Here is a 57,671-nt window from a genome sequence, read left to right on the forward strand (position 1 = left end):
AAATGTTATGTAATAGTCTTTTTTATCGGTGAAGTTTATAACCCGCAACTGGTTCAGGGCGTCTTTCATTTCACTCAGCACCAGGTGGCCTTTAAATACCAGCATATCGGAAATGAATACGTTTTTTCGATGGGCGATCACTTCTTTCCAATTGTTTTTTCCGGTTTTTTCTTCAGGCGTTTCCATAAGGCGATAGTTGGGCGCCTTCCAGTCGGTAAGCACATAGAACTTGTTGTTGTAATGTTCTATGGAGTATTGAAAATTTTCTTCCCGCGGTTCAAATATTTTGAACTCGCCGGTTGGGTGGGCTGCTTCGAGCAAACGGTATTCGGTCGACACCTGGTTCATGCTGGAATAAATGCTAACATATTTTTTCGACTTGGTGCGGTAAACGCCAGTATAAAAACGATTGTCTTTTTCTTCATAAACCATTACGTCTTTGGCAGCATCGGTGCCCAGCTCATGACGCCAGATCTGGTAGCCCAGCAACGTAACCACATCTTTTTTAACGTAGAAGATGGTTTTATTATCTGCCGCCCATGCTATATTACCGCCTTCCACATTGGTAATGATCTCGGGGTATATAACGCCGGTTATCAGGTTTTTGAATTGAAGTGTGTAAATTCTTCTGCCCACGGAATCAACCGTAAATGCCAGCAGTTCGTTATTGTCGCTTACTACACGGCGGCCGACTGAATAGTACTGAAATCCTGTGGCCATTAAATTCTGATCGAGCATGATCTGTTCCGGCGCTTCAAGGCTTTCTTTTTTCCGGCAAAATACGGGGTATTGTTTGCCTTCTTCAAAACGGGAGTAATACCAGTAGCCATTGTCTTTATAGGGAAGGGATTCGTCTTTTTCTTTAATGCGGCTTTTCATTTCAAGGAACAGTTTTTCCCTGAGCTCTTTTGTGCCGCTCATCAGGGTATCGAGATAGGTATTTTCTGCTTTCAGGTAATACAGTACTTCCGGATTTTCGCGCTGGTTCAGCCAGTAATAATCATCGATGCGTTTATCATCGTGGGCAATAAATTCTTTGGGTTGCTTTTTTACAGTGGGCGGTGGAACGCCTTCCGGCCATTGAAATCCCTTCATAACAGGTGATGGTTGATTAAAGGCTACTAAGGTAGCAGCTATTAGTATAAGAATTATACTTCTCATGTGACAAAGTTTGACGGCAATGAAATTACAGCATTTGGCTGCAATATTGTTACCGTTAAAATAAACAGGTGGGCCGCCCTTGGAAGGCAACCCACCTGTTAAAAAGAAGGCCGTCTGCCCGCTGGCAAACGACCCATCCCTGAAGTTTACCAGCTCTTTCTTACCCTGAACCTGCCTTCAACTGTTGTCGTGTTTTTTAAATTGTTGCCAAAACCAGCAGGTGACATTACAAAGGTGCCTTTTATAAACCCGTCATCATCACCCATGCTGGTGATTGTAACCCCGCCGCCGCTGGGTACAAATTCTTCAGCGCCGTTTATATAGGCGCATGTATAGTTGTTGCCGCCTGTTATATGATAATGCACGTGGGTGCCCCAGATAACTGCAGGGTCTTTGAAAGCATGGGTGCCAACGCCGCCAACAAACCTTATCAATACGTACCAGCCGCGGGCGTCGCCGTCCGAATCGGCCATGGCAATATTATCGGGACCCATTTTAACCGCGGGGGAGGCCGGTTGTTTTACCCAGTTACCACCAGCCACTCTTACTTCTATTTCGCCGTCGTCGCCGGTTATTTCAATGTTTTTTACAAGCATAAATTTTCCACGTTGTTTAAGATCGAGGTTAACACTGATGGCTACCGGATTGGGTGCATTCGGTACCGTGCCCGGCGCTTTGTAAACAGCTTTGGCGCCATTCGCTTGCAGGTTGCCTGCACCGGCCAGTTTCCATTCTTTTATATTGGTAGTGGCTATCGAAATTTTCTTACCCATCGGAACCTGCGAACCGGGTGTAAGCGGGGCCAGAATATCTTCGGTGCAAAACACTTCCAGGTCGGCTGTGCCGTTAACCGGTAACATGGATGCGGAGCTTACCAGGTAAAAACTTTCAAAGAGGCTCCAGTCGCTAAAGTGAGTGGTTGTTACTCTTGCCTTTTTATTCTCAGGGTCGATAACGGTGCTGCCCTGCGCCTGCCAGATGCCTTTATCGTCCTGGTAGGCAATGCCCAGCGCTTCGGGTAGGGTGTTTATGATCTCCTCTTCATTATACGAAAACTCGATGGTTACCGGTTTGCTGAAGGTAACATTGTGCGGCATAAGGCGGTATGCCTTACCGATAGCAAGCGGGTTTTGATTGCTGATCGACTGAACGGTGAACTGTTGTGCTGCTGATACGGCGCCTGCGGGGATCGACAGTTTTATACGTCCATCGGCACTGGAAATGGCGCCCCCTTCCGCGCCAATTGTTTTTACGCTGGCTGCGGTGGCATCGGGTAAACCTACAGGCGTTGCCACGCCTTCGCCATTGTATACTGGATCAGGTTGGGCGTTGTTATCTTTTTTACATGCGAACAAAAGGAACATCAATGCACAGCCCGTGATGGCTGCGGTAATTCGTTGTAACATGGTGGTGATGATTTTTACACTGTTATTTTCAGTGCAGCAAAACTAGCAGCGGGCAGGCGGGTGAGGTAGCGGATGATGTATGAATTGAGGATTATACTATACCTGTTGAAATAATCACGGTTGCGCTTCCGCTTTACGCATATGATAAGCCATTTTTGCGGTGAAACCCAGTTTGCGAATGAGGCGGTAATTCACTACAGCGCCAACGGGAGCACCTATCAGCGGTATGAGTTGTGCGAGTTTCGCCAGATCGATATAATCTCTGTACTCCTGTTGAAAACTGCGCCATTCGAACTGGTTGATATCGGCGGGAAGGCTTTTCGATTTTTCATCCCAGTTCTTCATTTCCATAAATACATTTCGCCTGTGTTGGGCAGATGAAAAGGCAAGCTGGAAAATATGCAGAATATACACCCGCTCGCGATAGTCGTTCACCGGGAAACCATAAAGGGATGCGATCTCGAACAGCAGTTTGATCTTTATCGCAATCAGCAACGGGAAATCTGCAAGTCCCAGTAATATACCGCCCGCCCCGGTAATAGCGCCTTCGGCTGCTGCCGTGGTGCGGTATTTCTTTATTGTTTCTTCAACTTTGCGGTCGGTTTCTATGAGCGCAAGGCGTGTTTTATTATTGCGGGTAGTGAGTTTGGCGCCAAACAGCACGCCCCTGATCATTTGTTTTATGGTGGTGGTAATTACCTGGTGCACTTTTTCCGGTATGATGCTGTTGATCTTGTCCTGTGCGCTTTTCGACAGCCTGTTGAGAATGCCGGGCCGCCGCATCATTTTCCGCTGCCAGGTTTGCAGCTCACGCATCATTATGTGCTCGTAGGTTGTTGTCATATTCTAATTTACGACATGGTTCAGGTATCTATGTAAAAGATATGCCAACCGGTAAACCAGCCAGGCAGGAATACTGTTGCAACTTCTTTCTGTTTAAGAAATTATGATCATATAAAAAACGTGAAAAACACCCGGATTTTATCGGCTATTTCATTGTAATTCTACAATCAGATTGTGGATTCTCAAAGAGGATCTTTTTCAATAAGTTATATACCACGGCGACACAGGTGGGTGTGCTATGCATATCCGTTTGTGTCGCATTGCGTTATATTTAAATGTGTATAGTACAGCAATGGTGCCCGCACCAGTTGCTTCACAGCAGGTATAGCCAGCATCCATCTACTTTAACCTTCAATTGTATAGCTATGTCAAATGCGTATTCACTCCACCTCGGGCTGAACAATGTAGATCCTGATCATTACGACGGCTGGAACGGCCAGTTGTATTGTTGTGAGAACGACGCGCTGTTCTATCATGAAATGGCAGAACGGGCCGGTATTAAGAACCGCAAATTGTTATTGTCAGGCGGCAGCCAGGGTGCGGAAATGCCTGTTTCGGCCAACCTCGATAAATATCTTGAACAATTCAGCAAAACATTGAAAAGCGGCGATTTTCTTTTTATCACCTATTCGGGCCATGGCGGACAAATAAAGGACATAAACTTCGATGAAGAAGACAGTGTAGATGAAACCTGGTGCCTGTACGACCGGCAGTACCTCGATGATGAATTGTGGGAACATTTCAGCCGGTTCAAAAAAGGCGTTCGCATTCTTATGATCTCCGACAGCTGTCATAGCGGAAGCGTGGCGCGGGCGATCGATTCGCCAAAAGATGCAGAAGTGGCCGGTTTGCTGGAAGATATCTTTAAGAAAATGAATCTGGTTACGCGCAATGCGCCAAAGGATATTACATTCAACTCATACAGCAAACATAAAGAACAATATTACGGCCCCACGCACAAACCCATCGTTGTAAAGGAAGATATCCCGGCCACGGTATTGCTGCTGGGCGCCTGCCGCGATGAAGAGCTGGCCAGCGAATGGGACGGCTATGGACTGTTCACCAGTACCATCAGGAAAGTGCTGAGCATGAATAAAAGTATTGGCAGTTATGACGACTGGCACGAAAAGATTACACAGCAAATACCGGCCATTCAGCATCCTACGCTGTTCACTTATGGTTCGGGCGCTGATCTTTTCCGGAAGGAAAAGATCTTCCAGGTGGGTAATGGACAAAGTCCTTTCAGCTTTTTTGATCCCGAACAAAATACGGTTCCTGAAAAAGTGAAGGAGAACCTGCTTGTTGATTTTGGGAAAACCGCACCGCAATTGAGATCAACGGAGTATAAACCAGCGCAACATCTCAAACGCGATATGCCTGATACTCCTTCCATTCATTTAAAAGAAACAGCTCCCGATACCACCAGTTCATGGGATGAAGCCTACAAAGCGTATTTTTCACTGCGGGCCGAACACCCTGAAGTTTTTGTTGAGCCCGATGTAAAAAGCAAATACCTGAAAGAATCACCGCTCTCCAAATCGGCCGATGGAAACAATTATATGTCTAACTGGCCCAAACCGCCCAATACGCTGGGCATAGATGAATTCATCTGGCACCTCGGCGATAACCATTCCCAGCTAAGAAAGGCGGCGCAAAGAGTAAAGGAGAAAATGAAATTAACCGATGTGCTGGATACGGTTCCAGACGACATGGTGAAAATTGCGCACATCGATACGGGGTATATCCCTTCGCACCCGGCCACACCGAAATACCTGGTAAAAGATGCCGGCATCAGTTTCGTAGGCGGCGAACCCGATAACAAGGGCACCGATATAATGCAAAACCGCATAAAGTTCCTCGAGCAGGATGGACATGGTTCTGCCACGTTGGCCATACTGGCGGGTAACTTCATAAAGAAAGAGGATGCCTATGCAGGTTATGAAGGTTTCTTTGGCGGCATACCATTCGCCAGAGTGATCCCTGTTCGCATTTGCGATACGGTTTACAATTCATTCAATGCAAACGATGTGGCCCGGGGTATTGAATATGCCATTGAAATGGGATGCGAAGTGATCTCCATGTCGATGGCCGGTTATCCAACGCGGCGGGTGGCCCGGGCGGTAAATAAAGCGTATGAGGCCGGCGTGGTGATTGTTACAGCCGCCGGTAATAATTGGGTAAAAGGCATCAGTAAACTAACGCCCAAAGCAGTAATGTATCCTGCGCGGTTCGACCGCGTAATTGCTGCCTGCGGTGTTTGCTTTAATGAAAAGCCTTATGATTTTGCAGCGAACGAAGAAGAAATGAAGTTGCGTTCCGAAGGCGGCGATACCATGCAGGGTAACTGGGGGCCCGAAAAGGCAATGAGAACGGCATTGGCTGCGTATACGCCCAACCTGGCATGGGCCAACAATAATCCCAACAGCAAATACCGCTTTTCAAGAACCGGTGGCGGCACTTCATCAGCTACCCCGCAAATTGCGGCGGCCGCCGCATTATGGATCGCATATAACCGGCAGGAGCTGGCAGATAAACAATACAAAGGCACATGGAAACAGGCAGAAGCGGTGCGGCAGGCCCTGTTCCAGAGCGGTGGAATCGATTATCCCGGGTATAAAAAATATTACGGCAATGGCTCTTTAAAAGCAAGCGCAGCACTGGATGTTTCGGCCGATATTTTCAATATGGAATTGAAACAGGCAGAAGAAGCGTCGGTAAGTTTTTTGGGAATCGGTAAATTCGTATCACAATGGTTCCGGGCATTGCCTGCAAAATCGGCGCTTCCCGAAACAGTACCGCCCACCGATAAACAAATACAGGAAATGATGTCGGTTGAAATAATGCAGGTCATGTATAAAGACCCGGCGTTGTTCGAGTACCTCGATACGATTGACCTGGATGGCGCCGACGCAGATTTTTTTAACCGTGCGGCCGCGCGCGATAAGTTCAAATCGCTTATCAAAACCTCGGCCTATGCATCGGCCACCTTAAAAGCTTTGTTGTAATAAACCGATCACCATGAGCAAGCCAACTTTCTATACCGCTTTTTCAAACAGCATTACCGATGTGATCCCGAATTTGAGTGAAGAAGCAATGAAGATCAGCGACCTGCTGCAGGAACTGGCGTTTAATGATAAACTTTATTATATAAAAGATGAAGTGTTCAGCTTCGACCGGCTGCTGTTGAATTTTGGCAAGTATGGCCGGCGTATCGACATCTTTTATTTTTCGGGCCATGGCGTGGATGGCTGTTTACAGCTTTTCAGGAACTTTACCATTCAGCCCGCGGAAATGTCTGACATCGTGAATACCTCGCTGAAGAACGCCAAACTCATCTTTTTCAATGCCTGTGAAACCTTCAAGCTCGCACAGCACATCATAGATGAACGGCAGATATCAAAAGATAACCTCGTCATTATTTCCTGCAAGAACAAGATCAATAGTTTTATTGCCGAACGGTTCGCCACTTTGTTATTTACGCAGATCGGGCAGCCCGGTACTTACCGCGAAGCATACGACCAGGCAAAAAGCCTTATGAAAGCCATTCATAAAGATCTCCGGTTCAAAGAATTCGACTGCCGTAAAGATGTAACGGATGCCGCTGATGATTTTGATATCGGTTATATTGAGATCAAGGCCGAAAAACGTATTGAAGAGGAGGAAGATTGTACCCCTGTCATAACGGCTTCGGTAACCGGGAAGAAAGCAAAAACTTCCATTATCGGTAAAGACAAACTTACCCGCGATGCGCTTACTTCTAATTACGTACACGAAGTAGTGGAATCCATTGCCGCAAACCCCCAGACAATTCAAACCGGATCGCTGGAAATATTAAAGAATGCACTCGTAAGCGCCGAGCAGGTAGCAAAGGGCGAAAAGAAAAATAAACAGATGGCCGAGCTTTTTAAAAAGGCTGCGGAACTGCTGCCCGGTTTCAGCTCGCCCAGCGCATTCGACTCGCTGATCAATGCGGAAAAGAATATCGACAACCCTTCCGTTAAAAGCCTTATCAAGTCGAAGCTCTCCGGCAACACCATAGGCGGTCTTATCGAAAAGCTTACCAGTATAAAACTGTGATCACCATTCAGCCACCCATTCATTTTTCATCACTTCAACACGACAATTGTTTATGCCACGCATATTTGCTTTGCTTACAGGAATTAAAGATTATCATCCCCAATCGGGCGTTTCAGGCCTCAGCGGTTGTGTAAACGACGTGAATAATATGGAAGCCATGCTTGTTAAAAAGTTCGGCGCCGCCAATGTAGCTGTTAAAAAGTTATTGAACGAACAGGCCACAAGAGAAGCGTTCAGGGACAGTTTTGTGAGTCATCTCATCAATAATCCTGCAATACAACCCGACGATACCGTATTGTTCTATTACAGCGGACACGGATCTTTTAGTAAATCGAATGCGGCGTTTTCAACCTGGGACAGTGAAGGCCGCGATGAAACGCTGGTGTTGTACGATAGCCGTTGCGCCGGCGGGTTCGATCTGGCAGATAAGGAACTGCGGCTGCTGTTGAGCCGTATTCGTGCCACCAGTATCATTGTGATCGTCGATGCCTGTCATTCCGGTTCCATTACCCGTAATATAAATGACCTCGATGTAATACTGCTGGGCAAAGCGAAACACGCCCCTGCGCGCAGTAATGATGCCGGCCGTAACCTCGCTGATTATTTTACCGTCAACAATGAAGGGTACGAACAACTGCTCGATGAGAATAACAAAGCCAGGCTGCCCGAATTGCGCTGCATAACGCTTTCTGCCTGCGACCGTACCGAAGTGGCGTATGAAAGTAGTTATAGCCCGGAAGGGATGTTCACCAGCATGATGCTGGAAGCTTTGAATGCAGGTGTTGTCAATCTCAGTTATTCGCAGCTGTATGAACAGTTATATACGTTGCTGAAGCGCAGGGCGCGGCAGCAAACCCCGCAACTGCAGGTGTCGGGCAACTTTAATGTGAACACCGTTGTGTTTGAAAATACTGTAGCGGCGGGCAATGGTATTTACCAGGTGGTAAAGGAGAATGGTAAGGTTACCATCAATTGCGGTGCGTTGCATGGAATGAAGAACGATCGCCAGTCTGTAAAAAGCATGGCGGTGAGTATTACCGACAAAGATGACCCGGCCGCAGCGCCCCGGCTGGCAAAGATCACGGCTGTAGGGCTCGATAATGCCGAACTGGAAAATATTACCTTAACGCCCAAAATTTACCAGGGCACGCTGCTGAACCTGCCGCCGGCCGTATGTATATATGTAAATGCCGATGCCGCCACGCAACAGGCCTGGCAGCAACTGGCCGAAAAGGAAAAAGAGGAAACGCTTGCCTTTGTTTATTCGAAAGACCAGTATCACGATTATGAACTGAAGGTACATGCGAACCGCGTTTCGTTAACGGAACCTGCTACCGGTAAGGTCATTAAACAAACCGACAATGCATCGCCGCAGGCACTGGTTTATATCCTGGCCTGCTGCAATAAAATAAACGACTGGCATTTGCTGCAGGCATTGCACAATTATGCCATGCCCGAAGATTCGCTGTCGCAGGTATTCAATACCGAAATGAATATAGAACTGTTCAATAGAGAAAAACAGGAGTGGGAACTGCAAAAGGGAAACGAACTGGTGGTGTACCTCGATGAGCAAAACAATGATATCCCCATCAATATGCACCTTACCACCGGCCCGGGCACAGGATGGTATTGCGGTGTATATTATTTGAACAGCAGGTTCGGTATAGAAGTGTGTACCAACCCGGTGAATGAATCGAAGCTTACCAGCAACGAACCGATGAATCCTTTGGAGGGCGCGTCAATAACGATGGATGATGGCGTTGACGAAATGACCGATTACCTGAAGCTGGTGATTGGCAGGGAGCCGTTTAAAGATTTTCTGATAAATGAATTTGACGGTTTCGAAAAAAGCAATAACGAATATGGGCTGGGAAAAAAGAAGTCGTTGCGAAGAGCGGTGAAAATTGATCAGTCGTGGTTCGTAAAAACCATTGCCATCAGGATCGTGCGCCGGTCAGGGGCAATCGATAGCGATACCTCGTTCAACCTCGGGAAATTAACGATGCACCAAAACAATGCATTGAACGGCAGGGCCAGTGTGTCGTCCATTACTGCCCATGCCAAAAGCGTACACCCGGCTGAGCAGTTACGGCAATTTGTAGCCGAGAACGGATATGAACTGGTAAACCTGGAAACTACGCGGTCGGCGAACGGCGCATCGGTTGTTTGGGTTGATAAATTACAGGGCGATGTATCAAAGCAGGAACCGTTGATGATCACCTTGGCTGAAATACCGGCCGATGACCAGGGCATAGCGGCCATTACGATGGAAGACGGCGTTATACAATTGATCGGTTTTGGCTCGCCCGATAAGGAAGCCGGGAACTATAGTTTTGAAATCCCTGTGCTGCCCGAAGATCAGCAACGAAAAAAGAACCTGGTGCGCGCCGCCTGGTTCTGTTTTGTAAAAGTGGTACTGAAAAAAGACCTGAGCATGCTGCGCAAAGTGATCTATGAAAATGGCAGGGTAGATTACAAAAATATTTCAGGTACTGTCGTTAACCCCGGAATGAAGGTGGCTGTATGCATTCATGGTATTATTGGAAATACAAAAGGCATGGCGGCATCTATGGAATTCCTGCAGGCGGAAAGGCAATACGACCTCATTCTGGCCTTTGATTACGAAAACCTGAATGCAAAGATCGAAGATATAGCGCTTACATTTAAAACAATGCTGGCAAATGCCGGCGTAAGCAGTACCACGCCCGTTGATATCATCAGCCATAGTATGGGCGGTTTAATAAGCCGGTATATGATAGAGCACATAAAAGGCACCGAAGGCTGGGTTAACCGGCTGTTTATGTTTGGAACCCCCAATGCAGGTTCGGTACTTGGCTCAATTCCAAAGATCCGCGACTGGACGGTGACCGTATTGACGCTGGCCTGCAATTTCGGTGGGGCAGCCCTCGGCGCAGTGGGGCCGGTATTATCGGCCGCCGGTAAAGCGCTGGGCGCTACCAAAGTAGCAACCAACAGCCTGGCCCAGATGGCCATCGATAGCAGTTTCTATGATGAGCTCAACAATAAACCAGATGTAAATACCGTCACCACCAAATATCATATCATTGCCGGTAATGTGTTGGAATTTAAACCGGCGGAGGATAGCGGCCGGTTTGAAAAGGTAATGGAGAAAATAAAACGGCAGGTAGGGGAGATGCTGTACAGTGCAGATACCAAAAATGATATCGCCGTAGGGGTCGACAGCATACTTACGCTGCCGCAGGGCATCAGTGTAACCAAACAAACCTTTCCCGGCCATCATATGAATTATTTTGACCTGGCGGCGCCAATGAATTATTTCAAAACGCTGGTTTGAGCGGAAGGCAGGCACAATTTTTTCAGCTTTTAGGCGGCAGGCCCTAAGCCTGCATTGCAGTATGTTCATTCCTGATGTATCGGCGCCATTGTGGTTCATGGTAACATTTATCGTGCTCTTCACCATAATTGTAGGCAGGTACTTCCTGGTATCCGGATTGTTTTACCTTATATTTTATATCTGGTTCCCCGCTAAATGGCAGCAAAGAAAGATCAGTAAAAAGGAATATGCGCCGCGGCAGTTAAAAAGGGAAATCTCATGGAGCATGATCACCGCCCTGATCTTTGCCCTTACCGGAACCCTGATGGTACTGTTATGGCAAAAGGGATATACAAAAATATACACTGATATTCATGAATACGGCTGGTGGTGGTTGCCGGTAAGCCTGTTCATTTCGATGCTGCTCGATGAAACTTATTATTACTGGATGCACCGGTTATTGCATAAGCCCGCCTTCTTTAAATTAATTCACAAGGTGCATCACCAAAGCAATATAACCTCGCCCTGGACGGCGTTCTCGTTCCATCCGCTCGAAGGATGGATACTTTCGATTTCCTTACCGCTTATTTTAATGGTTGTTCCCATGCACCCGGCGATGATATTATTACAGCTCACCATTATGACATTCAGCAGCGTCGTGAATCATCTTGATATAGAAATATACCCTGCAAAATTTCACAGGCATTTGCTGGGAAAATGGCTGATCGGCGCTACGCATCATAGCCTGCATCATAAGCAGTTCAAATACAATTTCGGGTTGTATTTTACTTTCTGGGATAAATGGAAAAATACCGAAAGCCCTTTGCTCGATGAAGCTTTTGAAAACGCTACGGAAACGAAAACCGGTTAAAAGAATTTTTCAAGGCTCAATCCATAGCTCATCAACAGGTTCTCCGTTGAAGTAATATTCTGCCTGTTGTAATTAAACGAAGTGGTGAAATTTAGCCATTTGTACAACCTGATAGAGAAATTGGTATTTAATTTCAGAATATAATCCCGGCCATCTGATATCGCGGGCTGGTAAAAGTTGATACCATTGAAACGGAAGATCTCCTTTATTACGAACCGGAATTTCAGCCGCAGTGAATTACGCACCGTTTGATAGCTGGTACGCCCGGTGCGGTCGGGGATGCCGAGGTCGGTTGTTTCGAACAGGAAACCATCGCTTAATTCCAGGTTCGCGCTGGGGCTGTCAACAAATGTAAATCCTACACCAGCGCCTGCCTGAAACCGGTTGTCAACCTTTAGTGAAAAGCTTTTCTCGTAACCGGCCAGTCCCCAGTAATAAAATTTTTGCACCGCTTTCAATATGTCGAGGTTCAGGGTGGCAAGGAAATCGTCATTCGTTTTTAAGTTAGGATTGCGGCCAAAAACATGGCTTGCCATACTGTTGATAGAGAATTTCTTTTTATCTACCTGGAACCGCATGGCATTATTCAGAAGGTAGGTTGTGCCGGTATTGGTACGGTTCAAATTACCGGTTCCTGCAAAATTTATATAGTAATCGACGGAATCGCTAAACTGGGTATAGCCGGTAAGTTGCATTGTGCACAGGCCTATTGCTATTATACAAATGCGCCTCATTGTCTTCATGATGGTCAAATATAACATGTTCCTTGTTTTTTATTATCCGGAGCGCGCTGTTTACCAACGCTTTTCCCCATAACGGGGAACAATTATGCCTGAAATCAGGCAGCAGTTTTGCAAAAAATATGCTATGATGATAGTTAGAGAACAGGATAATAAAGATGCAATAGCATTTTATCGAACTGCCCTTCAAATGCTGGAAGAATGTGGCGCCCGGTACCTGCTGGGCGGCGCTTTTGCCATTTTTCACCACACGGGTATTTACAGGGATACCAAAGATCTCGATGTTTTTTGTCCGGCCAGTGAATACCCGAAGATCCTTAAATTTTTTGCCTCGAAGGGGTATCGTACCGAGCTCACGGATATTCGCTGGCTGGCAAAGGTATTTCATGGGGATTATTTTCTCGATATCATATTCGATACCGTGAACAACATTTGCCGGGTAGACGAAGAATGGTTTCAGTATGCGCACCAGGACGAATTTCTGGGTTTTAAGATCAACATCTTATCGCCCGAAGACCTGGTATGGTGTAAAATTTATGTTCAGAACCGCGAACGGTACGATGGAGCCGATATTAATCATTTGCTGCTGAAGCAGGGTAAAAGTATAGACTGGAACAGGCTGGCAGCCAAAATGGACCGGCACTGGCATTTGCTGTTAAGCCAGTTGCTTTCTTTTCAATTCGTTTATCCTTCAGAGTTCCATGACATTATTCCCAAATGGCTTTTTGAAGAGCTGCTAAAAAGGGCAGCAGAACAATATGAACTGCCCGCCCCGCTCGAAAAAGTATGCCGCGGACCGGTGATCGATCAAACGCAATACGAGATCGATGTAAAAGAGTGGGGGTATAAAACGTACACGCTTAAAACAGTTTAATTATGTCCGGTGAAAACAAAAAACGCATCGCCGCTATTGCCGATTTACATATTGGTGAATCGGACAAAGGCAAATGGGTCGATTTTTTTACTGAAGTTTCTAAAAATGCCGATGTGCTGGCCATCTGTGGCGATCTTACAGATACGGGCGATGAGTCGGAGGCGCATATCCTTGTGGGAGAATTAAAAGCATGTTCTATACCGGTGGTGGGTGTGTTGGGAAACCATGATCATGAAAAGAGCCGGCATAAGCTGATCAGGCAGATCATGCAGAGCCATCCCAATGTACATATCCTCGATGGTGAGGCAACGGTGGTGGCCGGCGTAGGCTTTGCGGGCGTAAAAGGATTTGGCGGCGGTTTCGATAATTATATGCTGTCGATGTTTGGCGAAGGCGCCATGAAGTCGTTTGTGCAGGAGGCTGTTGAAGAAGCTTTACATCTCGATCGTGCACTCGCGCGGCTCGACCAGGAGCATAAGGATATAAAGAAAGTAGCCCTGCTGCATTATTCACCCATAAAAGAAACCGTGGAGGGCGAACCCGAACAGATCTTTCCATTTTTAGGTTCCTCCCGCCTGGCAGAACCTTTATCAAGACGTAACGTGGAAGTGGTATTTCACGGGCATGCGCATATCGGCGTGTTGGAAGGAAGCATTGCCGGTAAGGTAAAAGTGTTCAATGTAGCACGTCATGTACTGCATAAATCGGGTTATGGGAAACCTTATTTTCTGTATGAGATCTGAGGACTGTTACCTGTAATCTTCCTTACATAACTGGTTATTACAAAAAGCCGCCGCTTTATGCCCCGTGGCAATGGCTTCTGCTACCAGGTGATAACCCGGGTGCGCCACATCGCCGGCTGCAAATACGCCCTGAACCGATGTTTGCATGGCGCCATCGGTAAGCACCGACCCGCTTTTACTTATTTCACACCCCAGTTTTACCGCCAGCTCATTGTTGAATTTCACCTGTACCGGCTTGGTATAAACGACCGGCGCAGCGACCACCTGCCCGTCGGCCAGCAACGCTTCTGTCATTTCTTCACGCCTGGTCAACTTTATCACCGGCGTTTCGATCAACCGCCAGCCTCTTTGCTGCAGATAAGTTTTCTTCTCTGCATCTTCAACCGTACTGCCGTTTAATAGGAAGGTGAGCTGCGGGTTCCAATGACTAATGGTTATGGCTACATCCCACGCAATGGCGCCTTTTACCAGCACAAGCGCAGGCTGGTCCCGTGCTTCCCAACCATGGCAATAGGTGCAATGCAAAACCGTTCTTCCCCACAAAGCGGCAAGTCCCTCAATGGCAAACAACTTATCTGTAACACCGGTAGCCAGAATGATCTTTCGTACTGTAAGTATTTCATTGCCGGCGGTTAACTGAAAACCTGTTGCAGCGGCGTTCACTGATGATACCGGCTGTGGCAGGTATCTAACGTTCTCAAACATGTTAAGATGAGCCAGTGCAATGCTGCGCAGTGCATTTGGCGAAGCGCCATCACCGGTAGAAAAATTATGCAGGCTTTGGGCTGCGCTATTTCGGGGCGTACCGGCATCGAACACGATGGTACGGCGTTTACTTCTGCCAAGTGTATGCGCTGCCGCCAGGCCGGCATGACTGCCGCCTATAACAGCCACTTCATAATCAAATGCATTCATGTAATCACATTTTTTAAATTGATAAACGGTAAAATAAAAATACAACATTGTTGCATTTGATATAAATTCCCCTATCTTTGTTTTGATGTATCGCATAAGCCTTGCATATACCAGACAACTAATAGCCTTACTGCTGATTGTGGTAATGACACTGGTGCATGTAGCAAAGGTGGTGCATACACACGCTTCATATAATTCAGATCATTCCTGTAAACAGGAAAACATCCTCACCAACGGGGGCGCTGTACATGGTGCCTGTTCTATTTGTGAATTCCAGCTTGCCAAAGACGCTTCTTTCACCGGCGAAGTAATATTGGTGTTGGCGCCTGTTTACACAGCGCCTACCTATTGCAGGCTGATCACTGCCATCAATTCCGATCGTTTACGCGTTTCAGACAGCAGAGGCCCGCCGCAGGCTTAATAAGCTGCTCCTTACTGTATCATCAGTTACCGGTTACCTGTTACCAGTGGCAGTGACCTCATAACTGCCGGCAGGCCAACTCCGGATTTTCAAATAGTTACCTTCAAATCGTTTACGTTAAGCGTGTAGCGTTTTGCGTTAAGCATTCCGCGTTAAGCATTGAGCGTTCTGCTTTCTGCGTTCTGCGTTCTGCTTTCGCGTTAAGCATTATGCATTCCGCGTTAAGCATTGAGCGCTCCGCGTTATGCGTTAAGCGTTCAGCGTTTCACATACTGAATTGCCCTGAGGCACGCGGTACCCGTGCGGCCGGGCATAGAGGCTCCCGCCGAACACCTCTTTCAAAAAAAGTAGGCATTAACTATTAAATCGCTTGATTATGGAAATCATCAACAAGGATGCATTGATCGCATCTCTCCTGGAAGAAAGAGAAAACGCATGGATCGGTACAACTACCCATTGCTGCGGTGGCGGCCATTGCTGCGTTTCTCCCGATTAATTTGTTGCTTGAACAGCGGAGGCTTGTCCTCCGCTGTTACCTGCTTAAAACCAATGACCATGCAAAGCACCTCACTTGCAGCTTTGCTGCAATACAAAAATGAAAATGTGATCTCCCGGTTCACCGATCTGTTTGATGTAGGCGAGGAGGAAGCGGAAGAGATCTTTATGGAAACAAAAAAGTTCCTCTTTATCAGCCGGCAGCCGGGTGTATTCATTCCCGATGAACTGTTGATCGTTGATGAAATGTGGCACAATTTCATTCTGTTCACCTCCACATACCATGAGTTTTGTATGCACTATTTTGGCGGTTTCCTGCATCACCTGCCTGCATCGAAAGCAGAGAAAATGCGCCACCGGCAGCAGTTGGATGCCGATTCCTTTATGGCCAGGAATGCATTCAAAGAAAAACTGGCCGCCTTCATCAGTATCACCTACGATCAACTGGGCCACGAAACGGTGATCAGGTGGTTTCAGGAATATCCGCAGCGCTATAGCAAACAGGTCATTAAAAATCTTCGCAAGCATTGATATGAGCATCTTTCCAAAACGCGCCATTAGAGGCAATACGGTTACTGTTCACTGGAACATCACACTTCCTGCCGGAATGGAATCGGCGGTATGTCCCTTTGTGCGTATCGGTATAAATAGTCCCGGCGGGAAGCAGCATATGCTTTTTGAAGAACATGTATTGTTGCTTCCTTCAACGGCGGCTGTGGCGCCCGCTTCCGTAGAAACCTCCGGTACGTTTCAATACCTCAACAAACATACGCCGTTGCTGGTGCTGGCTTCTTATTTAACGGCGCCCCAGCAGCGCGAAAAACTGGTGGAGGTCCTCACCAATTTACAGAACGGCCGGCACTATTATTTTTCCTGGCCGGTTCCACCCGACGCTGCACCCGGTAAATACATCCTGCTGTCTGAAATGTATATCGATGGTTCGGTTAAACATTCAGGTACAGCCACTGAAGATTTCTTTTATATAGAACAGTTGAACATAAGTACCGGCGAGGGCGGGGAGGTGGTCATTCATAATCCGGGCCCCGAACCGGTACCGGCAAAGCTTATCACCTATATCGCAGGCTATCACCAGCGCCCCTACACGCTGCAAGTATTTTTTATTGCACCGGGTGAACAGCTCCCTGTAAACACGGCCGGTAAAAGCGTATTTCTCGTGTACAATGAAGAGCGCATCACCATTCCCCTGCATACTTACCGGCAACCACGCACGCTGCGCAATCAGCAACACCTTTTTTTACATAAAGAAAAAGATGGTGAACAGCTGAGTTATGTACTGCCGCGCGAAGGTGAAACCGCGTGGCGCCTTTCGGGGCCGCAACGCGAGATATGGCAGGCAGCCGATGGCATGAGCAGCGCTGCCATAGTGCGCGAAAAACACAGCGCCGGTTATGACGAAATGTTAGCGCAGGGATTAATTACAGAAATACCATGAATAAACTAACCGGCATATTATTTCTTTCCAACCTGCTCGTTGTATATAACCTGAAGGCTCAGTTGCAGCCTGAATCGCCTACAGCCATTCCTGTTGGGCACGATACGCTACAACCAGCGAAGGCGCTGAAAGCCGTTGAAGTGCGGTCTGTTTCGGCCGGCAGCCTGCAACAGTCAACCCGCGCCATAACGGTCATCGATGCAAAAAAATATTATAACCGGCCGGTCACCACGCTGGCCCTCATCAATCAATCGCCGGGTGTGCGCATCAGGCAGGAGGGCGGTTTGGGCAGCAGGGCCGATTTGTCGATCAATGGCCTCAGCGGGCGGCAGGTAAAATACTTCATCAACGGCATTCCCGCCGATTTCCTCGGCGCCGGCAATCGTCTCAACATCTTTCCGGTCAATGCCATTGACCACATAGAAGTGTATAAAGGCGTTGTGCCCATAGAACTGGGCAGCGATGCCTTGGGCGGCGCCATCAACATAGTTACCCGCCAGCAACTCAGCAACTATACCGATGCCTCCTACAGCATCGGTTCATTCAATACCCATAAAGCAACCGTCAATACGTATCGGAATACCGGCAGCCGGTTTTTTTTGCAGGCCGGTGGTTTTATTAACTATAGCGATAATAATTATTCCATTACGGCCGATGTGCCCGACAGGTTGGGCAACCCGGTTTCACAAAAGGTAAAACGTTTCCATGACCGGTATCGCGATTATCAGCTCAATGCAGAGGCCGGTATACAGCAATCCAGATGGGCCGATTGGTTCAGCGTCAATGCTTCTTATTATGGCATGGATAAAGATGTACAGCATAACCTGGTAATGACGGAACCTTATGGCGCCGTTACCCGCAATGAAAGAACCTGGAATGCCGGTATCCGTTATATGAAACAGCAGTTGCTGCCCCGGCTGACGCTTTCTTTCTATGGCAATGCCGGTATAGTGAAAGAGCATTTCCTCGATACTTCGTATAATGCCTACACCTGGGATGGAAAAGTATACGAAAGAAGAATTGCCTATGGTGAAATTGCCAGTTCACGTACCGATCTGCTGTTTACCACGCACAACCTGGTAGGCCGGCTGCAGCTCGATTATGCTGCCGACAGCACCAACAAATTCAGCTTTTCGTTCACCGGCACGTATTTTACCCGCAAGGGAAAAGACACCATTGCGGAGAATTATTTTGGAAAGGACTTTTATGGTCATACAGTACAGATGCAGAAAAATACGGCCGGGCTTGCCTGGCAGCGCCGGTGCTCACCGCGTTTTATCAGCACCACCTCGGTCAAATACTACTGGTACCATGCCAATGGATTCACGATCGACAATTTGGTGTTCAATGAAGCCAGCCGAAGCAAACAACAATTTGGGGTAAGCGAAGCCCTGAAATTCGAGCTGAACCGGCACTGGCTATTAAAAGCATCCTACGAATACGCCACCCGCCTGCCCGATGAAATGGAAGTGTTTGGTGACTTCAGCCTGGTAAAGGCCAATCCTTCTATACAACCCGAGATCAGTCATAACCTGAACCTGATGGCGCGTTACACCCGTTCTGCATTAAGTGCAGGTATAAACGGGTTCATCCGCCTTACCGATAATATTATCTTTCTGCAGGCATCGCCCCGCAGCTCACAATACCGTAACCTGCTCAAAGCCCTTACCGCCGGTATAGAGGCCGAAGCCAGTTACCAGTTTACACCTTCTTTGTCGTTATGGGCCAATGGTACTTTTCAGCACATCGTCAACAGATCGAAAAAAGAAAATACCGGCAATATCGATGACCGTTACTTTAACCGGCGATTGCCCAACAAACCATTCCTGTTCGCCAACAGCGAACTGCAATGGACGCGCCGGAATCTCTTCCGCAGGCAGCACACCCTGCAATGCTGGTATGGCGTCAGTTATGTGAACTGGTTTTATCTCTACTGGTCGAATGACGGCCGGCGCGATACCAAGGCGATAATTCCCACTCAGGTTGTGCAGCAGGCCGGCCTTAGCTATGCATTACGGAACAACCGGGTAGCCCTGAGTGTGGAAGCGCACAACCTTGCCAATGCAAAGGTGTATGATAATTACAATGTGCAGTTGCCCGGCCGCGCGTACACTTTAAAAGCACGAATCTTCATTGACCAATAAAAGCAACCCGAAAAATGAAACGCAAACACACACTGTTAAGAACATTATTTTATGCATCGATGATCGCCCTGGCAGGTATCACGGGCTGTGATAAAGACAACGAAAATGATGGAGACCCGAAGAACAAAGACGCCAATCAATACGCTATTGCGCTGGTGGCTGGTACTGGTAGCGCGCAAACGACCTATATACAGGGACTGGCCGGTTTCGATATCGCCTCGCTGGATAATGGCAATGCCACCGAACTGGCCGGTAACGGCCGCATGCTTACCTATAACGGCGCGGCCTACGTTAGTGTATACAATTCACCGGCTACCATGACAAAGTATACGTTCGATAACACCGGCAAAGCGATCAAGGCAGGTGAGTTGATAGTGCCGGGCGCCAAAACCTATTCAACCGTTGAATTCGTAAGTCCAACTGAAGCGTATGCTTCTGTGGCCGGCGGACTTGCCAAAGTGATAAAGTTCAATCCCTCCACCATGGAGCGTACGGGCGAGATCGATCTGTCATCCATTCTACGTGCAGAAGCGCCGGTAATGTATTACCTCGGCATGAAAGCCCGCGATGGAAAATTGTTCATGGGCGTGTTTTATGAAGGTGCGGGCTTTGTAGAGAAATACAATGATACCGCCTACGTAGCTGTCATCGATCTGGCTACTGCCAAAGTAGAGAAACTGATCAAAGATCATCGTACCGGAAGTGTGTTCGATGCCTATAATTCATTTGCTATCGATAAAAATGGCGATCTCTTTGTAGCCGCACTGGGCTATACCAACCGGCCCAGCGGTGTGCTGAGGATCAAAAAAGGAGAAACTGATTTTGATCCGTCCTGGTTCTTCGATCTGGATGCCGCCACCGGTTATAAATGCCGTGGGGTATCGGTTTTCGATAATGGACTGGCATTTACGCTCGCACTGGTAAATCCAGGTGATGGTTATGAGATCAACGGGCCTTCCCATCATTTTTATCGCATCGACATAACGCAAAGAACAAGCGCCGGAAAACTGGCCGGTTTGCCTGATGTGTATGGTTCCGGTGGCGCCGTAATGCGCCGGTACGAAAATGATCAACTGCTTTTTGTGGTATCGGGCAAATCGGAGAACAGCATTTACAGTTACCAGCCTGCCAATGGAAATGTAAATAAGAAAATAACACTTACCGGAGGCCGCTGCAGCGGTTTCGATAAACTGCCTTAACCAATTATGATCAGTAATTTGTTCAGGATAGCCATGCAGGAAATAACCGTTGTATACCGCAGCAGGGTGATACTGCTGATGGCAGGCATTATTTTGCTGCTGGTGCTAACGGCTGCCTGGGGTGGTTATCGCAATTACCAAACAGCAAAACATATCAGGGATGAAGCAAAAGCAAGTAAGCGGGCGCAATGGCTTCAGCAGGATCCCAAACATCCGCATGTAGCGGCGCATTTCGGCACGTTTGCCTACAAGCCAAAAACCTGGTTCAGTATGTTCGACGATGGCCTCGATAATTATGCGGGTGCGTATGCTTACCTGGAACCGCACCGGCAAAATGATTTTGTTTTCAAACCGGCCGAAGGGCATGGCGCCGGTATTCGGTTTGGACAACTTTCTGTAGCGTTGGTGTTACAGCTATTGGTTCCATTGTTGGTCATCTTCATGGGATTTTCCACCGTAACAAGAGAGCGCGAACAGGGAACGCTGAAACTTTTGTTCAGCTATGGTATTACGTTACCGGCGATAGCAGCAGGTAAAGTTATAGGGCAATACGCTGCACTTATGTTGTTGCTGTTGCCTGTGCTCACACTCACCGGCGCTTTCTTTGTCGCTATGACGCCCGGCGCCGGCAGCGATCAGGCTTTGCGTGCCTGGCTGTTACTGGCGGTGTATGCGGGTTATTTTTTGCTCTTCACCCTGCTTACGGTATTTGTTTCCGCCATGGCAGGAACCGGCGGTAATTCCTTGTTGATATTGCTTACGGTATGGATAGTGGCCTGTATCATTATGCCCAAAGCGGCTGCCAATATCGCCAGCGACCGGTATCCATTGCCCGCTCAGTATTCTTTTCGGGAAGGCATTCAGCGCGACATTACACAGGGCATCGATGGCCATAATACGAGCAATGAGCGCGCACAACAAATGGAGAAAAAACTATTGCAACAATACAAAGTAAAAACTGTACGCGAACTGCCCTTCAATTTCGAGGGTTACATTATGCAGGCGGGCGAAACCTACAGCAGCATGGTATACGATAAACACTTTCATCAACTGCAACATACCCTGTTGCAGCAGGATCGCTTTTGCCGGCTGGCGGCAATCATCAATCCTTACGCGGCCGTACAGGGGCTTTCGATGGGCCTTGCGGCTACAGACCTGAATACACATATCGACTTCCAGCAAAAAACAGAAACCTATCGCCGGCAATTTGTGCAAAAGATGAATGAAGATATGATGCATCACTCAAAATTGGGCGACTGGGATTATAAAGCATCGCAGGCGTTATATGCTTCCGTGCCCGACTTTCAATACCAGCTGCTGCCGTTGAAGCGCGTACTGGTATTTTACCGGATGGAATTGTTTTCCCTGGCGGCGCTGCTCCTATTGGGCAGCGGTATCTTTTATTTCATTCTTAAACGAGTACCCCTCATTACCCGCCTATGAAAACATTGTTGCTCATAAGTGCGCGCGAATGGAAACTGCTTAACAGGAATATACTGCAGTTGTGCATTATTGTTTTGTTTGCGGCGGCGGCGCTGTATGCCATTCATTATGGTAATGCGGTAATTGACCGGCAGCAGGAAACGGTGCAATACATAAGGCAGCAAAATGCGCAGGATCAGCAGCGACTGATAAACGGGTTGGGAGCCGACACCACCACCCCCGCCGGCCTGGCGGCCTGGGAAAAAGCCGCTTATCCTTCCAAAGTGCGTTTCTTCCTGAATTATTATGCCGTCAACGAGCCGGCGCCTTTTGCGCGTTTGTCTATAGGGCAGCGCGATGTAAATGCATACTACCTGCAACTCAATGCGCAAAACCTGTACCTGCAGCTTTTCCGGTCAGAGATCGCCAATCCGCGAAAACTGCTGGCAGGCAACTTCGACCTGTCGTTTGTGATCATTTACCTGTTGCCGTTACTCATAATAGCATTTACCTATAACCTGTTATCCGACGAGCAGGAGCGGGGCACGCTTCCGTTGCTGCGTATGCAGCCGGTACCTGTGCAACAGATCATTCTTTGTAAGCTGTTGTTCTGGCTGGGCATTACCATAGCGTTGTTGTTCATTATCTCCTGTATCGCTTTTGTATGGAGCGGTATGCCTGTTACGGCTGCTGGTTCAATGATATGGTGGTTGCTGGTAAGCGGGTCATATGCCGGTTGCTGGTTTGCCCTGTTATTGCTCATCAATGCCTTTCACCGCAGCAGTGCAGTCAATGCGTTGTGGAGCCTTGGCGCATGGTTATTGTTTCTTGTAGTGGTGCCGGCATTGCTGAACCTGGCCTTTAGTGATGAACGCCAGGCAGACCCTACAAAGCTTACCGACTACATTCGCCGGCAGCAGGGTTTGGGTGAATCGAAACAGGAAAAAGTGGAAGTGCTGGAACGCTTTTACAAACGCTATCCGCAATACAGGAATAACGACACGGCCGCGGCTATACGTTTCCTTGAGTTTCAGGCTTACTCGGCTTACGTAACGCTCACCGATGCAGCAGCCAAACCCGGGGTTGATGCTTATTATCGAAAGGTATGGCGCCGTCAACGGCAAATGGCCGCTTTTAACCTTATAAACCCGGCGGTAAATACACAACACCTGATGAACACGCTGGGCCATACCGGTATAGAAGATGCGTTCGCATTTCGCGCATCGATATCCGCATTTCATGAACGGTTATGTCATTTTTGTTTTGAGCCGTTGTTTGCGGGCAGAATGATGACAAAGGCAGATTTCAACAACCTGCCGGTGTTCAGGCAGTTACAACCATCGACAGCTATAGGTACTTTATTACGAGGGTTGGGATGGCTTTGGTTACTCACCATCATCGCAGCTGTTGCCGGGTGGCGCAGGCTACGCAACAGCTTTTCAACCCCAACCGTAAACGGCTAACACATTATACAAGCGCTTTATTTATATGTACCAGTTAAAGCAGATCAGTATGCTCCTTACTCTTTTCACGCTGTTCATTGCAGCTATACCGGTTGTTGTGATTGCGCAGCAGCCTGCCGATAGCAGCAACAAAATAAAACAGCGTGCCGCGGCAGATACCCTTCTGTTTTCCCGCACCGATTCTATGCGGCAGGTGACCGTTACCGCCTCGAGAAATATGCTGCAGGTAGAGAACGGCCGCATCACCATGAACGTTGCCAACAGCACCCTTGCTGCCGGTTCTTCGGTTTTTGACCTGTTGAAAAAAATGCCTGGTATCGGCATCGGTCAGGACGATAATATCAGTTTGCGCGGTACAGAAGGCGTGAACGTGCTCATCGATGGTAAAATGAATTATCTCTCCGGCAAACAGCTGGCAGACCTTTTGAAAGGATTAAGCAGCGATAACGTGGCGAAGATAGAACTGGTCACCACGCCTGCAGCCGAGTTCGATGCGGCCGGTAACGCCGGCTTTATCAATATCGTCACCCGCCGCCGCACCATTCGCGGCTATGGTATCGACCTGCGTTCGACCGTTACGCGTGGCAGTACCTGGATGTTCAATGAGAACATCGGTGCCAGCATCAATACAGGAAAATTGAGCCTGTACGGTTCCTTCGATTACAACATGCCGAACCGGAAAGTTAAAAGCACCAGCGGCAATACCGTGCAGGAGCATGATACCACTTACCGGCTTGAAAGAATAAATACCAGTAACTACCATATAAAATTCTACACCTGGCGGCTAGGCGGCGAGTGGCGTATACATGACCGTCACCAGCTAAGCGCACATTATCACGGGTATTTCGATGATTTTACCGCACCCAAAGAAGCTGTTGTAAACCGTTATGCAGGCGGGCATCAGTTACACTCCGCGGTTACTACTTTCAACAACATCATAGAGCCTTATCATTACGATGCCGGTAACCTGGCCTGGCTGTGGCAAATTGATACCGCCGGAAAAAAACTTACTACCGAAACCCATTATATCAGCTATCGTAACCTGTCAGATGCCCTTATGACCAGTATTACCACCGAAGGCAGCACAGGCGACGTAACAGCCGAAAATGCCCTGCGCTCGCATCAGCCGGGCTACATTACCATCCGTTCAGCAAAGTCTGACCTGGAGTGGCCTTACAAAAACATAATGTGGAAGGCCGGGCTCAAATACGCGTATATCTCAAACGACAACAACTATCGTTTCGATTCGCTTATTGGCAATGTATACAGGGAGGCGGCATCTATGTCGAACCACTTCCTGTACCACGAGCGTATTTCCGCGGCTTATGTCTCCGCTTCGCGGAAATTCAAACGAACCAGCCTCCTCGCCGGTTTGCGGATAGAGCATACCGATGCCAAAGGTTATACGGTAAGAGACGGGTTTACCAACCGCTGGACGTACACCAGTTTTTTTCCCAGCCTTTCTATTGATCATGCGATGAACCGGAGTAAGTTCAATATTTCGATCAGCCGGCGCATCAACCGCCCCACGTATGCCGACCTCAATCCCGTACGCTGGTACACCGATCAGTATTTTTATTACTCGGGCAATCCGGCGCTTGTGCCCGAAATGGCCTGGCTGTTTTCAACTGCCTTTACATTTCATCATAAATATATTCTTACCGCTACATGGGGAATAAGGGAGAATTACATGACCAAAAAGCTGACCATCGACGCTGCTGCCAATGCCGTCAAAAGCCAGACCGCCAATTTCAGCAGTATGCAGCGGTTCGATGTGCTTTTATCGGCGCCCTTTAGTGCAGGACCATGGAGTATGCAGTTGTCGGCCGGCGTAAATCATTCGCGTTATCCCATTCCGCAAACAGGCAACGATGTCATTGCCTCGCGTTGGGCAGCGAATGCGCAGGTGCAACAACAGCTTAAGCTGCCCGGTGGTTTCCGGTTCGAACTGGCGTCGTTCGTTTATTCCCGTGAACTGTGGGGGGTATACCTCAAAGATGAATTGTTCTTTATGGATGCCGGGATGCGCAAATCCTTTTTAAAAGAGAACCTGGTTTTACAATTTACGTTTATGGATCTGCTGCGTACATACAGGCTGCGAGGCGCATCGCTGTCGAATACTGCCAATTATTGGTATAACGACCGGCCCGAAGCGCACCGCATCAGTTTGTCGGTCAGGTATCACATCGGTGGCAGGTTGTTACCTAAGAAAGCAAGCAGCATAGAGGAACAGGAACGGTTATAACTGCCGCAGGGTTGCCTCAGCCGCAAAGTTTTTTTTTATCACACAACGGGATTAAAATCAATCCTGAACTGACGAATTTTAATCAATAAAAAGAAAGAAAACGGCGCACAAGTTGTTATATAAACAATATGTGCATTCTAATTATTGATCAGGATTCCCATGCGGTAAAACATCTTGAAAAATTATTAAGTGAGATAGTGCCCGAGATGAAAATAGGCGGACGTTGTTCGGATATCAAAACTGCCACACAATGGTTACAGAAAAATCCGCCGCCCGATCTTATCTTCTCTGTAATAGAATTGCCCGACGGGCTCAGCTTTGAGGTATTTAACAATCCCGGGAAAAAAATACCGGTAATTTTTACATCTCCATATGAGAAATATGCGGTCGATGCCTTCAGGGCCAACGGTATTTATTATCTGTTAAAGCCTGTAAAAAAAGAAGAACTGACAAAAGCGCTTATCAGGTATAAAACATTTTTTTCATCTGCGAAGCAGGAAGCAACGATCAAAGCGACCACATCGAACAGTAAAGTGCAGTTTCAGGAAAGGTTCCTGGTAACAGTAGGCCGGCAAATGAAACTGGTGCTCGCTGAGGAAGTGGCCTATTTTTTCACCGAACAAAAGATTGTGTACCTCGTCACTTTTCAACGGGTAAAATATAACACAGGTTTTACATTGGAGCGCCTCGAGCAACAACTGAACCCCGCGTTGTTCTTTCGCATCAACCGGCAGTTCATCATTAATATATCCGCAATAGAAAAATTGCTGCCGGCCAGCAAATCGAGAATGCAGGTGGTATTGAAACCTGAAACCATACACGACACTATTACCAGCTTTGGCCGCACCGAATCATTCTTCAACTGGATGTTGGGTGAGGGAAACCATTCAGAAGGATAATTTGCCTGGCCGGTATTCAATTTTTACCACTGGGTATTTTGCTCCGGTATCATGATAAATGCTGCATAGAATTTGTTTTACATGATACCTATATTTTATCCAATGAAAAATACTGTGAAATCCACACTTATTGTCATCATCATTTTAACAGCGCTGTTTGTCGTTGCCTGCAAACATGAAATTCCGGTAACAGGCAAAGATCAAAATAACAACGATACCTGCGGTATTACTGATATTACTTATTCAGGCGCTGTAGCGCCCCTTATGTCTACCTATTGCACAAGATGCCATGGCGCCACTTCGCCGCGTGGGGGAGTTAATTTAACCTCGTATGACGGTGTAAAAGCGATTGCCCTTAACGGAAAGCTGCTCGGCTGTATTAAAAAAGAAACCGGCTTCAAACCAATGCCCCCGGGCACTACTAAAATTCCGGATTGCCAGATCCTTCAGATTGAAAAATGGGTAGGGGCCGGCTCGCTCAACAACTAAATTAATATGAATACCAAAAGAAAAAATTTCCTGCCCAACAGGAAGGGATGGCTCATTTTGCCTGTCCTCACTGTTATGGCTACCGTGATCACGGGCTGTTATTACGATAAAGCCGAACTGCTGTATCCCGATGGCGGTGTTGACTGTTCTGCGGTACAGGCCACATATACGAAAGTGCAAACGATCATGGCGGCCAAATGCAATGGTTGTCATAGTGCACGCAATGCAGCCGGTGGTACGGTGCTTGAAACCTATGACCAGGTTAAATCAAAAGCCGGCCGTATAAGACAGCGGTCGATCGTCGAAAAAACAATGCCGCCCGCCGGGCCGCTGTCGTCAGAAGAAATTGCCATCCTGGAATGCTGGATCAGCTCCGGCGCACCTAATAACTAAACATTATCCGTTATGCATTTATGGAAAAAAATAATATTGGCAGTGCTTGTACTGGCACTGGCAGCTGCAGGTTATGGATGGTACCAGTATCAAAAAGCGCCGCCCGACATACGACAGGAAAAAGGCGATATTGAAATAGCCGCGGTCGAGCTGTTGAAAGCATTTCAGCAGGATGAAACGGCCGCCAACATAAAATACGTTGAAAAAGTATTGATCGTATCGGGTACGGTTACCGGTGTACAAACCACTAGCAGCGGACAGGCAACGGTATACCTGCAAACCGACGACATGTTGGCTGCGGTCACCTGCAGCTTTTACAAGGATGATGAAGGCATTAAAAATATTAAGACCGGTTCCGCCGCACGAATAAAAGGCGTGTGCACCGGTATGTTAACAGACGTTGTATTAAACAAGTGCAGCCTGGTTGAATAAGGCTGCTGAATATTTAAAGCTATTTTATGAAACAGATGCTGATAGTGATCGCATTATTCGTTCTCTCTCTTCCGGTACTTTCACAAAAAAGATATTTTACAAAAAGCGGACAAATAAATTTTGCGGCCGGTACGGCGGTGGAAGATATCGATGGTATTAATAAAGCCGCTACCAGTGTGTTTGATGCCACTAGCGGACAAATAGAGTTTGCCGTGCTGGTAAAAGGATTTGAATTCAAAAGAGCGCTGATGCAGGAACACTTCAATGAAAATTATATGGAAAGCGACAGGTTCCCCAAGTCTGTTTTTAAAGGGAAGATCGTAAATGTGGATAAAGTGAATTTTCAGAAAGACGGCAGTTACCCGGTTACCGTAAAAGGCGTGCTGGAGATGCATGGCGTGAAAAAAGAAGTAGAAACGACCGGCTCATTAAAGGTGACCGGTGAAACCGTTCATTCAGACGCTGCCTTCACCGTGTTGCTGGCCGATTATAAAATAGCCATTCCCTCACTGGTAAAAGATAAAATTTCCCCAACGGTTACCATCAAAGTGAACTGCAATTATAATGTGCTTAAGTAAAAATAATATCTGAAACATGCAAAAATTGGTGTTAGGCCTGATACTGGTAACTGCTTTGCAAACCGGGTATGCGCAGGATGACCTGCTTTCGCTGGTAGGAAAAGATACACTGAAAAGGGCGCGCGTTACCAATGCGTTCAAATCTTCCCGGGTTATCAATGGGCATTCGATTGAATTCCTTGGTAAAGGGGTGCTTGATTTTCGCATCCTGCATCGCTTCGGTGAGGTCAGCGATGGTATAAGCAACCTGTTTGGTCTCGACCAGGCCAGTATGCGTATTGGACTGGATTATGGCCTGCTGAATAATTTAACCGTAGGAGTTGGCCGCAGCAACCTCGGAAAGGAGCTGGATGGGTTCATAAAATTCTGCCCGGTTTGGCAAAGCTCGGGACCGGGCGCTTTCCCGTTCTCTGTTGTTCTGGTAGGCGGAGTAACGCTCAATACCCAGTCGTGGAGCGATACTGCACGTAAGCATTATTTCAGCAGCCGCATGGCATTTTACAATGAGCTCATCATTGGCCGTAAGTTCAGTGAACGCTTCAGTTTACAACTGTCGCCGGTATTTGTACACCGAAACCTGGTTGAACTGGAAAAAGAAGAAAACGACGTATATGCGCTGGGTATCGGCGCCCGGTTCAAGCTAACAAAGCGAATAGCTTTTGTGGCCGATTATCATTACATAGTGGAAGGGCTCGATAAAGATATCTACAAAGATCCGCTGTCTGTAGGGTTCGATATTGAAACGGGCGGACATGTATTTCAGTTACATTTTTCGAATGCCACCGGTATGAACGAAAAGGCATTTATTACCAATACCACGGGCGACTGGGGTAAAGGGGAAGTGCGTTTTGGATTTAATTTATCACGGGTTTTCACCGTGAGAAGGCCGCGGCATTAAACCGTACCCTGGAAAATATTCGTTGGAGCCGCTTATAAAACGACCCCGCCGGAAGGCGGGGTTTACTATTTGGATAGTGCCTGTGTAAGAGCGTAAATGATGTACAATAATATAGCTTCCTTTTTTTGAAATAATTTTGGCGGTATTTTTGCGCGAGATATTTGCAAGCATTTCCTTCCCCCCGGAAAATATTTGGTTATCCTTCCTGAAAGCTAATAACGCTGATTTTCGTCACTAAAAAATAAAGGAGGCGTTTATGGCAAAAAGAGGATTCTTACAAACAGGTTATGTCCTTGTTCTTCTTTCCCTTGTTTCATGCCGTAAAGACATGGGCAAGCACTGCGATTGCGATCAGGAGGACATGGTGGCATCCGTTTCGGTACTGGCTTCCGGATTGAACAATCCCCGGGGATTGACATTTGGTCCTGATGGAAGCCTGTATGTCGCAGAAGGCGGTATTGGCGGTACAAATTCAACGGCCGGTCAATGTACCCAGGTACTTCCGCCTATAGGACCGTATACGGGCAGCAACACCGGCGCCCGTATATTGAGAGTGAGTATGACAGGACATGTTACTGTGGCGGCCGACAATTTACCATCGAGCCAAACGGCGGCTGAAACAGGCAGCCTGATCAGCGGTGTGGGCGATGTGGCATTCGTTGGAAATACCCTTTACGCGGTACTTGCAGGCGCGGGTTGCTCACATGGTGTCAGCAATGTGCCGAATGGAATGATCAGGGTGAACAGTGACAAAACCTGGGAAATGATTGCCGACCTGGGTGCATGGCAAATGAGTCACCCTGTTGCCGATCCCGAAGAAGGTGATTTTGAACCCGAAGGCACCTGGTATGGGATGGTAGCAGTAGGCAGCAACATGTATGCAGTTGAACCCAATCATGGCGAGATCGTGCGGGTAAGTCATAAGGGAGATATTGAAAGGCTGATAGATATTTCAGCCAGCCAGGGGCATAATGTGCCAACTGCTATTGCCTGGCACAGGGGAAATTTTTATGTAGGCAATCTGGGTCTTTTTCCTATTCCGGGAAACTCAAAAATTTATAAGGTCACACCCACCGGTGAGATCAGTGTTGTTGACACGGGCTTTAGTGCAATACTTGGTGTTGATTTCGACAAGGCAGGTGGAATGTATGTGCTTGAAAATACTACAGGCAATCCATTTCCCACACCCGGTACCGGCGATATCATAAGGATCGATCCTTCAGGTGCAAGACGAACACTGGTTACGGGTTTAAACCTGCCAACCGCATTGGCTTATGGGCCCGACGGTAATTTATACGTTTCCAATTGGGGCTTCGGTGAACCGGCGATAGGGGGTGGACAAATACTTAAAATTAAGATCAGTTGTAAGAAAAATGGGAAGAATAAATAATTTTTACCTGAACAGTCGATAATAAAAATGGCGTTCGCATTGAACGCCATTTTTTAAGCAAAACAAACTTGTGTTGCTGCGCGCTTCTTAATTTTTTGCAAAGGAAAATATATTGATCGTTCCGTTATTGTAACTGCAAACCCATGCTTCCAGTTTGTTGTCATCTTCAAAAATATCCACGCCCACCGGGTGCCCTTCGCATGAAAGGGAAGCTATGCGGGTAAAGCTGTTGTCATCGAGCCTGAATACTTCAACCTTGTCGCTGCTATAGCAGGTTACAAATAAGAATTTATGATTTTTAGAAAGTACGATCGTACGGGGTTGCGCATGCGTAGCGGCGGTAAATAGTGTTTTACGGGTTGTGGGATCTATACAGGCGATGCGGGCCAGTCTGTTGTACGATACCAGTAAACGGCCATTGTCGGTCAATACAATATGACGCGGGTTCGATGCAACGGGTATGCTTGCTTCCTTTGCCCAGGTATCATTATTCAAAACGGTAATAGATGCGCCGCCCATAATGGCTACATACGATTTTCTCCGTTGGTCATCCACTACGATCCCTCTTGGAATGGCAGATACAGGAACGGTTTTTACTTTTTTTGCATAAGGGAAAGCCGCCGTATCGGTTGTCAATACGCTCACGGTATGAGAATGCCAGTTACTTACAAGCAGGTGTTTACTGTCTTCAGTGCGGGCAATTATTTTGGGCGTATGACCTGTAGCGATTACGGGTACCTGTATTGAATCTCTACCGGTAGAACCGGCATATTCTATATAGATCTTTTTTTGTTTTACGTGGGTATGCGAAGTGTCTTTTTTATAACTGGTAACGGGCTCGGTAGGAATAGGAACAATACATGATGCATTATGCAGCGATACCCAAAGTACCTTGTCGTCATGGCTCAGGCAGGCTTCCACCGGTTTTTCTTCATAGCTTGGCATGGGTTTGTTGGTTTCATAATCCCAGCCGGTGGCTTCCGTTGGTTTGAATTTGAATTCCCGCTGTAACTGCCGGCTCGCCTGGTCAAATTCGTAAATGCTCATGCCTTCGAGGTTCATGGCATATAGTTTTTGCCCGCTTTTGTTAAACAGCACTGATTTTGTGCCTTCAGCCGCTTTTATATGTTCCGTTTTCCGGAAAACCAGCCTGGTATATGGCTTCAATGAAGGGAGTGCCTGAATGGTGTCGCCGTTTGCAGGTTCACACGTATCAGGGTTGTTTATATTTATGCTGCTGCGTGTAAGGAAACGATTGGCCTGGAAAGTATCAGGAGGCCTGTTGAACGCAATACAGGATGTACATAGGAACAGGTACGCGCTGATAAAAGACGCTTTCATTTGACGGATTTTATCATTCAGACTAAATACGACCGTTCGTTGACATAGGCTGAATGCAGTTTAGGGTATAAAAAAAGGACAAGGCAGACATATCTTCCGCTTTATCCTCTCTCTGGTCACTCAAAGATACTCTTTTTGCCCAATTATAAAAGTGATTGGCACATTTATATCAACTATCTTTTATGTTGTCAGTTTGCAGCTTGCAACCTGATCACAAATGCCTTTAATTCAGCCATTTTGCCGTCACGAAACCGCCACACATCGCAATATTCGTATTGAGTCTCACGGCCATCTTCATCCTTCATTGTTATATTTCCGAGCGCCGTCACAAAATCGCCTTCGGCAATTAAATTTGCTACCATAAACTTTGGCGGCTCTTTATAGGCCGTGGCCATGTACCGGCGAACGGCATCCTTTCCCTTTAGGGTTTTGTCGCCTATGAATGTCCATTCCGTATCGTCGGTGCAGCATGCAAGAAAGCCTTCATTGTCGCCTTTTGTAATAGCGGCATTCGCCATTTCCAGTATTTTTTTATTATTCTCAGCCATGAAATATCTTTTTGTATATAGTACAATTCCTCTTGTTGTTTGGTTCGCATGCATTCAGGAAAAGATAAGGTCATGTTTTGCTAATGCTTTAATTTTATTAGCTCCCATAATATATTAATATGAAAAAGTCATTCCTCACACTGATTGCGCTTGCTTTCTTTTTACCTGCAATAAGCCGGCAGCCGTTGAAAGTAGGCGTAGCTGGTCTCAGCCACGACCATGCATTGGGATTGATGCACCAGTACAAAAACGGTAAGGTGATCCTGCTGGGCATTGCCGAAGCCGATACTGCCCTGAGCGGCCGTTATAAAAGACGGTTTCAACTGCCCGATTCTATCTTCTACACGTCTCTTGTTGCGATGTTGCAAAAGATCAGGCCTGATGCAGTGCTGGCTTACAACCCCGTTTATCAGCATATTGATGTAGTAGAGGCATGTGCGCCCAAAGGCATTTCCGTAATGGTAGAGAAACCGCTGGCCACTACGGTAGCGCAGGCCAATAGAATGGCTGAACTGGCGCGTAAACACCATATTCACTTATTGACCAATTATGAAACCACCTGGTACCCAAGCAACCAGCAACTGTATACCATGGTACAGTCGAAAACCATTGGCGATGTAAGAAGAATGGTAGTGCACGATGGGCATGAAGGGCCCAAAGAGATCGGTTGCAGCAATGACTTTCTGCAATGGTTAACAGACCCGGTGAAGAATGGCGGTGGCGCCATTACCGATTTTGGATGTTATGGCGCCAACCTGATGACCTGGTTGATGAACGGGCAGGCGCCTGTTGCTGTTACCGCGATTACTCACCAGATAAAACCCAACATATATCCGAAAGTGGATGACGATGCTACTATCGTCCTGGACTATTCCAATGCCACCGGTGTCATTGAAGCATCGTGGAACTGGCCATTTAGTATCAAAGACTGGGAAGTGTTTGGTAATACAGGTTATCTGCATGCGTTAAACCCCAATACGCTTCATCAAAGATTGAAGAGCAGTTATGAACCTGTTACCCTGCAACAACCTTTATACACAGATAACCTGCAATACCTGTCGGATGTATTACATGGAAAGATAAAACCTGGTAATGATCTTTCTTCACTCGAAAACAACATAATCGTAGTGAGAATACTGGAAGCGGCAAAAAGATCGGCTAAGGAAGGCAGGCGGGTACCGCTATAGGAATAAAAAAGCGCCACATTTCTGTGCCGCTTTTTATGGTAGTGTAAGGGCGCCCACCGGTGGTGAGCGCCTTATTAGTTTAACCCATGTACGGGCGGTTATATTAACGGACGAATACCAATGACTACGTTGTCATTCGAGTATGCACCCATATTACATGCAGCTGAGGTGCCGTTACCATTTAAGTTCAGGATATCAATTGCTGCATTTCTGGCTGGTGAAGTTTGTTGCAGTTTGCCCAGGTCGGCATTACCCCATACAGATGATACCAGCCGCGGATCAGACTCCAGCGAAAGATCATCAAACGCCGTAGCAGCCTGCCATTGGGCCAATGACTGCGTTCCGGTTCCACGCGAATCAACGTAGCCCCATCTCGAGTGCCCGAAACTTAAATTATGAGACCGGCTTAGTACCGCCGTGTCAGTTTGACCATCGAATGGAAAATGAAATAATGGAGCGGTTCCTGTTTTTATGTTATTATGTATTCTCCAGCCTGATCCGATATTGCCTGCGCCGCCCATAGAAGTGTGAATTCCTTCTATTTCCCTGTTAGCTGTTGCAGAGATCAATGTATTATTTATAACATCTACATCGCGGATCGGAGAGCCTGCCTGGGACCAGCAAACGACATGATAATGTCCGCCAACCTGAATATTCTGGTATACCTGGTTTCTTCCCAATTCACCCGATGTATCCATAAAGTTAACGGCCCCTATAACATTCGTAGCCCTGCTGCCCCTGATCAGGTTCCGCCTGAATATTATTCCTCCTAATATGGGCCTGCTGTTTCCTGCGCCTTTACTTGTGAGGGCTGTTTCAACGTTGTCGAAAAAACAGTTCTCTATTGTAATACGCCCTGTGGATGTTGTAATGTTTGCACCCTGCGGACTAAACAGCTGAATGCCCTGTTCGCTACGAAATGCATTTTCCCGGCTATAATTTTCAATCCAGCAATCACTAACCAGGTTATTCTGACAGCCAACGCCTTCAAAACGTATGGCAGCATGGTTGTTATCGGTATATGCCTCAGGCCAGGTTACCGGGCCCCGGTCAATTCTAAAGTAAGAGATCCTGTTGAATTTACCGCCGCATACGACCGGCCCGGTATCAGGGGTTGTTGGTGCAAGCGATTCACTGATATAAAATCCATACCAATGGTGACCGGTGGCCAGTCCCAATACAGGGCATCCGTAACCCTGTCGCGTTCCATTGTGTCTTAGTATGCTTCTGCCGGTGGTAGTCAAGGCAGCATAATTCTCTGCAAAAAATATGATAGGATTGCTTTCGGTTCCATTAGCCAGAATTTGAAAGGAAGGGTCGAACCGTTGATTTTTATTGACACCCATATACTCACCGGGACCGCAGCAAACCCGCCAGCCGGGTTGGGCTAATTGTAATGCCTGTGTAAGCGTATAAGGATGCTGCTGAGTGCCGTTTCCTGAGCCGGTAGCTGTGGCGCTAACCCAATGCGTTGCTGATAACCGGGCCGCGCCGGCATTTGTTCCCCTATCGCCAACTTCATCATCGTCACCTTTATCATCATCCCCGGCAGGATCATTTGTTTTTTTGGTACATGCGTTCAGCAGTGCGGTCATTCCTGAAAAGCCGATCATAACGGTCGCGCTTTTCTTAATAAACTCTTTACGTTTCATAGCGGATATTATTTATTGATATGATATGAATGTGTACGGGATCAGGAATTCATATAATGTCATTTGCGAAAGTCTGTTAATGGCAATTTCCAGGCCAATAACGTAGATGTGCATTGTATCTCAGTCCGCTCTATACAATATAAAACAGATAATCACCCATAAAAGAAAAAGCTGGCATATAAGGCTTTTGATATTAATGGTATCGGGCCCAGGCCTTACTCAAGGCCATGGTGTATGTAGATAAACTAAATGTGAAACCGGTGACGATGGATTGTACTGTTCGTCTTATATCAACTGATCTTATTATTTAAGCTATTCCAGGCTCCGCCATTGTAACATTCGATGCCTGCAGAGGAAAGAATTCCTTTTGCGATGCCGCTTCTGTTGCCACTGCGGCAGCATGTAATAATGGGTTTGCCTTTTTTCTTCAAATCGAATTTGGTTAAGATGGAAACCCTCAGGAAACCTTTCCCTTTGACCAGAGTAAAGAAAGATGGAGCATGTACATTTTAAAACGATATGTATTACCCTGGCTTTACTGGACTAAAATACTAACCGGTAAGGCTTAAATTTTTGTTGGTGGCAGGCAATTGAAGTATTCAGGAAAAACCGATGGCCCGGTTACGATCGATGATGACCTGAAACAGGCAACAATAAGTTTTCGATCTTTCACAAAAGAGTAGCCTGCCATTGATGTTGGATGCGCAATTGGATGGGTAACCGGCTATAAGGCATTGTTGTTAAGGCGAACCTGCCTTTGTTGACAAAGGGTTGAATGAGGAACTAACGTCACAAACTTAATCACAGGGAATGCTTGTAGAAACTAATCCCCGTAAAAAATTTACATCATTACAACCGAAAATAAACGCCCATTTGATCATATAATAGCAAAACTGGCGGCTATAGCCCGGAGAAACTATTATTGATGCAAAATTCAACAGGAAAGCAGCCCACTGGTATAAAAATTTCTGCTCCTTCCGTAGAACACTACATGTCTGAAGCACACCTGTGCCACCTAATCACTATTATGTAAGTTACAGAGGCCTCACTTCTTAAAAGCCTGGGTTATGAATAGAATTGTGATGCTGATGCTGGTAATGATCGGTATGTCGATATCGCTTTTCGCTCAACATGAGCGTCATGAAATGCCAGCCGGAAAAAAGCCGCCTGAAAATGACACTTCAGGAAATATGCACCGGCATCACCGGGGGCATAATAGGAACATCGATACGGGCATGCATCCCGGTAAAATACCCATGAGCCATTCTTTTTCTCTTAATTTACCAATGAACCGCAATGGTTCCGGTACCGGTTGGCTACCCGATGCATCACCCATGTACGGGTATATGATCCATTCCGGAAAATGGATGCATATGGTTCATGGAAGTATCTTTTTGCGGTATGATAACCAGAACTTCAATAACGACGATAAGCGGGGCGATTCCCGGTTTGATGCGCCTACATGGTTCATGGTTATGGGCCAGCGGAAAGTGGGGGAGAAAGGACTTTTTCATTATAGTTCCATGTTCTCATTTGATCCGGTCATTGAAGGAGGAAAAGGATATCCGCTACTTTTTCAAACGGGTGAAAGTTACGAGGGAAAACCCCTGGTCGACCGGCAGCACCCGCACGATCTTTTTTCTGAATTATCTGTGAGTTATGCTCATGCATTTACAAGGGATATCGATGCGTTTGTATATGTTGGTTACCCCGGAGAGCCAGCCCTGGGGCCGGTTACCTTTATGCACCGGCCATCTGCGTTGGATAATCCCAATTCACCGATCTCGCACCACTGGGTAGACGCCACTCATATTACATTCGGTGTAGTTACGGCAGGTGTACGGGTGGGCAAATTTAAACTGGAAGGATCTTCATTTACCGGGCGGGAGCCGGATGAGGAACGTTATGGGTTCGACAAACCGCGCTTCGATTCCTGGAGCGGCCGGTTTTCTTTTAATCCTACGATGAACTGGGCGCTACAGGTTTCGCATGGGTATTTAAAAAGTCCCGAAGAACTGCACCCTGGCGAGAATATAAATAAAACAACCGCATCGGCCATCTACAGCGTCGATATGGGTAATGAGAACCGGTTAAACGCAACTGTACTTTGGGGAATGAACAAACAGAAGGAGCATGACGGAGAAAACGCTTTTATGGCCGAAGGGGCCTGGCGACTGAGTAAAGCAGCTATTTATACCCGGTACGAGTTCACCGAGAAATCTGCCGAAGAACTGGTATTGGGGCCGGAAATTGAAGAACACCAGGTGTTTGGCGTCCATGCTTTCACTTTAGGCGCAAATTACGACCTGTTCGAAATATATAAAACCCGGCTTGCCATCGGTGGGCAATGGAGCTGGTATGGCGCACCTCAGGCTTTAAATACAATTTACGGAAATAACCCAATGGCGGTACAGGTATATTTGAGAATATATCCGGCGCTGATGAAGATGAACATGAATATGAAATAGCATTTTTTGCGGGAATGGAGTTTAAGATGCAGTAACCCATATTTGAAAACAGGAAGGCTACCCGTGTAATGGTGGTTTTGTTATTCCAGACAACACATTGCTTTCGAGGTCGCCTGCCTGCCTGATAACGGTAAGGCTTCCGTCTGTTTCAAGGATGACCGCATCAGCCTGTTCCAGCGACCACAAACCCTGCTCGCGGAGAACAGCATAAATTTCATCTTCGGTGATCCTTTCTTTCCGCATGATATTTGAAAGCATCTTTCCTTTGTAAACAACCAGGGCGGGCGTTGATTTCACAAGATGATTCACTGATTTATGGTGAACTGCCAGGTAAGAGATAAGGAACTGAAGTAAAATGAGCAGAAAAAACACAAACGCCCCATCTATAAGCGCCACATCCTTGTTAAGTGTAACTGTAGCCAAAGTGGAACCTAATGCAATTGTTACAATTAGGTCAAAAGCATTCATTTTAGATAACGTTCTTTTTCCCGCGATTCTTAGAAAAACGATAAGAATAACATATGCCATCGGCGTGATCACCGCAGTGCGCACAATGCTATCCCAGCTATCAAAAAATATTTTATTCATTTTTTGGCGGTTTATTTATTTATAGTGCGTTATTATCAGCAGGGGTAACTTTCATCAATGTATACTACATAAAATAAAGCAATATTATACCCGGGATATAAGTGATGATAATAACCAGCGATTCAATTTCAATGCCCAATAATTGTTTTTTACTTTTAGCCAGGATGCCCAACAGGTAAATGCCTGTAAGAATAATGCCAGGCATAGCTGCGGTCATGCTAAAGCGGTCCTGTACCTCGAGCGCAGGGCCGGGGGCGAAAAAAAGCTCAGCTATAAAGATCAGGGATACATCAAAAAACGGTGACATCAGTTATGGTAGTAGCCAATTCGGGTAATGAAGTGATTCCGCCAAGATAGAAAGATCAGGCATGCATTCCTGTTTTAGATATTTACGTTGTTTATCACAAATAACTATCCGCCTATCAACCCGGTTCTTTGAAGTATATAGGCAATGGCAAACACGGCAAAGAATAAACCCGCAATAATTGTACTTGCCAGGCTGAATGTGGAAGGTTGCAGGTTTTTGGGCAACGTTTTTTTATTAAGATAAAGGATCGATCCTGTAACTACCGGAATGTGTGCGGCCTCTATAACCCCCGCCAGTTTTAGTAAACCTACCGGGTTGCCTGCGGTAAGATAAATAACAATGGGACAGAAGGTCAGCAGCCCTGTTACATAAATTTTATTCAACAGCCTGGTGTTTTTGAGCCAACTGTTCTGCCTTTTGTTATTGGAGGCCAGAATGGCCGTTCCATCGGTGAACATTCTACCAAAACCATCCTGGTCAGAAAGCATGGTGCTGGTAAAAGTAATGAACACAGCCCCGATCATAAACCAAAACCCGATAGTTCCCCAGATACCGCCGAGTAATTGTCCCAGTACTTCAGCCACCCTGTTTTCTTCAGGAACCAAGCCGCGCGGCTGCAGCAATTCGGTACCCAACACCAGGAAGGCAAATGCTATGACCAATGCGCCTGCTACCGCTAAAGAATTGGCAAAGGTCATGTGCCTGATCCAGCCTTTTAATTTATTTTGGTCGTCTTTAGATAATTCAGCCGGGTTAACTGGCTGTACCCTTTTTAGTGAAGCCGCTCCGTAACCCCTTGCAGCCGTCCAGTAAGAGAACCACATCAGCCCGGCGGCGCCAGCCAGCATAAAACCCAACCAGGGAAGTACCTCACCGGTTTGTAAACCGGCGGGGATCGCCGGCACCAGGCCATTGATCATTTTGCCGGTATCGGGACCGGTGGCAAGCGCGGCACTCAAAACAGACAGGGATATCAGGATGGCCAGCACGGTGGTCACCTTTTCCACCGTTTTAAAACCGCCCAACACGATGATCATAGCCGTGGCTATGGTAAGCACAACCACCGGTATCCACAATGGAATATCTATCAATACAATGATCGCTGTGGCTGCGGCCCCGGCCAGGCCTGCCACCGTAGCAACCGCTACTACCAGTTGGGGCACAATGATAAGCCACAACATCCATCTTTTGTTTTGAAGAGATGCAAGCCCGCGAAAAAATGCAGCCCCCGTACAAACCGTATATCTGCCGATCTCCCGGTTAATAAACCATTTCATGGCCACGGCAAGAAGAAGGGCCCAGATCAAAGTATATCCATATTGGGAAGCAATACGCGGTGTAAACAGCAATTCGCCCGAGCCTGCAGCTGATAACATCCAGATGAAAGCAGGACCGAGCCACTTCCACTTCTCTTTTCCCGTTGGCGCCGCTGAAATCATGATCTATACTTTTAGAAAGCACTTAAGCTTAGCATGGACGAATATGATGAGAGAGTAAACCCAAAATATTCATGCCATTTGAGCTACAGGAAATGACATTTGAAGAACAGTAGAGATCAGCACCCATAAATGGTTTGAAGTGGAGTTTTTACCACGCCAACCTGGTATAACCCCGTTGGGAGGATTAAAACAGTATTAAATTGGTATTATAATATGATGTGCGGTCAAACATTTCGATTCTTCCCTTTTGCATCTTAACAAGTGTAGAATATCTTTCCTCCTGCCGAACATTCAATGTGATCATAACGCTGGCATAATTATCCCAGCGAATTGCAGTACAGTGCACGTTTTACGAAGTACGGGTGAAGCGACAGGATACTTCTGATGCTATTCTTCATACGACGGTCGAACAGGTGAAAACCGGTCCTGAATTAAGTTAAAAGGTAACAACCATTATGAAAGATAAATTTAAATTTGATATTTTCGGAGCTCCTGAGATCAGATACACTCAAATAAAAGATATAAGTAACAATGCGCCGGAGATAATTATGTGGGCCGCACCGGTGATGTTTGTGCTGGTTTTTTTAGAGTGGTATATTTCGTACAGGCAAAACAGGCAACTTTATAAGAAAGCGGAAACCATCGGTTCAATTTTAGTGGGCATTGGCAATGTAGCCATCGCCTTCGCGCTTAAATTTGTTTTGCTTTACCTTATCGTTTTGATCTATAATTTTGTGCCCTGGCGAATGCATTTTAGCTGGTGGATGTTCCTGCCCTGTTATATCATCTTCGATTTTTGTAGTTATTGGGCCCACCGGGTTTCACACAAGCAAAGATTCTGGTGGGCCACTCACGTAGTACACCATAGCAGCGAAAATTACAATCTCACCGTTTCTTTCCGGCTAAGCTGGGTGCAGCATATAAAGATAGTATTCTTTATTCCGGTTGCCCTTATGGGATTTCATCCCGTTATTTTTTTTATTGTAAATCAAATTGCGGTACTCTTTCAGTTTTGGGTACATACAGAATACATCCATCGCCTACATCCCGTAATTGAATACATATTTGCAACCCCGTCAAATCATCGCGTACATCATGGTTCGCAGGAAAAGTATATCAATAAAAACTATGCACCCACTTTCATAATCTGGGATCGCCTATTCGGCACCTATCAAAAAGAGGAAGAAGAGGTCAAATATGGAGTAACACACAATATAGAAAACAAGGCAAATCCTTTACATATCAATTTTCATGAATTTGCCGAGATCTGGAAAGACATCAGGGGCGCCAAATCATGGAAGATGAAACTGTTTTTTTTGTTTGGAGATCCAATAGCCGTTGCGAAATATAAGTACGGCAAGAGGGAAGAACAGCTTAATTCATAGCATGAACTTATTATGGTAAAACGTGAATTTGACGATAGCGGGTGGCAGCCGGCTCGTATGGTGGTTAGAGCTTACTACGGCGGAAGGAATTAGTCGATGAATAGAAGGGTGGTTAAAAGAATGAGCGCATTTGCTGCTTTTTTATACATACGCAACCGGTAGTAAAGGCATGACCGGATGATGTTTAAAATTTCCATTTGAGCCGTACATACATGTTATGGCTGGTTGCCTCGAATTTCTTTTGTAATTCGAGAAAGAACGATTGATAAATGACGTCTGCATCGAGGCTGCCGAACAGGTGATAGTTTAGTGAAGGGTAAATGATAAACAGGTTAACCCGGGGCGAATATACCAGTCTTAAACTGCTGCTGAATTCCGGGGTGAATTGTTTTGAAGTGATGGCGACAATATTCCAGCGGGCCGGCATCAGATTAACTGGTGTAACGCGGAAATTAATTTTAGCGGCATTATTTACCGGTTCGGAAAGGCCGCTGGTATTATGAAGAAGGGAACTGCTGAAATACCATCCTTTTACTGACCGGTAACTTAATTCAAGAGAATAATTAAACCTGTTGGCCGAGTCTTTTTCACCGATAAAAGCCTGTCCTTCGCCTTTGTATTCTATATTTCCCAGTTTTCCTGCCCAGCCAAAACCTGCGGTAAGTTTATTGCGGTAAACGCCGGCGATCATCTGCAGGTGATACCCCCGTTTATCGATCGAATACCTTGCTGCTGCAACAGACTTCCTGATATCTCCATAAGGATTGACAGCCACATCTATACCCGACGAATCGTTGATGTTATATGCAACTTTAACAGCATCGGTATAAGGTTTTTCTTCGTAGTCGAAATCGAGGAAATTATAACTATTGAAAATGTCATTGGGATTCCAGGCAGTGGTAAGGCCCCAGTTCACCCGTTGCCGGCCAAGGTGCATGTTCCATTTCCGTTGCCGGAATTCAATTCCCAACCGTTCGATGTTACTTTGAAATACCAGGTTGTTGCTGCTTGCCCATATGGCCGACAGGTTCAGCCATTCATTGTCGTTTTTAAGTGAACCGTTGAAGCCGGGCGTGTTACTCACCAGGTCGCCCCAATATAACCGGTTCCTTACTTCAACCGACCCGGTGATCGATCTGTGCGGGTTCCATTTAATATTTACCCGGTTATGCAGTAAATTAGTTAAAACGTAGTTGCCGGCATAGCTGAACGATCCCATATCCTTAATATAACCGCTCACGTCAAACTTTGACCGGCTTGTGGCGCTGTCCTGCGGGTATGCAAAAATCGATACTGAAAGTAAAGGTATTATGACATAGGTGTATTTCACAAGCCTGGTTTTTGAAAAGGTTATTCTCAAAGCTAGCGCTGTTTGTTGCGGTATGGTATGACCGTCATCAAAGGAAGCCGTGACAATCCTCACTTCAATGGTATCCTTAATTCCGCCTTTATAGTTATTGCCGATATGATCGCCGATCAGCTATCTGCAGATGTCGATATTTGACTAACATCAATAGCACCGATGCCTGCGATCATAACTTTTTGCGGTTAACATGGCTAACTTACCTGCTGTGGCTTTGCCGGCCCCTGTTTCAGCGATCGCTGGCATACAGATACTTATTTTGAGAACTATAAAAATATTTTTATGGAATCGTTGATCATGAAATTCAGTGATATCAGTATCGGTGACGTGGCGAAGGTTGGCGGAAAAAATGCGTCGCTCGGCGAAATGTACAACCGGTTATCAGGCGAGAAAATAGCCATCCCTTCAGGGTTTGCGGTCACGGCCGATGCATTTTGGTTGTTTATTGATCGTAACAGGCTGCGCGAAAAGTTGAATGAATTATTGTTCAATCTCGATACGAATGAGTTTTCGAACTTAACCTATATAGGAAAACAGGCCCGGTCGCTGATCCTGAACGGAACGATGCCCCATGAACTGGCCGTGGCCATTGAGCAGGAGTATAACGAATTGTGTGGCGGCCGCCCGGTTGAAGTGGCAGTACGAAGCAGCGCAACGGCGGAAGATCTTCCGCAGGCCAGTTTTGCAGGGCAGCATGAATCGTTCCTGAATGTTTCGGGTAAAGAAAATTTGTTGACAGCCGTTCAGAAATGTTATGCTTCTTTATTTACCGACCGTGCGATCAAATACCGGGAAGATAATAAGTTCGAACATGCCAAAGTAGCGTTGTCGGTTGGCGTGCAAAAGATGGTTCGCAGTGATAAAGCCTGCGCCGGGGTTTGTTTTACGCTCGAGCCCGAATCGGGTTTCCGGAACGTAATACATATTGGCGGGGTATGGGGACTGGGAGAAAACATAGTGCAGGGTGCGGTAACGCCCGATGAGTTCATTGTTTTCAAACCATCGCTTAAAAAGGGTAAGAAAGCGATCATTCAGAAAAGGCTCGGCGAAAAAGCGAAAACAATGGTGTATTCGGAAAACGACCGGCAATTCCAGTCTACGATCAATATTGAAACGCCTGCTGAAAAAAGAGAACAATATGTTTTAAGTGACGATGAAATAACAACCATTGCCAGGTGGGCGTTGGTAATTGAAGCGCATTACGATAAACCTATGGATATAGAATGGGCAAAAGACGGCCTCACGAATGAGCTCTTTATTGTTCAGGCCCGCCCCGAAACCGTTCATGCGCAAAAAAATCCTTATCTCGTAAAAGAATACAGGTTGCAGAAAAAAGGGCCATTGCTTGCGGAAGGGGAGGCGATAGGGTCAAAAATAACCAGCGGCATTGCCCGGGTATTGCAATCGGCCGGCGATGCGGAAGAACTGCAGCCGGGAGAAATTGTAGTAACGGAGATCACCAGCCCCGATTGGGACCCGGTGCTGAAAAAAGCTGCCGCGATCGTTACCGATAAAGGAGGCCGCACCAGTCATGCGTCTATCGTTGCCCGTGAACTGGGCGTACCGGCAGTGGTGGGAACTTCAAACGCGACAAAAAATATCCTCGATGGCCAGATGATCACGGTATCGTGCTGCGAAGGCAAAACGGGGTTCGTATACAGGGGGCAGTTAACCTGGCAGGAAGTAGCGCATGATTTCAGCAACTTAAAAATGCCGGCTGCAACCCACCCGATGCTGATAGCCGGTGATCCTGAAAGCGCATTCCGGTTGTCGTTCTATCCCAACGAGGGAGTGGGTTTAATGCGCATGGAGTTTATAATAACCCATTTTGTGCAGGTACACCCTATGGCGCTGGTTAAGTTTAACGAGCTCACAGATGCGGCCACAAAAGAAAAGATCGAAAAACTGACGCACCATTACCCCGATAAAGAAGCCTACTTCGTTGATAAACTGTCACAGGGCATTGCTACCATCGGCGCCGCTTTTTACCCGAAAGACGTAATTGTGCGTATGAGCGATTTCAAGACCAATGAATATGCCAACCTTGTTGGGGGCGCCCAATTTGAGCCGGAAGAAGAAAACCCGATGCTGGGCTTCAGGGGTGCGTCCCGGTACTATAACGACAGGTACGTGCAGGGTTTCAGGCTGGAGTGCGAAGCCATAAAAACAGTGCGAAATGTTATGGGCCTCTCCAACGTAAAAGTAATGATCCCGTTTTGCAGAACCGTAGAGGAAGGCAAAAAAGTGATAGAGGTGATGAAGGCGAACGGCCTCGACCGGGATGCCGACCCCGGTTTGGAAATATATGTAATGGCAGAAATACCAAGCAATGTGCTGCTGGCCGACCAGTTTGCCGGCATCTTCGACGGCTTTTCGATCGGGTCGAACGACCTCACGCAGCTTACCCTCGGCGTTGACCGTGACTCGGCGCTGGTTAGCGGCCTGTTCAGTGAACAAAATGAAGCGGCCCGGTTGATGATCTCCATGGTAATACAAAAAGCAAAAGCGGCCGGAAAAAAAATAGGGTTGTGCGGGCAGGCCCCGAGCGATATACCGGAATTTGCGCGCTTCCTGGTGAAAGAGGGCATAAACAGCATTTCTTTCAATCCCGATGCCTTGCTTCAGGGCATAAACAATATACTTGAGGCCGAAGAAAAACAGGATGTGAAAGCGGCAAAATAACAATCAGGATACCATACGATGTAAAGCGATATTGACCTTCGAAAAGATGTGATCGGCTACCGGCGCTTCCTTAGCAGCGGCTTCCCGGGTTTGTACAGATGGGTTTTATATACCTCAAACCAGCCAACGGTTAACAGCGCGATGTTTACACATAAGAACAGCCTGGCTGCATGAACAGGAACCAATCCGAAAACATTACGTACCGGAGGTACAAGATGAATGACAGCCAGGAATGACAGCGAAATGAGCAATACCCAGGGCGTGAGGTTATTTTTGTAATGTATGGTCTTAAAAATGTTTTCCGTAAACGAACGGTTGGTGAACGTAAGGAATATATTACTAACGATAAGGGTGGTAAAAACCAGGGTCCTCGTTTCATTGATCGAGTCGCCGATGTACATGGAAAAATAATATAACCAAAGTGTGCCAACGGCTATTATAAGTCCCTGGAAGATGCTTATCAGTAATTCATCCTGCGCAAAAAGGCCTGTATTTCGCTTACCCGGCGGTAGTTGCATCACCTTATCTTCCACGGGTTCGCGTTCAAAAAAAACCGAGCAGGTTGGCCCCATGATCAATTCAAGAAAGATAACATGTACCGGCGTAAAAATATTAGGGTACTTCCAGCCAAGCAGAACAGGGAGAGATGCGGTGAGGATAATGGGTATGTGTATCGATATGATATAACGGATAGCTTTTTTCAGGTTGCTGAATGTCTTCCGGCCATGTTTTATCGCCTCTGTCACTTTCGAAAGATCGTCATCGGTTATTATAAGGTCGGCTGCCTGGCGTGCTATTTCGGCGCCTTTCTTTCCAAGGGCAATGCCAATGTCTGAAGATCTTAAGGCTGGAGCGTCATTGACCCCGTCGCCCGTCATGGCCACTATATGGCCATTTGCTTTCAATGCGTTTACAACTACCCGTTTTGCTTCAGGGAACATTCTTACAAAGAGCGTCGTTTCTTCCACTGTTTTCTTCAGGTCATCTTCCCGCATTTGCATAACCTGTTCGCCCGTTACATATGTCAAATTCCCGGTTATGCCAACCTGTTGGCAAATGGTTACGGCTGTTTCTGCAAAATCACCCGTCACCAGTTTAATAGCTATATGCGCACCGGTAATTTGTTTAAGCACCCGGCTAATATATTGTTTTGGGGGATCATACAAACAAAGCAGCCCTTCAAACTTCCAGTTAAATTCGTCCTGCGTGCCCGGGAAATCCTTTTCAATACGGGTGGCGCTGGCAATGCCAATTACCCGGAACCCGTTTTGCGCCTGCGTTTTTGCGATGGCATTCACCCTGGCCGTTTCCTGTTCATTCAGCCCGCAAACCTTCAATATACGTTCGGGCGCGCCCTTGGCCGCAGCTATGTAAAAACCGCTTCCCTCATAAATATGCGTCATCATCGGCGGTGTGCCCTGCAGTGGGTACTCATACACCTGTGCCGGTTGTTCAACATGCCCGTTACGGTTATGTGATCGAAATGCCTCTTTTATCGCTGTTTCCATAGGGTCGAACGGCTCGTTCTCACTCGCAAGCGAAGCAAATTTCAATACGTTTGATCCATTCGATCGTTCACCGGAATCGATCAGTATATCTTTATCATAATCGTAAATGGTTTTTACGGTCATTTTGTTTTCGGTGATGGTGCCGGTTTTATCGAGGCATATTACATCCACTGTGCCGAGGTTTTCAATGGTCTGTGGCTGCCTTGTTATAATTCCCAGTTTGCTCATCTGCCATGCGCCGAGGGCCATGAACGAGGAAAAAGCTACCGGTATCTCTTCCGGGATAGCGGCCATGGCCAGCGTTAACGCAAATAACAAACTTTGTACAGGCATTCCGCTTTCCAGGTAATTGATAAGCCAGATCAGCAAAAATGCAATGATGCCAAAAATAGCGAGTGAGCGAACAAAACGGTTTACCTGGTTTTGAAGTAAGGTTTTGGAGGTAACATTCGTATCTATTGTTTTCCCGAGTTTGCCGAGTATTGTACTATTGCCGGTAGCTGTTACAATGGCATAACACTTTCCGGTATTTATAGTTGTTCCCTGGTAAATAATGTTATTATCCGTATGCTCATGTTTCTCTACCGGCAGCGATTCGCCGGTAATGATGGATTCGTTTACCGAAAGATCATTTTCCTGTAAAATGGTAGCGTCGGCAGGAACATTGTTTCCTTCTTCAAGGATCATTACATCGCCCGGCACCAGGTCTTCGGAAGAGATGTTTTTTGTTACGCTGTCCCTGATCACTGTCACTTCGGGCTCGGTATATTTTTTCAATGCCTGCAATGCCTTTGTACTTCGAATGTCCTGGTATAAAGAAATAGCCGTAACGAAACAAATAGCCACCAGCATCATAATTCCTTCCGTTGGCTGCCCCAGCATAAAGTAAATAGAGCAGGCGATCATCAACAGGATAAACATCGGTTCGGCGATGATGTCTTTCAATACATGGAGTAAACGCCTTTGTTTTTCAAGTTCAAAACGGTTCTTTCCGTATCGCTGCCTGAGTACGGGAATCTCGCTTTCCGGTAATCCTGTTATATTCCCTATGGTAATTACTTTGCCTGCCATACAATTACTGTAAAAGCAAGATATTCAATTTGCTTTAAGGCAATTTATGATAATTGTCATGGAAGTGTATAATCCTTATCAATCAGCAGGCCAATAATTCCTGTTCCCCGCTGAAAATGAATTGGTAACCAGTTTCATAAACCTGCGTGACCAATATCACCTGTTTTAAGAGTAACAGGCTATAACTTACTCCAAATTTTTTCAAATGAAAGATGGAATACCAGCGCAAAGCCAGTTACATGCATTGTTTCCCAACCTCGAAGAGGGTTTGTATGATGAAATGCTGGAACATGGGAATGTAAAGGAAATTCCGGCGGGAACTACATTGCTGCGTAACGGCCAAACCATTCGCTCGATGATAGTGGTACTGGAAGGTGTTGTAAAATTATACCAGGAAGACGATGAAGGCAATGAATTCTTTATATACAACATATCTCCCGGCCAGGCTTGCGCGGTGTCGTTGGTGTGTACGTATACGCAGGAGCAAAGCCAGGTAACGGCTAAAGCTTTAACCGATGTTACGGCGCTTACCATTCCGCTGCAATACATGGACAAATGGCTGGCTCAATATAAAAGCTGGCATTATTTTGTGATCAGAACCTATCGGGCCCGGTATGAAGAACTGTTGAATACGGTCAATGAGATCGCCTTTAAAAATATGGATGAGCGGCTTGAGTTCTACCTGAAAAAGCAGGTAAGGCAGTTGGGCAAACAGGTGAAATTAACTCACCAGGAAATTGCAACCGACCTGAATTCATCACGGGAAGTAATAAGCCGGCTGATGAAAAAAATGGAAAGGAACGGCTGGATCATTATTCATCGTAACTCGTTCGAGTGGATCAGGGATTGACCTTTCCATTTACATTTTTTCATCAACTCAGTTAATGCGGCAGCTTTTCCCTGAAATATCCATACGTCCAGGTGCCGGCAATAGCGCTGAGCACAACCACGGCAACTACCAACGCACCTGTGCCGATCTGTGCAAACAACGGGCCGGGACATGCGCCGGTAAGCGCCCAGCCTAACCCAAACAACAACCCGCCATAAACCTGCCCTTTGTTGAATTTTTTAGGATGGAATTCGATCTTTTCGCCGTGGATCGTTTTCAGGTTGAATTTTTTGATAAGCCATACTGAGATAATACCCACCACCACCGCGGTTCCGATCACACCATACATGTGAAAGCTTTGCAGGCGAAACATTTCCTGAATGCGGAACCATGAGATGATCTCGGCTTTTACAAACACGATCCCAAACACGATTCCCACCGCCATGTATTTGAAATTATACCACCAGGGATGCACTTTGTGCGATTCGTTCACACACATTGTATCCAATGATCGCGCTTCAAGGTCTGCATCGGCGGTATAGCCATTGCCGCTCAATGGTTTTACCGTTGTATTTTCTTTTATTACTTGCATAGTATTTTATTAAGTTGTTATAAACTATAAACTAAGAATGACCGGTAGTATAAAGTTGGCCATAATAAAACCGCCTACCATAAACATAACCGTGGCTATCAGCGAAGGCAGCTGCAGATCGCTTAACCCCATAATGGCATGCCCCGAAGTGCAGCCGCCGGCATACCGGGCTCCGAAACCTACGATGAACCCGCCACCAATAAGCATGATCAGTCCGCGAACAGTGAACAGGCTCTCCACAGAAAAAAGCTCTTTAGGCAGCAGGTTCTCATGATCGGTAACGCCGTATCCTGCCAGTTCGGAAGCCAGCCGCGGATCGATCTCCACCGGGTTCGGATTGGCAAGTAACTGGGCGGCAATGATCGCTCCGGCCAGGATGCCGCCAACAAAAAAGAAATTCCATATTTCTTTTTTCCATTCGTATTTAAAAAATTTGATGCCGGCCGGAAAACATGCTGCACATGCGTGACGAAGGTTGGCCGAAATGCCGAGGTGTTTATTGCCGAGCAGCAGTAACGCCGGAACGATCAATCCGATTATAGTGCCCGCCACATACCAGGGCCAGGGCTGTTTCAACATTTCTAACATAATTTAATTATTTCGTTGTTTTATGATTGCAAAAATGAGGATCAGGATCAGGCTTACAAGTGATTTACATCACTTATACGGGAAGCAGTAGCGGCAGCCGTTTGTGTAAAATCAAAAATGATAGTTAAAAATAAAGTTCCATGAACTTACGTCCACTTTATTGATCACATATTTATCATTGCCAAAGCTGTCGCCCGATCTGCCCTTGTACACATAAAGAAAATGCGCCTCCAGTCCCTTCAGCCATCCTTCAAACTCATGGTGTATATCGATATTCAATTGGGTATATGAAGGCATCCCATATTTATTGAGCGCAAACCTGGTTGCTTCCGGTAAGTTAAAGTATCCAATACCTGTTTGTGTTTTCAGCCTCAGTTTCGGAATGGTATATCCCAGTTTAAATACATAGGCATCGACATCTCCTAGGCCTTCATTGCGTTCACGCGACAGGTAAGTGAAAAAGGGTTCACGTCCCCATTCCCTGGGCATCAGGTAGCGGCCATGTGCGGTAATCCTGTTATAATTAAGCGAAGTTTGCCAGCGATCATTTTCCCAACCCATCTTAGCTCCAAATGTTTGGGATTTTCCACCCTTCGGAAAATATGTTTTACGCTGGTCTGCATTGCCGCCGTTATTGATAGCATCCTGTCTTATAAACTGTAAGCCGGCAACTAATTTGCTTTTGTCTTTTAATGGGTACGAATAATGGGCCTGCACCAGCAGGGAATTGAATATATTTTCAGTGAATACATCATAGGCTTTTAATGAAAGGCAGTCGCCGGCATTATAGGTAATGCCAATAATGCCAATTCCTTTGCTTTTCAAATTACCCTTATATTCCGATCGTGTACCATCGGGGTTTACCCCCTGTGAGTACAAACCAATCGATTCAGCCGCTGTATACCATCTGACGGTACCGCGTGGTGATACTTCAAATAAATATCCAGCCTCGATCTTCGTATTCTTTATATCGTTTATTTCGGCATATATGCCGCCGGCTTCCGTAGGCCGCATGCGGCTATCCTGCAGGTTAATGAAGGGGGTATTGATGAGCTGCCTCCCCAATGTAATGTGCGACTGTTTGCGGTTATACTTCAAATAAAGTTCCTCCAGCCGGTCTATGTCCGTTTTGTTATACCGGTCTTCCACATCGAACAATCCCTGTTCATACCTGCTGAACTGGTTTGTTTTGGGGTCGGGTTTCGAGAGCGCTGAAGAACCAATATTGAAGATGAAAAAACCGCTGACGCCAAATTGGAATCCTTTATAGGGCGCCGATTCGAATTTGATCCCGCCACCCACGGCATTGGCATAAAAGTCGGTCAAGCCGGTCTTATTATCCGTTGCCATAAAGAAATACCTGAAATGCCCGTGTATTTGCCCTGTTTTGAATGCGTGTAGCAGTGAGGCGGTATCTGCTGTCTGCTGCTGTTTTCCTTTCCAGAGTGGGGGCTGGCCGTTGATCTCCTGGTGCTGTGCATTGGCGAACGCGCCTGTTTGTAATGTGATCAAAACTAAAAGTGCCCGCTTCATTCCTTTGTGTTGGTTTTTGTATCAACTTTACAGCTGCCCGTGCTGCAGGCGCCGGCGCCGCAACAGCCTGCATTCAACACAGCTAACAGTACAAGAAAGCTGCCCCCCAACCCTAACAACAGGTCATGACTGCGAATGGCAAATACCGTTACAACAATTCCAATGATCAATCGCAGTATCCTCATAAAATTCCATCCGGTAGCAATAAGCGTTTTCATAATGATCGTCTTAGTTTAAATGATATTGAATGTCTTCGAGCCCGCCGCCATTGTAAACATTTTTGATGCCTTTCTGAAGCAGGAATGCCACGGCGTGCCCGCTTCTGTTGCCGCTGCGGCAGTATATTACCACAGGCGACTGGCCCAGTCCCTCAATTTCCGTATGCCTTTTTTCAAACTGATCAAGCGGAATATTTATAGCTCCGTTTATATGGCCTGCTTTGAACTCGGTGTTTGTTCGTACGTCTACAAATTTTGTAGCCCGGTCTTTTAATATTTCTTTTGGTATCATGGTGTAATTTTTTGAGTGTTATACTATACATGCAAATGTTGCTAAAACCTTTTACGCTATAATTGACATAAGTCACTTATACGGTTCATTAGTGTGCGCCGCCGCCGGGAAAGAAGATCTCTTTTATTATTATGTAAATACCCATTACCAATACAAACCAGCCAAAGCCTTTCTTCAAACCTTCCGCCGACAGCTTTTTGCTCAGTGCATTACCGATGAAAATACCGGCAATTGCCAAACCCGTAACAGACAACAACAATGTCCAGTCCATGGCTTCCTTACCGGGGTCGCCGGTAAAACCTATCAGTGATTTTGCAGCAATGATCAGCAGTGATGTGCCAACTGCCTGTTTCATTGGTAATTTGCTGAGCAGCACCAGGGCCGGGATGATCAAAAAGCCGCCGCCCGCACCCACTAAACCGGTAAGCACGCCTACCACAATTCCCTCAACCAGTATTAATGGGTAGTTGAACTTTTGTACGGTGTCATCCCGTTCTTCGGTCTTTTTGTTCTTATTCCGTATCATCGATACGGAAGCGAATACCATCAGCACGGCAAAGAGCAGCATCATCAGCAATGCCTTTGTCACTACAAGATCTCCAATGGAGAATAATTCGTCGGGAATGGAGGGCACTATGAATGCCCGGGTGGCAAACACTGCAGCTATGGACGGCAAACCGAAGATGATAGCTGTTTTTAGATTTATTTCTCCACCCTTATATTTAGGAAAGCTGCCAATAAAGCTGGTAGAGCCTACTATAAAAAGTGAATATGCCGTAGCTAAAACAGGTTGTACCCTGAAGAGGTAAACAAGTACAGGAACGGTGAGTATAGAGCCGCCACCGCCGATAAGCCCCAGTGAAATGCCGATCACGAGAGAGGCGATATATCCAACTATTTCCATACGTAAATATTTTATGCAGCAAAATTGATAGTTGGTATCCACTCTATCGGTGATATGGGTTACTTATAGGATGTTGATCATATACCGCCGCTATAAGTAACATCGATCACAGATAGCGTAGTTTACTTCAATCATCTTTGCACTGTAATCAAACTTAAAAACTTAAAATAGATCTTATGTTCTTTCAACATGTATACGACAACTCACTGGCGCAGGCAAGTTATGTTATCGGCTGTCAGAAAGCCGGTGTAGCCGCTGTTATCGATGCCAAACGCGACGTAGATACTTATCTCGACATTGCGAAGCAGAACGGTTTGCAGATAACCCATATTCTTGAAACACATATTCATGCAGATTTTCTTGCCGGCTCCAGGGAACTGGCTGCATTGACCGGCGCACAAATGTACCTCTCTGCTGAAGGTGGAAAAGGCTGGGAATATGAATTCCCGCATATAGGCCTGAAAGACGGCGATGTGATCAAATTAGGCAACCTCGAAATAAAGGTATTACATACGCCGGGCCATACCCCTGAAAGCATCAGCTTCCTGCTAATCGATCTGCCGGCCAGTAACCAACCTGTAATGCTTTTCACCGGAGATTTCGTATTTGTTGGCGATATCGGAAGACCCGATCTGCTCGAAAAGGCAGCCGGAATAAAAGGCACCCAGGAAGCGGGCGCGCATCAGCTATATGAATCACTGAAGAAGTTTGAAGCGTTGCCCGATTTTGTACAGGTTTGGCCGGGGCACGGCGCCGGTTCGGCCTGCGGTAAGCAATTGGGAGCTGTGCCCGGTACAACCGTTGGTTATGAAAAGGCAAGGAACTGGGCATTCGCATACAAAAACAATGAGGCGGGGTTTGTAAATTATGTACTTGCAGACCAGCCGGAACCACCCAGGTATTTTGCCATGATGAAAAAGCTGAATAAGGTAAACAGGCCGCTGCTTACCGGAGTGCCTACACTTAAACTGATAAGTAATGATGAATTACAGGCGGCGCTGAACAAAGGCATAAAACTGATCGATACAAGAAATAAGACCGAATTTGCAGAAGGATTTATTCTCGGCAGCATCAATATACAGGGTAACAATTCATTTGGCACCTGGGCGGGATGGTTTCTTAACTATGACGAACCGTTTATCTTACTTGCAGATGAATCGCAGCTCGACGACCTTACCCGGAAACTGATGCGTATTGGCCTCGATTACATCTACGGTTATGTGCCTTCCACCGCCGAATGGGTAAAAGCCGGCGGCCGCCTGCAAAAAGCCAATGTCATTTCTTTGAAGGAATTCAGGTCTTTATATTACAACAATGGCATACAGGTAGTTGACCTGCGCGGGGCTGCCGAATACAATAGCGGGCATATCAAGGGCGCAAACAATGTATTTGTGGGTACCTTACCCGACAACCTCCACAGGATCGACAGGGATAAAAAAGTTATCATTCATTGCCAGGGCGGCGATCGCGCAGCTATTGCCTATTCGCTGCTTGTGAAAAACGGGTATACCAATGTATTGAACTACTCAGCCGGCATGAACGAATGGGTACGCGAAGGTAACCCTGTAGAGAGTAGCAGTAAAAAGTTAACTTCGGTAGCGATGTAATTGTCAGGCTCACCTGCGAAAAGTGAGTATAAGTAAAAGGGAACATAACGATTACGTTTGTTCCCTTTTTACTTATTTATGGGTTATTTGAGTTTTATGTTCATTGAGATGATATTTGCATTCATCGCATTATTCCTCGTGTAGTGACCGTAACGCAGTTCGATCATATTGAAGCGTTGAATGCCAAAAACTCCTTTGGGCGGCGCCAGCCTGATCCCTGCTCCGAGGAAATTGCTGTTGAATTTCGACAGATCGTAGTTGCTGGTATAATATGCCGCTGCGCCTGTATGCCGTTCATAAGGCGAAAAGTATTTTACGGCAGACTGGTTGTAGAACCTGTAAAATGGACTTATCGAAAAGAACGGGGTGATCTTCACCGGTACTTCGAGGTTTACCGTGTGCGATGAAATTCCCCAATCGTCTTTGTAATACCGGTAATAAGTTCGAATGATAAACCGATCGCCAATGAAGTAGTTTGCCCTGAAGCCCAGCGGTATTTTAAACCGGCTGTCGGGCAGCTTTTCTTGGTGAACGCTGCCATCTGCGAAATATACGCGGTAAAAGGGCAGGCTCAAAAAGCCCTGCTGTTGCACCACATCTGCCAGCAATGCAACCTGCAGGTTTTTGTTTATGACCTGCGACCACGAGAGGGAAGCGGCAACGGTGGTGCGCGCCTCCGTTCCATTATCCTTTGCCGACCCGTTGTTGCGAAGTTCTTCGGGGGCTATCAGCCGCACCTGGTCGAAGTATGCCTGTAGCCGTGCGGAAAACTCCCCATTCCTGTCTTTCGTTTTTTTTGAGAACCCGATATTGGCACCGAACGACTGGTAATCGAACTCTGTAGATGACGATATGCCTGCGCTGATGGTTTTGCCTTTCTGTTCATTTTCCATGCTCCACGTAAGCGAAGGATAAAGACGGGTGTCGGCATAGGAAGCAGACGTATTGGCTTTCAGGTCTACTTTATCGGAAGATGCCGAGGTATAATGGTCGATGCCCACTTCCACATCGAATGTATGTTTCCGCAGTTTACGGTCGTACCTTGCCAGTTTTATATCAAAAACATTTGCAATGTCGGTAAGTTTTTGTGTACCGTTGCCGCCGGTAACCGCGGCATGATCGCCATTCTGGCCATAGTAACTTGACACGAGGTTGATCTCTTCTATTTTCAGTTTTCTGAGTCCGAATCCGGTAGTATCAGGTGTTTGCTGCGAAAACGATCTCAACAAACAGGCTATGCCGAAAGCGGTTAAAAAAAATCTTTTCATTTGTAAGGCTTTAACTGTTCAAATTAATTACATCCGCAACCGCCGCCGCTTTTCCCGGCATTGGCGCCGGAAGCGCCTTCCCGGTAAGCCTGAAAGCTCAATTCTGTTTTTTCCACTTTCCTGTTGCCCAGGGTCATTTCCGAATCGTTCAATTTACTTTTCTGGTATTCTTTAACCGGCTGGCATGAGCATGCCAGTATAACCAGTATTGCCATCACTGGGGCAATTGTCTTTTGAGTCATTTTATACGAATGTTTTTGGTAGAATAAATGTTGTTATTGTCATCGACTATAATACATCCCAGGTAATGGATCTGGTTTATAAGGTTCAGGCCTGCCTGAACACCCATTACCATAACCGGTGTAGCCATGGCATCGGCGATCTCTGCATAGGGACTGATTATGGTAACGCTTTTAATACCTGTTACCGGCATGCCTGTTTCGGGATTGATCGTATGGGAGTATTTTTTTCCGTCGATGAAAACGTACTTTTCATAATTACCCGAAGTAGCGATGGCCAGGCCGGAAATATCAAGCCAGGAGAATGCAGCGCGGGCATTGTCGGGGTGTGCTATACCGATGGTCCAGGGTTGTCCATTGGCCTGCCGGCCCCAGGTGATAAGGTCTCCTGAGGCATTTACAATGCCGCTTTGTATTCCTTCTTCTACCAGTATCGCTTTGGCCCTGTCGGCGGCATACCCTTTGCCAATGCCGCCAAAGCCGATGCGCATTCCTTTTTCTTTCAGCATCACCGTACAGTTCTGTTCGTTCAGGATTATATTGCGGTAATTGATCAGCCTGACCATGCTTTTTGCGGTTGCTGCATCAGGTAATTGCGTCATGGCGGTGTCGAAGTTCCATAAACATTTATCCAACGATCCATAGGTGATATCGAAAGCGCCGCCGGTTACCGAAGATATTTTTAATGACCGTTTGATCAGTTCAAAAACTTCCCGGTCTGTTTTAACGGCCCTAATGCCGGCCATGCGATTGATCTCATTGGTTTGGCTGTTCTCATCAAAAGTGGTAAACAGCTTTTCAATTCTCCTGATCTCCGCAATTGCCATGGCTATTTTTTCGTTCGCCACGTCTTTGTCATCGCACACAACGGTAAATTCAAAGGTGTTGCCCATCAGCCGTTCCACCTGTTTGAATTCAGTCAACGCGATATTACTTTCGACCCGCATGGCAAACGGTTTTTATCTGTTCAATAAATTGGGCGCTGTTATTCGAATAGCCGTCCCAGGATCTTATGACCTGCCCATCGGCTGTCATTACCACTGTGTACGGGAATTTCCCTAAAGGATTATACTTATCGGCCAGCGCTTCATTACTTAGCTGTAATTCTTTTGGCAGCCGGTTCTTTTTACTTCGCGGAAAATCGGCCCTGTACAGCACCAGCGCCTGATCGGCCAGTGTTTTAAATTCATCGCTTTCAAACACTTCCTTATGTAAC

Annotated in this window: 51 protein-coding genes (2 of these 51 cut by a window edge); 28 read left to right on the plus strand and 23 right to left on the minus strand. The window is 46.6% G+C overall.

The features are described from left to right. The 3 genes from A4R26_RS15680 to A4R26_RS15690 form a co-directional block, all read right to left on the minus strand. Positions 1–1,161, minus strand: the 5' portion of a protein-coding gene (locus A4R26_RS15680) for a S9 family peptidase (RefSeq protein WP_165760292.1). Its footprint begins 981 nt before the window's first position; only the first 1,161 of its 2,142 coding nucleotides appear in the window; its start codon is at positions 1,159–1,161; its stop codon lies beyond the left edge, outside the window. Positions 1,162–1,307: 146 nt separating this feature from the next. Continuing rightward, the gene (locus tag A4R26_RS15685) at positions 1,308–2,567 is read right to left on the minus strand and encodes a hypothetical protein (RefSeq protein ID WP_081164690.1); all 1,260 of its coding nucleotides are present in this window, start codon (positions 2,565–2,567) and stop codon (positions 1,308–1,310) included. A 114-nt stretch (positions 2,568–2,681) separates the two neighbouring features. Next, positions 2,682–3,410, minus strand: coding sequence for an EcsC family protein (locus tag A4R26_RS15690; protein WP_081164691.1), 729 nt, complete (start codon positions 3,408–3,410; stop codon positions 2,682–2,684). Between the two features lie 365 nt (positions 3,411–3,775). Between A4R26_RS15690 and A4R26_RS15695 the strand changes: the two genes are divergently transcribed. From A4R26_RS15695 to A4R26_RS15710, 4 genes are all read left to right on the plus strand, one after another. Beyond that, on the plus strand, positions 3,776–6,415 hold the full coding sequence (locus A4R26_RS15695) for a S8 family serine peptidase (protein WP_165760293.1): 2,640 nt from the start codon (positions 3,776–3,778) through the stop codon (positions 6,413–6,415). Positions 6,416–6,428: 13 nt separating this feature from the next. Continuing rightward, on the plus strand, positions 6,429–7,487 hold the full coding sequence (locus A4R26_RS15700) for a hypothetical protein (protein ID WP_081164693.1): 1,059 nt from the start codon (positions 6,429–6,431) through the stop codon (positions 7,485–7,487). A gap of 52 nt (positions 7,488–7,539) precedes the next feature. Further along, positions 7,540–10,803, plus strand: a complete 3,264-nt coding sequence (locus tag A4R26_RS15705) for a DUF7379 domain-containing protein (protein WP_081164694.1) — start codon at positions 7,540–7,542, stop codon at positions 10,801–10,803. Between the two features lie 61 nt (positions 10,804–10,864). Continuing rightward, positions 10,865–11,653, plus strand: a complete 789-nt coding sequence (locus tag A4R26_RS15710) for a sterol desaturase family protein (RefSeq protein ID WP_081164695.1) — start codon at positions 10,865–10,867, stop codon at positions 11,651–11,653. Here the strand turns inward: A4R26_RS15710 and A4R26_RS15715 are convergent. Continuing rightward, positions 11,650–12,414, minus strand: a complete 765-nt coding sequence (locus A4R26_RS15715) for a DUF481 domain-containing protein (RefSeq protein WP_081164696.1) — start codon at positions 12,412–12,414, stop codon at positions 11,650–11,652. The genes A4R26_RS15710 and A4R26_RS15715 overlap by 4 nt on opposite strands. A 106-nt stretch (positions 12,415–12,520) precedes the next feature. Here A4R26_RS15715 and A4R26_RS15720 point away from each other — a divergent pair, with 106 nt between their 5' ends. Further along, the gene (locus A4R26_RS15720) at positions 12,521–13,267 is read left to right on the plus strand and encodes a nucleotidyltransferase (protein WP_081164697.1); all 747 of its coding nucleotides are present in this window, start codon (positions 12,521–12,523) and stop codon (positions 13,265–13,267) included. Positions 13,268–13,269: 2 nt separating this feature from the next. Next, on the plus strand, positions 13,270–14,010 hold the full coding sequence (locus A4R26_RS15725; RefSeq protein WP_081164698.1) for a metallophosphoesterase family protein: 741 nt from the start codon (positions 13,270–13,272) through the stop codon (positions 14,008–14,010). A gap of 6 nt (positions 14,011–14,016) precedes the next feature. Here A4R26_RS15725 and A4R26_RS15730 read toward each other — a convergent pair whose 3' ends face one another. Then, a complete protein-coding gene (locus tag A4R26_RS15730) occupies positions 14,017–14,925 on the minus strand; it encodes an NAD(P)/FAD-dependent oxidoreductase (protein WP_165760294.1) in 909 nt (302 codons plus the stop codon). Between the two features lie 85 nt (positions 14,926–15,010). On the opposite strand from A4R26_RS15730, the gene A4R26_RS15735 reads away from it, so the two are divergent. The 15 genes from A4R26_RS15735 (at position 15,011) to A4R26_RS15805 (ending at position 30,846) form a co-directional block, all read left to right on the plus strand. Next, on the plus strand, positions 15,011–15,346 hold the full coding sequence (locus tag A4R26_RS15735; RefSeq protein ID WP_081164700.1) for a hypothetical protein: 336 nt from the start codon (positions 15,011–15,013) through the stop codon (positions 15,344–15,346). Between the two features lie 555 nt (positions 15,347–15,901). Next, positions 15,902–16,372, plus strand: coding sequence for a UCP032817 domain-containing protein (locus A4R26_RS15740; protein WP_133054697.1), 471 nt, complete (start codon positions 15,902–15,904; stop codon positions 16,370–16,372). A gap of 1 nt (position 16,373) precedes the next feature. After that, the gene (locus tag A4R26_RS15745; RefSeq protein ID WP_081164702.1) at positions 16,374–17,294 is read left to right on the plus strand and encodes a hypothetical protein; all 921 of its coding nucleotides are present in this window, start codon (positions 16,374–16,376) and stop codon (positions 17,292–17,294) included. Continuing rightward, on the plus strand, positions 17,291–19,438 hold the full coding sequence (locus tag A4R26_RS15750) for a TonB-dependent receptor plug domain-containing protein (RefSeq protein WP_081164703.1): 2,148 nt from the start codon (positions 17,291–17,293) through the stop codon (positions 19,436–19,438). Before A4R26_RS15745 ends, A4R26_RS15750 begins: the two co-directional genes overlap by 4 nt. 14 nt (positions 19,439–19,452) lie before the next feature. Beyond that, entirely contained in the window at positions 19,453–20,637 is a 1,185-nt protein-coding gene (locus A4R26_RS15755; protein ID WP_081164704.1) for a DUF4374 domain-containing protein, read from the plus strand. A gap of 6 nt (positions 20,638–20,643) precedes the next feature. Next, complete coding sequence (locus A4R26_RS15760; protein WP_081164705.1) at positions 20,644–22,080, plus strand: DUF3526 domain-containing protein; 1,437 nt, start codon at positions 20,644–20,646, stop codon at positions 22,078–22,080. Further along, entirely contained in the window at positions 22,077–23,522 is a 1,446-nt protein-coding gene (locus A4R26_RS15765) for a DUF3526 domain-containing protein (RefSeq protein WP_081164706.1), read from the plus strand. Before A4R26_RS15760 ends, A4R26_RS15765 begins: the two co-directional genes overlap by 4 nt. 49 nt (positions 23,523–23,571) lie before the next feature. After that, positions 23,572–25,767 carry an outer membrane beta-barrel protein gene (locus tag A4R26_RS15770; RefSeq protein ID WP_165760295.1) on the plus strand — a complete coding sequence of 732 codons (2,196 nt, stop codon included), beginning with the start codon at positions 23,572–23,574 and terminating at the stop codon, positions 25,765–25,767. A 128-nt stretch (positions 25,768–25,895) separates the two neighbouring features. After that, a complete protein-coding gene (locus tag A4R26_RS15775; protein WP_081164708.1) occupies positions 25,896–26,666 on the plus strand; it encodes a LytR/AlgR family response regulator transcription factor in 771 nt (256 codons plus the stop codon). A gap of 102 nt (positions 26,667–26,768) precedes the next feature. After that, complete coding sequence (locus A4R26_RS15780) at positions 26,769–27,155, plus strand: hypothetical protein (RefSeq protein WP_133054698.1); 387 nt, start codon at positions 26,769–26,771, stop codon at positions 27,153–27,155. Positions 27,156–27,161: 6 nt separating this feature from the next. Beyond that, positions 27,162–27,548 (plus strand): hypothetical protein, encoded by a 387-nt coding sequence (locus tag A4R26_RS15785; RefSeq protein ID WP_081164710.1) that lies wholly within the window; start codon positions 27,162–27,164, stop codon positions 27,546–27,548. Positions 27,549–27,560: 12 nt separating this feature from the next. Continuing rightward, the gene (locus A4R26_RS15790; protein ID WP_081164711.1) at positions 27,561–27,980 is read left to right on the plus strand and encodes an OB-fold protein; all 420 of its coding nucleotides are present in this window, start codon (positions 27,561–27,563) and stop codon (positions 27,978–27,980) included. A gap of 26 nt (positions 27,981–28,006) precedes the next feature. After that, positions 28,007–28,558 carry a YceI family protein gene (locus A4R26_RS15795; RefSeq protein ID WP_081164712.1) on the plus strand — a complete coding sequence of 184 codons (552 nt, stop codon included), beginning with the start codon at positions 28,007–28,009 and terminating at the stop codon, positions 28,556–28,558. A gap of 16 nt (positions 28,559–28,574) precedes the next feature. Next, complete coding sequence (locus A4R26_RS15800; protein ID WP_081164713.1) at positions 28,575–29,456, plus strand: DUF5777 family beta-barrel protein; 882 nt, start codon at positions 28,575–28,577, stop codon at positions 29,454–29,456. 256 nt (positions 29,457–29,712) lie between these two features. Then, positions 29,713–30,846 (plus strand): ScyD/ScyE family protein, encoded by a 1,134-nt coding sequence (locus tag A4R26_RS15805; RefSeq protein ID WP_081164714.1) that lies wholly within the window; start codon positions 29,713–29,715, stop codon positions 30,844–30,846. 87 nt (positions 30,847–30,933) lie between these two features. Here the strand turns inward: A4R26_RS15805 and A4R26_RS15810 are convergent, their stop codons facing one another. Together A4R26_RS15810 and A4R26_RS15815 are read right to left on the minus strand one after the other, a co-directional pair. Then, positions 30,934–32,187 (minus strand): YncE family protein, encoded by a 1,254-nt coding sequence (locus tag A4R26_RS15810; protein WP_081164715.1) that lies wholly within the window; start codon positions 32,185–32,187, stop codon positions 30,934–30,936. 188 nt (positions 32,188–32,375) lie between these two features. Continuing rightward, complete coding sequence (locus tag A4R26_RS15815) at positions 32,376–32,735, minus strand: nuclear transport factor 2 family protein (protein WP_081164716.1); 360 nt, start codon at positions 32,733–32,735, stop codon at positions 32,376–32,378. A 119-nt stretch (positions 32,736–32,854) separates the two neighbouring features. Between A4R26_RS15815 and A4R26_RS15820 the strand changes: the two genes are divergently transcribed. Then, positions 32,855–33,922, plus strand: a complete 1,068-nt coding sequence (locus A4R26_RS15820; protein WP_081164717.1) for a Gfo/Idh/MocA family protein — start codon at positions 32,855–32,857, stop codon at positions 33,920–33,922. A gap of 98 nt (positions 33,923–34,020) precedes the next feature. On the opposite strand, the gene A4R26_RS15825 is transcribed toward A4R26_RS15820, so the two are convergent. Then, a complete protein-coding gene (locus A4R26_RS15825) occupies positions 34,021–35,574 on the minus strand; it encodes a hypothetical protein (RefSeq protein ID WP_081164718.1) in 1,554 nt (517 codons plus the stop codon). Positions 35,575–36,641: 1,067 nt separating this feature from the next. On the opposite strand from A4R26_RS15825, the gene A4R26_RS15835 reads away from it, so the two are divergent. Then, complete coding sequence (locus tag A4R26_RS15835; protein ID WP_081164720.1) at positions 36,642–38,042, plus strand: hypothetical protein; 1,401 nt, start codon at positions 36,642–36,644, stop codon at positions 38,040–38,042. A 57-nt stretch (positions 38,043–38,099) separates the two neighbouring features. On the opposite strand, the gene A4R26_RS15840 is transcribed toward A4R26_RS15835, so the two are convergent. From A4R26_RS15840 to A4R26_RS15850, 3 genes are all read right to left on the minus strand, one after another. Then, complete coding sequence (locus A4R26_RS15840; protein ID WP_081164721.1) at positions 38,100–38,630, minus strand: DUF421 domain-containing protein; 531 nt, start codon at positions 38,628–38,630, stop codon at positions 38,100–38,102. Between the two features lie 64 nt (positions 38,631–38,694). Beyond that, positions 38,695–38,937 (minus strand): hypothetical protein, encoded by a 243-nt coding sequence (locus A4R26_RS15845; protein WP_081164722.1) that lies wholly within the window; start codon positions 38,935–38,937, stop codon positions 38,695–38,697. A 104-nt stretch (positions 38,938–39,041) separates the two neighbouring features. Then, the gene (locus A4R26_RS15850; RefSeq protein WP_207625762.1) at positions 39,042–40,376 is read right to left on the minus strand and encodes an Nramp family divalent metal transporter; all 1,335 of its coding nucleotides are present in this window, start codon (positions 40,374–40,376) and stop codon (positions 39,042–39,044) included. Positions 40,377–40,831: 455 nt separating this feature from the next. Here A4R26_RS15850 and A4R26_RS15855 point away from each other — a divergent pair, with 455 nt between their 5' ends. Then, a complete protein-coding gene (locus A4R26_RS15855) occupies positions 40,832–41,761 on the plus strand; it encodes a sterol desaturase family protein (RefSeq protein WP_081164723.1) in 930 nt (309 codons plus the stop codon). A 184-nt stretch (positions 41,762–41,945) separates the two neighbouring features. On the opposite strand, the gene A4R26_RS15860 is transcribed toward A4R26_RS15855, so the two are convergent. After that, positions 41,946–43,091, minus strand: a complete 1,146-nt coding sequence (locus A4R26_RS15860; protein ID WP_133054699.1) for a hypothetical protein — start codon at positions 43,089–43,091, stop codon at positions 41,946–41,948. Positions 43,092–43,133: 42 nt separating this feature from the next. Here A4R26_RS15860 and A4R26_RS35840 point away from each other — a divergent pair, with 42 nt between their 5' ends. Beyond that, the gene (locus A4R26_RS35840; RefSeq protein WP_278248425.1) at positions 43,134–43,265 is read left to right on the plus strand and encodes a hypothetical protein; all 132 of its coding nucleotides are present in this window, start codon (positions 43,134–43,136) and stop codon (positions 43,263–43,265) included. Positions 43,266–43,406: 141 nt separating this feature from the next. Further along, positions 43,407–45,806, plus strand: coding sequence for a phosphoenolpyruvate synthase (ppsA, locus tag A4R26_RS15865; protein WP_081164725.1), 2,400 nt, complete (start codon positions 43,407–43,409; stop codon positions 45,804–45,806). A 56-nt stretch (positions 45,807–45,862) separates the two neighbouring features. On the opposite strand, the gene A4R26_RS15870 is transcribed toward ppsA, so the two are convergent. Continuing rightward, a complete protein-coding gene (locus A4R26_RS15870) occupies positions 45,863–48,385 on the minus strand; it encodes a cation-translocating P-type ATPase (RefSeq protein ID WP_081164726.1) in 2,523 nt (840 codons plus the stop codon). 205 nt (positions 48,386–48,590) lie between these two features. Between A4R26_RS15870 and A4R26_RS15875 the strand changes: the two genes are divergently transcribed. After that, positions 48,591–49,235, plus strand: coding sequence for a Crp/Fnr family transcriptional regulator (locus A4R26_RS15875; RefSeq protein WP_081164727.1), 645 nt, complete (start codon positions 48,591–48,593; stop codon positions 49,233–49,235). 31 nt (positions 49,236–49,266) lie between these two features. On the opposite strand, the gene A4R26_RS15880 is transcribed toward A4R26_RS15875, so the two are convergent. The 6 genes from A4R26_RS15880 to A4R26_RS15905 form a co-directional block, all read right to left on the minus strand. Beyond that, entirely contained in the window at positions 49,267–49,806 is a 540-nt protein-coding gene (locus A4R26_RS15880) for a DUF6691 family protein (protein WP_081164728.1), read from the minus strand. A gap of 24 nt (positions 49,807–49,830) precedes the next feature. Beyond that, the gene (locus tag A4R26_RS15885; protein WP_081164729.1) at positions 49,831–50,394 is read right to left on the minus strand and encodes a YeeE/YedE family protein; all 564 of its coding nucleotides are present in this window, start codon (positions 50,392–50,394) and stop codon (positions 49,831–49,833) included. Between the two features lie 111 nt (positions 50,395–50,505). Further along, positions 50,506–51,927 carry an OprD family outer membrane porin gene (locus A4R26_RS15890; protein ID WP_081164730.1) on the minus strand — a complete coding sequence of 474 codons (1,422 nt, stop codon included), beginning with the start codon at positions 51,925–51,927 and terminating at the stop codon, positions 50,506–50,508. Next, a complete protein-coding gene (locus tag A4R26_RS15895) occupies positions 51,924–52,145 on the minus strand; it encodes a hypothetical protein (protein ID WP_081164731.1) in 222 nt (73 codons plus the stop codon). Before A4R26_RS15895 ends, A4R26_RS15890 begins: the two co-directional genes overlap by 4 nt. A 10-nt stretch (positions 52,146–52,155) precedes the next feature. Further along, the gene (locus A4R26_RS15900) at positions 52,156–52,437 is read right to left on the minus strand and encodes a rhodanese-like domain-containing protein (RefSeq protein ID WP_081164732.1); all 282 of its coding nucleotides are present in this window, start codon (positions 52,435–52,437) and stop codon (positions 52,156–52,158) included. 88 nt (positions 52,438–52,525) lie between these two features. Beyond that, a complete protein-coding gene (locus A4R26_RS15905) occupies positions 52,526–53,341 on the minus strand; it encodes a sulfite exporter TauE/SafE family protein (protein WP_081164733.1) in 816 nt (271 codons plus the stop codon). 176 nt (positions 53,342–53,517) lie between these two features. Here A4R26_RS15905 and A4R26_RS15910 point away from each other — a divergent pair, with 176 nt between their 5' ends. After that, positions 53,518–54,948: an MBL fold metallo-hydrolase gene (locus tag A4R26_RS15910; protein ID WP_081164734.1), complete on the plus strand. Its 1,431-nt coding sequence runs from the start codon at positions 53,518–53,520 to the stop codon at positions 54,946–54,948. Positions 54,949–55,031: 83 nt separating this feature from the next. Here the strand turns inward: A4R26_RS15910 and A4R26_RS15915 are convergent, their stop codons facing one another. The 4 genes in view from A4R26_RS15915 to A4R26_RS15930 are tightly spaced (at most 23 nt apart) and all read right to left on the minus strand, a layout consistent with a single transcriptional unit that may run on beyond the window. Further along, a complete protein-coding gene (locus A4R26_RS15915) occupies positions 55,032–56,216 on the minus strand; it encodes a DUF3570 domain-containing protein (protein ID WP_081164735.1) in 1,185 nt (394 codons plus the stop codon). Positions 56,217–56,239: 23 nt separating this feature from the next. Further along, positions 56,240–56,458 (minus strand): DUF4266 domain-containing protein, encoded by a 219-nt coding sequence (locus tag A4R26_RS15920; protein ID WP_081164736.1) that lies wholly within the window; start codon positions 56,456–56,458, stop codon positions 56,240–56,242. Beyond that, entirely contained in the window at positions 56,455–57,402 is a 948-nt protein-coding gene (locus A4R26_RS15925; protein WP_081164737.1) for an FAD:protein FMN transferase, read from the minus strand. Before A4R26_RS15925 ends, A4R26_RS15920 begins: the two co-directional genes overlap by 4 nt. After that, a protein-coding gene (locus tag A4R26_RS15930; protein WP_081164738.1) for a thioredoxin family protein crosses the window boundary here: on the minus strand, positions 57,386–57,671 show its 3' portion. It continues 155 nt past the right edge of the window; the window shows 286 of its 441 coding nt (coding positions 156–441); its start codon lies off the right edge, out of view; it ends in the stop codon at positions 57,386–57,388. Before A4R26_RS15930 ends, A4R26_RS15925 begins: the two co-directional genes overlap by 17 nt.

This window comes from Niastella populi, assembly GCF_002078015.1.
Taxonomy (GTDB): domain Bacteria; phylum Bacteroidota; class Bacteroidia; order Chitinophagales; family Chitinophagaceae; genus Niastella; species Niastella populi.

What these genes read in the sequence shown, in the direction of transcription:
- A4R26_RS15825 (WP_081164718.1), bottom strand. Translation starts at nt 35,574, where the DNA reads ATGAAACGTAAAGAGTTTATTAAGAAAAGCGCGACCGTTATGATCGGC.
- A4R26_RS15745 (WP_081164702.1), top strand. Translation starts at nt 16,374, where the DNA reads ATGAGCATCTTTCCAAAACGCGCCATTAGAGGCAATACGGTTACTGTT.
- A4R26_RS15725 (WP_081164698.1), top strand. Translation starts at nt 13,270, where the DNA reads ATGTCCGGTGAAAACAAAAAACGCATCGCCGCTATTGCCGATTTACAT.
- A4R26_RS15715 (WP_081164696.1), bottom strand. Translation starts at nt 12,414, where the DNA reads ATGTTATATTTGACCATCATGAAGACAATGAGGCGCATTTGTATAATA.
- A4R26_RS15800 (WP_081164713.1), top strand. Translation starts at nt 28,575, where the DNA reads ATGCAAAAATTGGTGTTAGGCCTGATACTGGTAACTGCTTTGCAAACC.
- A4R26_RS15915 (WP_081164735.1), bottom strand. Translation starts at nt 56,216, where the DNA reads ATGAAAAGATTTTTTTTAACCGCTTTCGGCATAGCCTGTTTGTTGAGA.
- A4R26_RS15840 (WP_081164721.1), bottom strand. Translation starts at nt 38,630, where the DNA reads ATGAATAAAATATTTTTTGATAGCTGGGATAGCATTGTGCGCACTGCG.
- A4R26_RS15700 (WP_081164693.1), top strand. Translation starts at nt 6,429, where the DNA reads ATGAGCAAGCCAACTTTCTATACCGCTTTTTCAAACAGCATTACCGAT.
- A4R26_RS15875 (WP_081164727.1), top strand. Translation starts at nt 48,591, where the DNA reads ATGAAAGATGGAATACCAGCGCAAAGCCAGTTACATGCATTGTTTCCC.
- ppsA (WP_081164725.1), top strand. Translation starts at nt 43,407, where the DNA reads ATGGAATCGTTGATCATGAAATTCAGTGATATCAGTATCGGTGACGTG.
- A4R26_RS15890 (WP_081164730.1), bottom strand. Translation starts at nt 51,927, where the DNA reads ATGAAGCGGGCACTTTTAGTTTTGATCACATTACAAACAGGCGCGTTC.
- A4R26_RS15850 (WP_207625762.1), bottom strand. Translation starts at nt 40,376, where the DNA reads ATGATTTCAGCGGCGCCAACGGGAAAAGAGAAGTGGAAGTGGCTCGGT.
- A4R26_RS15785 (WP_081164710.1), top strand. Translation starts at nt 27,162, where the DNA reads ATGAATACCAAAAGAAAAAATTTCCTGCCCAACAGGAAGGGATGGCTC.
- A4R26_RS15905 (WP_081164733.1), bottom strand. Translation starts at nt 53,341, where the DNA reads ATGGAAATAGTTGGATATATCGCCTCTCTCGTGATCGGCATTTCACTG.
- A4R26_RS15795 (WP_081164712.1), top strand. Translation starts at nt 28,007, where the DNA reads ATGAAACAGATGCTGATAGTGATCGCATTATTCGTTCTCTCTCTTCCG.
- A4R26_RS15805 (WP_081164714.1), top strand. Translation starts at nt 29,713, where the DNA reads ATGGCAAAAAGAGGATTCTTACAAACAGGTTATGTCCTTGTTCTTCTT.
- A4R26_RS15870 (WP_081164726.1), bottom strand. Translation starts at nt 48,385, where the DNA reads ATGGCAGGCAAAGTAATTACCATAGGGAATATAACAGGATTACCGGAA.
- A4R26_RS15885 (WP_081164729.1), bottom strand. Translation starts at nt 50,394, where the DNA reads ATGTTAGAAATGTTGAAACAGCCCTGGCCCTGGTATGTGGCGGGCACT.
- A4R26_RS15790 (WP_081164711.1), top strand. Translation starts at nt 27,561, where the DNA reads ATGCATTTATGGAAAAAAATAATATTGGCAGTGCTTGTACTGGCACTG.
- A4R26_RS15895 (WP_081164731.1), bottom strand. Translation starts at nt 52,145, where the DNA reads ATGAAAACGCTTATTGCTACCGGATGGAATTTTATGAGGATACTGCGA.
- A4R26_RS15910 (WP_081164734.1), top strand. Translation starts at nt 53,518, where the DNA reads ATGTTCTTTCAACATGTATACGACAACTCACTGGCGCAGGCAAGTTAT.
- A4R26_RS15900 (WP_081164732.1), bottom strand. Translation starts at nt 52,437, where the DNA reads ATGATACCAAAAGAAATATTAAAAGACCGGGCTACAAAATTTGTAGAC.
- A4R26_RS15920 (WP_081164736.1), bottom strand. Translation starts at nt 56,458, where the DNA reads ATGACTCAAAAGACAATTGCCCCAGTGATGGCAATACTGGTTATACTG.
- A4R26_RS15925 (WP_081164737.1), bottom strand. Translation starts at nt 57,402, where the DNA reads ATGCGGGTCGAAAGTAATATCGCGTTGACTGAATTCAAACAGGTGGAA.
- A4R26_RS15755 (WP_081164704.1), top strand. Translation starts at nt 19,453, where the DNA reads ATGAAACGCAAACACACACTGTTAAGAACATTATTTTATGCATCGATG.
- A4R26_RS15820 (WP_081164717.1), top strand. Translation starts at nt 32,855, where the DNA reads ATGAAAAAGTCATTCCTCACACTGATTGCGCTTGCTTTCTTTTTACCT.
- A4R26_RS15720 (WP_081164697.1), top strand. Translation starts at nt 12,521, where the DNA reads ATGATGATAGTTAGAGAACAGGATAATAAAGATGCAATAGCATTTTAT.
- A4R26_RS15710 (WP_081164695.1), top strand. Translation starts at nt 10,865, where the DNA reads ATGTTCATTCCTGATGTATCGGCGCCATTGTGGTTCATGGTAACATTT.
- A4R26_RS15730 (WP_165760294.1), bottom strand. Translation starts at nt 14,925, where the DNA reads ATGAATGCATTTGATTATGAAGTGGCTGTTATAGGCGGCAGTCATGCC.
- A4R26_RS15880 (WP_081164728.1), bottom strand. Translation starts at nt 49,806, where the DNA reads ATGCAAGTAATAAAAGAAAATACAACGGTAAAACCATTGAGCGGCAAT.
- A4R26_RS15690 (WP_081164691.1), bottom strand. Translation starts at nt 3,410, where the DNA reads ATGACAACAACCTACGAGCACATAATGATGCGTGAGCTGCAAACCTGG.
- A4R26_RS15685 (WP_081164690.1), bottom strand. Translation starts at nt 2,567, where the DNA reads ATGTTACAACGAATTACCGCAGCCATCACGGGCTGTGCATTGATGTTC.
- A4R26_RS15740 (WP_133054697.1), top strand. Translation starts at nt 15,902, where the DNA reads ATGCAAAGCACCTCACTTGCAGCTTTGCTGCAATACAAAAATGAAAAT.
- A4R26_RS15705 (WP_081164694.1), top strand. Translation starts at nt 7,540, where the DNA reads ATGCCACGCATATTTGCTTTGCTTACAGGAATTAAAGATTATCATCCC.
- A4R26_RS15695 (WP_165760293.1), top strand. Translation starts at nt 3,776, where the DNA reads ATGTCAAATGCGTATTCACTCCACCTCGGGCTGAACAATGTAGATCCT.
- A4R26_RS15770 (WP_165760295.1), top strand. Translation starts at nt 23,572, where the DNA reads ATGCTCCTTACTCTTTTCACGCTGTTCATTGCAGCTATACCGGTTGTT.
- A4R26_RS15735 (WP_081164700.1), top strand. Translation starts at nt 15,011, where the DNA reads ATGTATCGCATAAGCCTTGCATATACCAGACAACTAATAGCCTTACTG.
- A4R26_RS15760 (WP_081164705.1), top strand. Translation starts at nt 20,644, where the DNA reads ATGATCAGTAATTTGTTCAGGATAGCCATGCAGGAAATAACCGTTGTA.
- A4R26_RS15780 (WP_133054698.1), top strand. Translation starts at nt 26,769, where the DNA reads ATGAAAAATACTGTGAAATCCACACTTATTGTCATCATCATTTTAACA.
- A4R26_RS15835 (WP_081164720.1), top strand. Translation starts at nt 36,642, where the DNA reads ATGAATAGAATTGTGATGCTGATGCTGGTAATGATCGGTATGTCGATA.
- A4R26_RS15815 (WP_081164716.1), bottom strand. Translation starts at nt 32,735, where the DNA reads ATGGCTGAGAATAATAAAAAAATACTGGAAATGGCGAATGCCGCTATT.
- A4R26_RS15765 (WP_081164706.1), top strand. Translation starts at nt 22,077, where the DNA reads ATGAAAACATTGTTGCTCATAAGTGCGCGCGAATGGAAACTGCTTAAC.
- A4R26_RS15855 (WP_081164723.1), top strand. Translation starts at nt 40,832, where the DNA reads ATGAAAGATAAATTTAAATTTGATATTTTCGGAGCTCCTGAGATCAGA.
- A4R26_RS15845 (WP_081164722.1), bottom strand. Translation starts at nt 38,937, where the DNA reads ATGTCACCGTTTTTTGATGTATCCCTGATCTTTATAGCTGAGCTTTTT.
- A4R26_RS15810 (WP_081164715.1), bottom strand. Translation starts at nt 32,187, where the DNA reads ATGAAAGCGTCTTTTATCAGCGCGTACCTGTTCCTATGTACATCCTGT.
- A4R26_RS15750 (WP_081164703.1), top strand. Translation starts at nt 17,291, where the DNA reads ATGAATAAACTAACCGGCATATTATTTCTTTCCAACCTGCTCGTTGTA.
- A4R26_RS15775 (WP_081164708.1), top strand. Translation starts at nt 25,896, where the DNA reads ATGTGCATTCTAATTATTGATCAGGATTCCCATGCGGTAAAACATCTT.